Here is a 46,695-nt window from a genome sequence, read left to right as displayed (position 1 = left end):
ACTCCTTGCCTTTTCTACTCCTTGAGTTTTACTCCTTGAGTTTTCTACTCCTTGAGTTTTACTCCTTGAGTTTTCTACTCCTTGACTATACTTTCCATTAATAGAATAAGTAGTCCAACGCCCTTTGTTAGTGGATAATAACATATTTTTTGCCACTAAAGCATAGAGCAATTTTCCTGCTTCTAACGGGTTTTTGTCAAGGAGTAATTGTATGGTATTATTAGCTATAACACCCTCACTAAGAGCTGTAGCCAAAATAAGTTGCTGTTCTTTTTCTGCTTCTTTATAGTCATTGCCATAGAGTTCTAAAAGTTGTGTTTCACATTCAGCTGATATTAAAGAAACCATAGAGAGGGTAAGTTCTACTAAGTGTAGGTCAGGGCGTTCTTCTAATAGAGGTCTGCGCCAATTTTCTTTTTTACAAGCCTCTAAAATAGTGGGAAAACCAGAACCTATATTCTCACCAAACCCAATCATTCTCAGTATTGCTTGTATATGAGGATTTCGTGCTTTGGAATGTCCTCCTTCATAAATATCTACCACAGGTATTTTAAGTGAACCAGGGTTAGAAAACACAAAGCGATTATCGTATTTTTCTACTTTTAAAACTCCTGTTAGCATATAATCAGCGTGAATAATTAAGTTTGTAAGTGCCTCGCGAATAGCTTTGTGTAGTAGGCTATCATCATTGCGTTCCATACCTTTAAGACTGAATGGACGCTTAATATCACTAATGAGCTTTGACTGCACTCGCATAAAGAAATTATAAAGGTTATTCTCCCAACGCCCATCATATGTTAGACGGTCACTCCAACGGCTTTCTTCTTCTAAATTGGTAAAATCGAGGTAATCCATACGAATGTTGTCAAAACGTTCTCTTATAGAAAGTCCTTTGCCAAAAACGAGTAGCCCTGCCAACGTAAGTCCCTCTCTTCTAGTATTTCTATCTCTGATATAAGCGCCTATATTGAGTAAAAAATCCTTATCATCATAGTCGTTCCAAATATGGTCGGGATTGGCAGTTCTAAATCTGTTGCGATAGGCATTAAAGGTAGCACTATCAATATCATCTATATTATAATGCTCTATCAATATTCCATCGTTTCCACTATCATTAGCATCGCGAATCATTGCCTTTACATCTTCTTCAGTACAGTGATAATCTCCTTCATAATTTCGTTTAAAGGCACCATTCATCATATTGCCATTAATATAGATAGGACGTTGCCTATAATCAGCTTGAGGAACTGTGATACACATCAAGGGGACTCCTTCATAATCTATTATTTCAACATCACTATCGGTAAGGATATTGCGGTTTACTTTATTACTGTTGAGCGTATCAAAAAACTCTTTTCTCAGCTTTTGAGGATTAGTAATTCCTGTGATTTCAAAATGATTAGCCTCGCCTACAAATTTGACATTCTCAGTAATGCCTAAAACAATAATACCTCCAATAGTATTGGCAAAGGAAGAATAGGTTTCCCATACTGACTTTGGAATGTTGTTTTCAGCTTTTTTACATTCAAAAGAGATACGCTCTCCTACCTCTAACAACACTTTTATATCTGTTGCATCCATAGTATATTTTTATTTAATCAATTAAAAAAAGGCTCTCTTTTTTGTATGAAGAGAGCCTTTTTTAATTCGTACTAATATCTTTTGTTAAACGTTTATTTTACTTTTTCTACTATAGCTTTGAACGCTTCAGCGTGGTTCATTGCTAAATCGGCAAGAACTTTACGGTTAAGCTCTATGTTAGCCGCTTTTAGTTTCCCCATAAATTGAGAGTATGAAAGTCCGTGTAGGCGAGCACCTGCGTTGATACGCACAATCCAAAGCGCACGGAAAGTTCTCTTCTTATTACGGCGGTCGCGGTAAGCGTACTGCATCGCTTTTTCAACAGCGTTCTTGGCTACTGTCCAAACGTTTTTTCTGCGGCCAAAGAAACCTTTGGCTTGCTTCATTATCTTTTTTCTACGAGCTCTACGAGCTACAGCATTTACTGATCTTGGCATAAATTCTTTTTTTTAATTTTTGTAGCAGGTGGTTTGTGCTTAAAACAAACTCTTAGGGGTACCTACTCCACGGTTATTAAATGTCCTACTAATAAACAATTATTTTAAGCCTAATTGTTTCTTCACGCTTGCCTCGTCATTAGTATGTACAAGGGTAGCGTGGGTGAGTGCTAACTTGCGTTTTTTAGCTTTCTTAGTTAAGATGTGGCTCTTAAACGCGTGTTTTCTCTTGATTTTTCCAGAGCCGGTAAGCTTGAAACGCTTTTTAGCTCCAGATTTGGTTTTAATTTTTGGCATTTGCTTCTTGAATTTTATGTCGATATTAGTACGTTTCTTTTCTATTCAGAATTTAGAATTCAGAACTATTTCTTTTTTGGCAGCGGTGCTAAGAACATCGTCATACGTTTGCCCTCGAGCTTAGGCATTTGCTCCACCTTACCATAGTCCTCAAGGTCGGTAGCCAAGCGCAATAATAGTATTTCGCCTTGGTCTTTATAGATGATAGAACGGCCTTTGAAGAACACGTATGCCTTCACTTTCGAGCCTTCTTTGAGGAACTTTTCGCCGTGTTTCTTTTTAAACTCATAGTCGTGGTCATCGGTCTGAGGGCCAAAGCGTATCTCTTTGATGACTACTTTGGTAGCCTTAGCCTTCATTTCTTTGTCACGCTTCTTCTGTTCGTAAAGAAATTTTTTGTAATCAATTACTTTACAAACTGGAGGGGTTGCGTTAGGCGAAATCTCTACTAAGTCGAGTTCTAGCTCTTCAGCGATTTCTAATGCTTTTCGTGTAGGATAAACGCCGCCTTCGATGTTTTCTCCTACCAGACGAACCTCTGGCACTCTAATCTCGCGATTGATGCGATGTGGGTTTTTGTCGTCTCTGCCCGGTGTGTTAGTTTTCTTAATAATGGCTATCTAAATTTTAAATTACTTTCAGTATTCTGATTTGCCGATTTGTCAATTTGCCAATTTGACGATTTGCCAATTCTGTATTGACTAATTGGCAAATTTGCTAATTGTTGCGGCTACTTCGTCATTGATGAGTTTAGCAAAAGCCTCTACGCTCATACTGCCCAAATCTTCACCTCCGCGTTTGCGCACCGATACGGTACCTTCTTTCTCTTCGTTCTCGCCTACAATTAGCATATAAGGCACTTTTTGGGTCTCTGCTTCGCGTATTTTTTTGCCCATTGTTTCGGCACGATTGTCTATCAGGGTGCGAATATCGGAATTTTCTAGCAATCTCAAAACTTTTTGAGCATAATTTTCATATTTTTCGCTCAATGATAGTACAATTGCTTGATTTGGATTGAGCCATAACGGGAAGTTTCCGGCAGTGTGCTCGAGCAAAATAGCTACGAAACGCTCCATACTTCCGAAAGGCGCACGGTGTATCATCACCGGTCTATGCATCTCATTATCAGCCCCTTTATACCATAGGTCGAAGCGCTCTGGCAAGTTATAGTCTACCTGTATAGTACCCAGCTGCCAGCTTCTGCCCAAGGCATCTTTCACCATAAAGTCGAGTTTAGGACCGTAGAACGCCGCTTCGCCTGTTTCAATCACATAATTCAAGCCTTTTTCTTTAGCGGCATTGATAATCGCGTTTTCCGCTTTTGCCCAATTCTCGTCAGTACCGATGTATTTAGTTGGGTTATCAGGGTCGCGCAATGATACCTGAGCGGTAAAGTTGTCGAACCCAAGCGAGCCGAATACGTACAATACCAAGTCGATAACGTGCTTAAACTCAGCATCTAACTGCTCTGGAGTACAGAAGATGTGGGCATCGTCTTGGGTAAAGCAACGCACGCGGGTAAGTCCGTGTAGCTCGCCACTCTGTTCGTAGCGGTATACCGTACCAAACTCTGCAAAACGCTTAGGCAAATCCTTATAACTCCAAGGGTGTGAGTTGTATATCTCGCAGTGGTGCGGACAGTTCATCGGTTTTAATAGGTATTCTTCGCCCTCATTAGGGGTAGCTATCGGCTGAAAGCTATCTTTGCCATATTTATCCCAGTGACCTGAGGTAACGTATAGGTTTTTATGCCCTATATGGGGGGTAACTACTTGTTCATAGCCTGCTTCTTTTTGTGCTTTTCTAAGGAAAGCCTCTAAACGCTCGCGCAAGGCAGCTCCTTTGGGCAACCACAATGGCAAACCTTGACCTACTTTGTTAGAGAAAGTAAAGAGTTCGAGCTCTTTGCCCAGCTTGCGGTGGTCGCGTTTTTTAGCCTCTTCTAACAGGGTTAGGTATTCGGTAAGGTCTTTCTGTTTTGGGAAAGAAATACCGTATACGCGTGTTAGCTGTGGGTTGTGCTCATCACCACGCCAGTAAGCCCCTGCGGCACTGAGTACTTTCACTGCCTTTACAAAGCCTGTGTTAGGGATATGTCCCCCGCGACAAAGGTCGGTAAAGGTGCTATGGTCGCAGAAAGTGATAGTACCATCTTCAAGAGCCTCAATAAGTTCAGTTTTATATTCGTTTTTGTCTGCGTAGTACGATAGCGCTTCGGCTTTGCTCACGGGGCGCATTTTAAATTCGTGCTTACCGCGGGCTATCTCTAAGAATTTTGCTTCGATTGCAGGGAAATCTTTTTCAGAAATAGGTTTGCCGTTGAAATCTACGTCGTAATAGAACCCATTGGCAATGGCAGGGCCTATGGTGAGCTTAATACCTGGGTATAGCTCTTCGAGGGCCTGTGCGAGAATGTGAGCAGATGAGTGCCAGAAAGCTTTTTTACCTTCTGGATTCTCCCACGTATATAATACCAAGCTACCGTCAGTGGTCAGAGGGGTTACCGTTTCTATAGTTTTGCCGTTGAAAGCGGCAGATAACACATTGCGCGCCAAACCTTCACTAATGCTTAGCGCTACTTCAGCAGGGGTAATCCCACTGTTAAACTCTTTTACAGAGCCATCAGGTAGAGTAATTTTAATCATTTTTGCTATTTGATTTTTAGTGTAGTTGTAATTTGAAAGTGCAAAAGTACAAAATAATTAGTAAATGAGCAAATTTGAAAATTTATTAACACAAAAAAGTTTCTTGTAATTCATTGATTATTAATATTCCTCCTGCCCACTTCAAAGGGAGAGATATGACGGTAAGTATACACGAAAAACTTTTTGCACAGCCTCTGTAATACTATTTATGGCAAAGTAGTATGCTCTAAAATGGTTATAAACTCGCTGAATGTATCGCATATAAAGTAGGTATTACAATCGCTATTGGAAGCCTCAAAAAAGTGAGAATGGTCATAAAAATGAATCCCTTTAGAGAAATCACCTACCTCTGTGGTTACTAAAAGGAGCATCCCTCCTCCTGGGTCTCTCCCGATTACAAGGCTTTTGTCGGGAAAATCATCACTGAACTCTTCATAGGTTTCTATACATTCTTCTATATCATAGAAAAGATCAAACATAATGTATTCCTCTATATCCTTTACATAGAAATAGGCTTCATCAATGATAGCGCCGTCATTTTGGACTAAAAAATTAAAATAATCATCAGGCAAGGTAAAGCCTAAAAACTCCTGAAAAGCAAAGGCTTTTGCTTCACTCCCTTTATTAATTGCTTCTATTTTCATACTTGTAAAATACTTGTTTTATGAATTGGTAAAGCGTTGAAAACTTTTAGTCCTGAAAATCATCATACTCAAAGTAATGTTCAATAGCTCCTAAAAGGACGTCTGTATCGTCGGTAGTTAGCAATTCATTATGATCAAACTTATTGTCAATAATGTCTTGAAAAATGCCTACTCCTGAAAAATAAGCTACTTCAAATTGGGCTAATGATTCGGGGACTTCTCCATACTTAGTTTCGACAGAATCTTGTTCTTTCTTCTCTTTACTTGATAAAACCCAAAATGCTGCCTCTTCATAGTTGTCTTTTTTTGCTCCTTCGATATAAATTATTCCAGGGTAAGGCAATTGCTTATAATCTTTGATAAGCTCTTTTATTGTTTTGTTTTGTTGCATATTGATATATAAATTAAAATGTTAAGAAATAGCAATGGTGTTGGTATTTTCCAATGATTTTGATATGGAATCCATTATTTCTTTTATCCTATTGGCTGTAAGGATTCCTTTTCCCTTTTTCTCTATTTCTTCTAATTCTTCAATAATCGCTTTAAAAGAGTAAAGTATTTTATTCAGCTTGTTGATGTCGCCAAAAATTTCAATGTAGACATAAGTCTTAGCAATTATTTTTATTTCAAAATCTATCCAATCCTTATCATTGTCTCTGCCCCAAGGTTTGCTTGCTTTTAAAAAATCGCCATAATTACTTATATCAGCCTTTAAAATCCAGCCAGGATTATCTAACATACCAATAGAAATACCCTGCTCGTGCTCCCAATCTCCATCTATTTGACTCATCGTCCAATTTTGTAACCAATCTACTATATTATCCATAAATAGTTTTACTTTTTTAAGAATGCACCTCTTCAATATCGGCTATAAAACCCTCAAAAATTTCATCATATGTATTATTTTTATCATTATTTTTTGCCGAATAAAAACATTCTTTGATAAAAGGGTCTCGTTTAAAACATAAAATAATATACAAAAGCGTTTCAAGTTCTTCTACAGAAGATATATCATTCAGCAATTTTAGATAAACACTTTTGCTAGCTTCCATATAGGTTATAATTGAGGGTAAAAGAGGGGCTTCCCTCCCTACTGAAGTAGGAATAAAATGCTCAAACGGTTCTATTTCAGTATTATACTTAATTATTATATGCTCGCCTTGCGCATTTCTGTCGTTACCATTGAATATTTCAAAAATGATATTTAAGAGTTCCAGTCTGTTGTTTGTAATAGTTACCAATTCATTAAGAAATGGCAGTATATAAAAACAGCTTTCGGATAGACCTCCTTGTATAACAATCTGGTTGTCTAATTGCCAATAAGCGATATTTCTTTTGTGTGGATCATCATCAATAAGGTTGCTCAATATATCAGCTATATTGTAATCTATAAAGCCTAAACGATCCTTTACCGCTCTCCACTCTACCTTTCTGACAGAATTTAATATAATATCTGATGACTTATTCATATCAATTGTGGTTTAATTCATTGTTTTCAATAAGTTACAATTCGGCAGTTACAACTGCCGAATTAGTATCTAACTCGTGCCACACTTTATAAAAGGCTTCTTTTATCTACTGAGCAGCAGAGGTATAAGAGTTTTGTGGAGTGTTCATTTTCATAGGGGTAAGATTTTGATACCGCAAAGCTACAAAACAATTCGCAAATTAGCAAACCTTCAAATTGTCAAATCAGAAAAATATTCCCCCACACCTCCCCTTTACTTCAGATATAGGAAGGATATAAGAACACTGTAGGAACACTATAGCATCACCAAAAGGACAACCATCTACCAACCCTCCCAAAACCAGAAAAATATTCTACTGCCACCCAAAATTTGCTAATTTGCTAATTTTCCCATTTGCTAATTTGCAAATTATACCCTACCTTTGCCCCGAAATTATAACACAAATGAGTAAATTACTAATCGTAGGGAGTATGGCTTTTGACCAGATTGAAACTCCTTTCGGAAAAAGCCATAAAACTATGGGCGGCTCGGCTAACTATATCAGTTTATCAGCCGCTATGTTTCACGCTCCCTCTGCCGTAGTATCGGTGGTAGGCGATGATTATCCTTCCGCTTTTATCGATGCGCTCTCTCAGAGGCATATCGATACCTCGGGCATCGAGGTAGTAGCTGGCGGTAAAACTTTCTTCTGGAGCGGTAAGTATCACAACGATATGAACTTACGCGATACACTCGATACCCAGCTTAATGTTTTGGCGGACTTTTGTCCCGTTGTGCCTACCCAATTTGCCGATGCCGAAGTAGTGATGCTCGGCAATCTACACCCTTGCGTGCAAATGAAGGTGCTCGACCAGATGAGTACCCCTCCGAAATTGGTGATAATGGACACGATGAACTACTGGATGACCCATACCCACAAAGAACTTTTAGAGGTTATTGCCCGCATTGATGTGCTGACTATCAACGATGAGGAGGCTCGCCAACTAACGGGTGAGTACGCTTTAGTAAAGGCTGCCGAACGCATTATGGCAATGGGTGTGAAGTACGTTATCATTAAGAAAGGCGAACACGGGGCGTTGCTTTTCCACGCCGATAAGGTATTCTTTGCCCCTGCCCTACCTTTAGCTGAAGTGTTCGACCCTACAGGGGCTGGCGATGTGTTTGCCGGTGGTATAGCGGGTTATTTGGCGAAAACAGGCGATTATAGTTTTGAAAATCTTAAGAATGCCCTTATACACGGGTCGAATTTAGCCTCGTTTTGCATCGAAAAGTTTGGTACCGAGCGTATGTTAAGTCTTACAGAAGACGAGATGTACGAACGATTACAAGATTTTAAAGACTTAACACAGTTTGATATAGTAGTTAGAAACTAGTCGTTAGTGATTAGTCGTTAGTCGCTAGATGCTAGTCGTTAGTGATTAGTCGCTAGTCGCTAGAAAGAGACGCTGTTTTGATGCTAATGACTAACAACTAAAACATACTAACGACTAAAACATACTAACGACTAACAACTAAGGACTAACAACTAAAACATACTAACGACTAAAGACTAAGGACTAGCGACTAAAGACTAAAGACTAAGGACTAAGGACTAGCGACTAAAACATACTAACGACTAAAGACTAAGGACTAGCGACTAAAACATACTAACAACTAAAGACTAAACGATATGATTTACAAAAGAAGTAGCGAGTTATTCGCAGCTGCACAACAAGTACTCCCTGGGGGGGTTAATTCGCCTGTACGCGCTTTTAACGCTGTAGGGGGTAATCCTATTTTCATCAAAGAAGCTAATGGGGCTTATCTGACCGATGAAGATAACCGCAAGTATATTGATTATATCGCCTCTTGGGGCCCTCTTATCTTAGGGCACGCTTATCCGCCTGTGATTGAGGCTGTAACCGAGCGCGCCAAAAAAGGTACTTCGTTTGGTATTCCTACCGAAGTAGAAGTACAAATAGCCGAGCTGGCTATCTCTATGGTGCCTAATATCGACAAAATTCGCTTTGTGAATAGCGGTACTGAGGCTTGTATGAGTGCTATACGCTTAGCGCGTGGTTATACCGGCAGAGAGAAGATTATCAAGTTCGTAGGTTGCTATCACGGCCATTCTGATGCTTTTCTGATAGAAGCGGGTAGTGGTGGTGCTACTTTTGGTACGCCTAACAGCCCTGGGGTAACGCAAGGGACTGCCAAAGATACGCTTTTGGCAAACTACAACGATTTGAGTTCAGTAAAAGCCCTTTTTGAAGCCAATCCGCAGCAGATAGCCTGCGTGATTATCGAGCCTGTAGCGGGTAATATGGGTTGCGTACCTCCTGCTGAAGGTTTTCTAGAGGGATTGAGACAGCTATGTACTGACAATGGAGCGCTTTTGATATTTGATGAAGTGATGACGGGCTTCCGCTTGGCTAAAGGGGGAGCGCAAGAAGTGTTTGGCATTAAAGCTGATATTGTAACTTTTGGGAAGGTAATTGGTGGCGGACTACCGGTAGGGGCGTTTGCAGGTAGCAAAGAGGTGATGAGCTATTTAGCTCCTGAAGGACCTGTATATCAGGCAGGTACCCTAAGCGGTAACCCTCTGGCGATGAGCGCCGGACTGGCAATGCTCACCGCTCTGAACGAGCAGCCTGAGGTATTTGAGAGCCTTGCTAAGAAGACTGCCTACCTACACGAAGGCTTCCATACGGTGCTTGAGAAGTCGGGCATACCGCACCAAATCAACAGTTTTGGGTCGATGTTTACCCTTTTCTTTACTGAAGAGCCTGTAACTGATTTTGCTTCATCGGCTAAGAGCGATACAGCGCGTTTTAGGAAGTATTTCCACGGAATGCTACGCGAGGGCATCTATCTACCGCCAAGCGCTTTCGAGAGCTACTTCCTTAATGATGCTATCACTTATGAAGATTTAGATAAGACCATTAAAGCACTCGGAAGAGTAACAATGGAATTATAAGCACCTATAAAGCAAAAAAATAACGGCTATTTGCCGTTATTTTTTTGCTTTTATTTTATCTTATTTCTACTTGGCTGTTACTTCATAGCCTTTAGCTGCAAAGGCATCAACAAGTGCCTGTACGTGGTCAGTGCCGTTAGTCTCTACCGTTATGAGCACTTCTTTGTCGCGGAAGCGCGATAGGTTCTTAAATTGGTTGTGCGCCAACTTCACTATATTAGCCCCTACATCGGCAATGATATGGGTAATCTTAGCCAATTCACCAGGGCGGTCAGGTATGCTCACTGCAAAGTTAAAGATACGATCGCGGCTTATTAAGCCCTTGTTTATCATTGATGATATCATCAGTACATCTATATTACCGCCACTGACTACAGGCACTATCTTCTTGCCGCGTTCGCTGAGCTTCTTAAGGGCTGCTAAAGGCAATATACCTGAGTTCTCGGCTATAATCTTGTGCTTTTCGGCCAAGAGTAGAAAGGCTTCAGTCAGTTCGTAGTCATCTACGGTTACCACCTCATCTACATACTGCTTAATACAGTTAAAAGTAAGGTCGCCAATGCGTTTCACGGCAGTACCATCGGCTATAGTATTAGCTTCTGGCAGGGTAACCACCTTGTTCTTCTTAAGGGCTTCAGTAGCCGATGCCGCTCCACTAGGCTCTACCCCTATTATCTTAATATCAGGCTTAATCATCTTAGCCGCAGCAGCAATACCCGATATAAGTCCCCCACCGCCTATAGGTACTACTATCACCTCAGCATCGGGCATTTCTTCTAGTATTTCGAGGGCGATAGTACCTTGTCCTTCTAATACATCAATATCGTCAAAAGGGTGAACAAATACATATCCTTCTTGCGCTTCAAGCTCTTTAGCTTTCTGGTAAGCATCGTCATACACATCGCCGTAAAGCACTACCTCAGCGCCATACTTTTTAGTCGATTGTACTTTTATCAAGGGGGTAGTTTTAGGCATTACTATCACCGCTTTGATGCCGAGCTCGCGAGCTGCATAGGCTACCCCTTGCGCGTGGTTGCCTGCTGACGAAGCTATCACACCGCGCTTCTTCTCTTCTTCAGTAAGTTTATTAATCTTGTTATAAGCCCCACGTATCTTAAAGGCGCCTGTCTTCTGTAAGTTTTCAGGCTTTATATAAATCTGATTTCCTGATTCTTCACTAAAAATCGGACTGTAAATAAGATGCGTAGGTAAGAGCACTTTTTGCAAATGCTCGCGTGCGGTAGTAAAATCTTGCAATTTCATATTATTATAAAGTTAATGTGTCAATTTATTAATATATCGGCTTATTGATGCACTTGTACTTGTGGGAAAGGTATTTCTACTCCAGCAGCATCAAAGCGCTCTTTAATAGTCTCTAACGTACGAAAATAGCAGGTAAAATAGTCAGCGTTCATACACCAATAGCGCAATGATAGGTTTACCGAGCTATCGGCAAGGGCTTCTACATACACTACAGGCTCAGGGTCTTTAAGGGCTAAGGGCTCTTGCCGAGCTATCTCTAGCAATATCTCGCGTGCTTTCTGTATGCTAGAGCTATAGCCTATACCTACTAACACATATACCCTTCTTTTTTCTTCTCGGCTGTAGTTGATAATACTATTACCAAACAGCTGTGTATTAGGTATGATGGCCTCTTCGTTATTAGGTTTATTGAGCGTTGTAGCAAATAGCCCTATGTTTTTAACCGTTCCTTTTTGTCCGTTAGCCTCTATAGTATCACTCACACGGAAAGGCTTGAATATCAATATCATTATACCGCTAGCAAAGTTAGAAAGAGACCCCTGCAATGCTAAGCCAATTGCTACGAAACCACTGGTAATGATAGCAATAAACTGGGTAGCGGGCAGTCCTATCACCTGTACTATGGTCAGGAAGAGCGCAATGTAGAGCACCCAGCGCACTACCTGCAATAAGAAGTTCTGTAGGGCAAGGTCTACTTGGCGGCGCTCCATTATGCGCTTTATCAACTTAGTTATAAAGCGAATGATATACCTACCTGCGTAATAAAGCGCGATAGTACCGAGCAAGGTAGGCACGTATTTAATAAGGTCAGTAGTCCAAGTCTTCAAAAGTATTTGAAGGTCTGAAGTAGTAATTTCTGTCATACTTAAGTTAGCTATTAGTTAAATAAAAGTTCGCGATATTTAGTAAGAGTCCACAGCTCATCGTCAATCATCAGTTCTAGTTTATCACAGTGGTAACGTATCTCATCAAAGAATGGTTTTACCTCATTGCAATAAGCATCGGCTCTTTCTACGAAAGTAGCCAGATGGTTAGCGCGTTTTCTCGCTTCAATCATTGCCTCTACAGTGCTGTGTATCACCTTTATGTGCTCAGAAATATGCCTAATAAGGTCTATTTGCTCCGAAGCCACTTCCTGATAAGCATCACCAAAAATCTCTTTGAGCCCGCGCACGTTTTCTATCAGCGTATTTTGGTAGCGCACGGCAGTAGGTACCACGTGGTTACGCGCAATATCGCCCAATACACGCGACTCTATCTGCACTGTTTTCACGTATTCCTCAAGAGCAATTTCATAACGGGCAATAAGCTCTACTTTACTCAGTACTCCCATTTCTTCAAAGAGAGCAATCGCTTTATCAGTAATGTTTTCTCTTAGCGCTTCAGGGGTAGTCTTATGATTAGAAAGTCCTCTACGGGCAGCCTCTTCTTCCCACGCCTTGCTATAACCATCGCCTTCAAAACGGATAGCCTTAGAGCTCTTCACATAAGCGCGCAATACCCTAAAGATAGCATCTTCTTTCTTCATTCCGCCCTCTATTAGGCTATCTACTTCTTTTTTGAAATCGATAAGCTGCTTGGCCACTATAGTGTTAAGCACCATCATAGGCTTGCCGCAATTGGCTTTAGAACCTACCGCGCGAAACTCAAATTTATTACCGGTGAAAGCAAACGGCGACGTGCGATTGCGGTCAGTAGTATCAAGGAAAAGGTCTGGTATCTTCCCTACCACATTCAACTTAAGTTCAGTCTTATCTTTACCAGAAACCTCCTCACCCGACATATTCTCCAGTGCATCAAGTACCTTGTTCAGCTGTTCGCCTATAAATACCGACACTATAGCAGGCGGAGCCTCATTTGCTCCCAGACGATAGTCATTAGTAGCCGAGGCTACCGAAGCGCGCAACAAAGGCTCATACTCGTGTACTGCCTTGATAGTACAGATGAAGAAAGTGAGGAATTGTAAGTTTTTCTGAGGAGTCTTGCTCGGGGCAAAGAGATTCACCCCTGTATCGGTCACCAGCGACCAGTTGTTGTGTTTACCCGAACCGTTTACGCCTGCAAAAGGTTTTTCGTGAAATAGCACCACGAAGTCGTGACGTTCAGCCACCTTACGCATCACGTCCATCAGCAGCGAGTTTTGGTCTACTGCCAAGTTAGCTTCCCCAAAGATAGGAGCCAACTCAAACTGATTAGGCGCTACCTCATTATGGCGCGTTTTTACCGGAATGCCGAGCAACAAACACTCTTGTTCCAAATCGCGCATATAGGCAAGCACCCTGCTCGGGATAGCCCCCAAATAATGGTCATCAAGCTGTTGCCCTTTAGCCGCTTCGTGCCCTAAGAGCGTTCTGCCGGTAATCATCAAATCCGGACGCGTATTAGCAAGCGTTCTGTCAATCAGAAAATACTCTTGTTCACACCCTAACGTACAAGTCACCTTGCTAACGTTCTTATCAAAATAACGAGCCACCTCAGTAGCAGCTTGGTCTATAGCACTCAGTGCTTTGAGTAGCGGCGTTTTGTTATCCAAGGCCTCACCCGTATAAGCGATGAAAATAGTAGGAATACAGAGCACTGTACCGTATACGAAAGGCGGCGACGAAGGGTCCCAAGCCGTATAACCTCGTGCTTCAAAAGTATTGCGGATACCCCCGTTAGGGAAGCTAGACGCATCGGACTCCTGTTGCACCAGCTGATTACCCGAAAAACGTTCTATAGCACTATCGCGCGTTACGGGCTCAAAGAAAGCATCGTGTTTTTCGGCAGTACCTCCTGTCAAAGGCTGAAACCAGTGCGTATAATGGGTAGCCCCTTTCGAGATAGCCCAATCGCGCATAGCTGCGGCCACTTGGTCAGCCACACGACGGTCTATTTTGGTGCCGTATTGAATAGCGTTCATTACCGCATCAAAAGCATCACGCGTCATCAACTGACGCATCGCCACCTCGTTAAACACATTGATAGCAAACAATTCAGAGCGTTTGCCATTTTCAGCCACTTGTAAGGGCTTCTTATTTTGTACACTATTAAGGGCGTTAAATCGTAACATAAAGATTAAGTGTTAGAAGATTTATGAATTAAATAGTTCTAATTCTTCAGGATTTCTTCTGTTATCCCAAAAAGACAGAATGGTAATAGTATTTTTTTCTATTAGGTAGAATATAGAATAATTGAAGAAAACTAATGCTCTGCGTATATTCTCATATCCTTCTACTTCTGCCCATAGATAAGGAAATCTTACTAAATCCTTAACAACCCTTTGTACTTCTGCATTCAATTTCACAGAGTACAAATTGCTTTTATTATGTTTTTTCCAGTACAGAAGTATCTCTTTAAGCTCTATTTTTGCTTGTTCAGTCCATTCTACGACCATAATAGAGCTTCCATTTCTTGTTCTACTTCTTCTTGCGAAGAAACTTTCCCTAATTTCTTATCATTAAGTCCCCTTAAAACAGCGCTCTCTTCAGCTGCTGTCATTTGGTATTTTATAGATACTTCTTCAGAAAATGGAACAAACACCTTTTGGGCTGTTCCTAATTCTTCTAATACAGATGTTTTCATAAACAAATCTCTTATTTTTTAGCAAAATTAAAAAATAAATATCAACCAACAAATTATTAGTGGCTATTTTTTAACTGCAATCCCAGTTATATAATACATCGTCAAATTTACAATTAGCCATATCTTCAGGACTGATAAAGAAATTAGCCACACCACAATCACCCCACAAAATTTCTTTCCCTTCTACCTCATCACTATCTATTTGCAGCAACAAAAAGGTATGAGAATCTCCTTCCTTGCGAGGGTCGTATTGAGTAAAGTAAGGATAACCACCAATTTTATGCCCGATAGCTTTGTCTAATAATTTAAAAACATCTTCTGGTAAATCCCATATTTCCGCCACTTCATCATCAAAAGTACTATTCCATTTCTCTATAAAAAACCTTTGAGAAGCTTCATCATAAAGCGTAAAACTTTCAGTACCTTTGGTAAAGCGTAAGGCAAACTGCAAATCAGCATCAAAAGGCAAGTAACAATCTTCAAAAGAGTAATGCTCTGTAAAGGCTTCTGCAGGCAAAGCTTCTCCTATAGTTGGGTAGTAAAGCACCCGTTTATTATCATTGCTACAAGGGTTATCAAAGTCTATCCCATACAGATAGTCTTCAGTATCAGCAATCCAAAACTGCAAAAGACCCTTTTTAGGGTACAGACTATTTTCAGGCAATTGCTCGCAGTTGATTTGCGCCAACATAAACAGCGGTTTGCCCTCGGCACTTCTGGGCAGCGCACCCTCTTTAGGGATATAAGGCACTCCCCCAACCTTACTATCAGTAACAGCCAACGCATCAGCTAATGATAGCTCAATGCCAATCACCTCCCGTTGGGTAAGCACTTCAAGATTTAAAACGAACTCTTCAATTTGTGCTTGTGTCGGAATCATATTTTAGGTAATTTTTGAGAGTTTTCAGCAATTGTTTTCTCATCGCGTGCGACTTTACGTTCTAATTTCTTAATATCTTCAGCGGGAGGCAATTCTTCTGGCTTGATACCACGCTGACCTAACATTTGTCGCACACTTTGATTATTCTGTACGTGTTCCTGTGTAATAGCAGATTCGCCGTGCAAATCATTACTTTCCACATTGTAATTAGTCATTTCAGTAGCGAGGTTTTTAGCAGCAATCGTAAGCGTTGGCAAGAAATCAGCCAAAGGTCTGTTAGCTTTCACTCCCAACCGCAGCTTCATATCCTCAGTAGTATGTCCGCCAAAAAGAGCGGTATCACCTTTAGAGCGGATACGCGCAAAGCCTTTATCATCAACGCCACGCTCATAAATGTTTTGCGAAAGTTGCTTTTCAGCACTTCTGAGTTTATCGCGCGTTTCTAAACGAGAAAGCAAGTTAAGACGTTCTTCTATAAGTTCTGCCTTGCGGGTTTGCACAGCAAAATAACTCTGAGCAAAAGCCACTTCTTCCTTTTTAGGGTCGCCATTCTGAGCAATGAGATAGCAAGCATAACGAGTAAGCATAAAATCCATAATTTCACGCTTCGAACCACTACCTAATTCGACCATTTTCGTGACCTCACGAAAATGGTCATCTACATTGATTTGCTGCGACTTACACGAAGCCACTGCCCTGTGTATCGCTACCAAAAAGTTCTCCCAACGGGCATAGCCTAATATAGTTTGCAATTCACGAGCAAACCAAACCTCTATTTGCTCTTTGGCATCTTCACTCTCTATATGACGAGTAATACCATCAAACTGGTTTTTATACTGCAAAATACTGTTTTTATCCATAATATGTTGGTTTAATAATTATCTTCCCAGTGAAAAAGCACATCATCGAACTTATAATTTCTTATGATCACCCATTACTAACGGCAAAAATACTATATAATTAGCAAACCTACCCAAGAGCAGAAAAATATACTACTGTAAGTTCCAGTAGTAAGTGCAATTTTAAGTATATAAGATTATCGTTTATCAATTTTCATTACCATTTCCTCAAAAGATTCTCGGGGAACGATGGCTTTGTTGCGTACTCGAGTACGATAGTTGTAGATGGTATTAGTGGAATAATGTAAGAAAGTAGCTATTTTAGAGCTATCGGTAATACCCAAGCGAATAAGCGCAAAGATACGCAACTCAGGGGGCATTTTATGAGACTTAGGATCAAAACGCTCCTCTTCAGCTAACAGAGCATTGAACTCTGTGATAAAATTAGGAAATAGGTGAAAGAAAATATCATCAAATAACTTGTAGAATTCTTTAAGCTCTTGCTCTATCATCTCAGTAGAACGAAGAACTTTGTTGAGTTCTTCCCAATTGCGATCTTTTGCTTTTTTGGCGAGCATTTTTTGGTATTTTTCTAATTTGGTAATATATACAGAACACAAGTTGAAAAACTCGCTTATATAAGCTTCTTTTACTTCATTGCTTTCATTGAGTTGTGTTACCACTTCGCATAAGTGTTCATTAAGTTGTTCTAAATCTTGGTTTTTGTGATAAAGCTCTTTGCGTATTTTGGTAATTCGCTTCATTTGGCGGGTAACCAATACAACAGCAATGATGAGAAAAACGGCAAACAATCCTACTAATAACAAAGCGTTGCGAAGTTTGGTATTCTGATTGTGTATACGCTCTTGATAAGCTTTTTCAATGATAGGAAAAATCTTCATCACCTCGTCTGAGCGCAACTGAGCATTGCAAAAAGTAGCGTCTTCCATAGCCGATTTTATGCAGGTATAAGCATTCTCTATTTCGCCTAATTGAAAGAGTGCTGAAGCAAGTTCAAGCATCGAAGCGTTTTCTTTAATAGCATCTTTGATGTCACAACTTGCCGATATAGCAAAGTACTCTATTTGCTTAGGTACATTCTTTTTCTTTTTGTAAAGCGTGCCAAGCACATAGCCTAATACGGCTTTTTCGTGTTCATCGGTGTGCATTAGGGCAAAGCGGTCAAGGAGAAGTTTTTCGGCTTCGTCATAACGACCAGCATCGGAGAGTACTCCTGCATAGAGAAGGATATAGTGGGTAGTATTTTTATCTACTAAATTGAGAAGAAGATCGCGATAGGTATTGCTTTTGGCAATATAAGTTTTAGCATCAGGACTATTGAAAGCGTAATTATTGTAGAGATTTAGATAACAGTTATAATACTGAATGAGCTGAGATTGTTGGAGTTGGTTTTTATCAATAGCTCTAAGCAGGTCTGCAGCATCTAAGTAGTTGCCCGAAATGATGTAGAGCGAAGCGAGGGAAAGATGCGAATCATTTTGGAGGTCGGGTTTTTGGAGTTCTTCAGCGATGCGGATATTCTGTTTCACATAGTACACCGCCGAGTCGGATATATAAGTTTTAAACTCGTCGAAGAGGCGTTGGTTGATAGCATAGCGTTGTTCAGCAGAAGCGTTAGGCACTCGTAGTAAATTGATAGCTTCTTTTATTTTGCGTTCTTTTTGCTGGGTGTATTGGTCTTTTTGTTTGATAAGGAGTAGGGTTTTATTTTGTTCCACTTGGGCAAGAACGTAATAAGGGAACAATAGCAAGAGAAATATGATAAGAGCTTTGTACTTCATTTTCAAACATTAATTTTTCAAATGCAAAAATAAGAATAATTACCAAATTAGCAAATTTGTAAATTGGAAAAAAAGCTGCTAAGCAAAGTGCTTAGCAGCTTTTTCACTATTATTACTGTAATTGCTATTGTTTTTTTAATCCTTTGGCTTGTGCCTTATCGGTGAGGGGGTACAAGCTAATGGCATAACCCCCACCTGCTACTGAGTGCAGGGTGAGCTTGCTCTTGTTGGTCACCAATACTTTTTGAATGGTATAGGCTTGTGGATTAGTTTGATAGTTGGCATCTTCGGCATCGGCATAGATAGTGGCTACATAAGTAGTTTTGGGCTCTAAGAAACTGAAATGAATCTTGGAGGTGAAATCCTTGCCGGCTGTATTGCCTACAAACCAATTGCGAGTGCCTTTGGCTTTGCGCGCCACAGTGATATAAGCCCCTGGTTCAGCTTCTAAATAGTGGCTTTCGCTCCAATCGAGGGCAACCTCTTTGATAAACTGAAAAGCATCAGGGAAACGGCGATAGTTCTCAGGAAGGTCAGATGCCATTTGCAGCGGACTGCTCATCGTTACGTACAATGCCAATTGGTTTGCCAAAGTGGCATTGCAGTGTGAATGGTTGTTGGGGTTGTTCTTGCTGATGTCCATTTCAAACACCCCAGGGGTATAGTCCATTGGTCCGCCTATGAGTCGGGTGAAGGGCAACACGCACACGTGGTTAGGCTTACTACCGCCAAAGGCTTGGTATTCACCTCCGCGTGCTGACTCGTTGCCTATGAGGTTAGGATAGGTACGACACAAACCCGTAGGGCGCACTGCCTCGTGAGCATTCACCATAATGCGGTAGTCAGCAGCTTTTTTAATAGCATAAAGGTAGTGATTGTTCACCCACTGACTGTAATGGTTTTCGCCTCGCGGAATGATATTCCCTACATAACCGCTTTTTACGGCAGGGTATTCGTATTTGTTCATTAGCTGATAGGCTTTATCCATAAAACGCTCGTAGTTGCGGATAGACGAGGAGGTTTCGTGGTGCATAATCATCTTAATTCCCTTGCTTTTGGCGTATTGGTGAATAGCTTCGATATCAAAATCGGGGTAAGGTGTTTGGAAGTCGAATACCAAATCTTTGGAATGTCCAAACCAATCTTCCCACCCTATGTTCCAACCTTCTACCAGTACGCCATCAAAACCATTTTCGGCAGCAAAGTCGATGTATTTCTTCACATTTTCGGTAGTAGCTCCGTGTTTGCCGTGGGGTTTGAGGGTGGTGTAATCAGTTTTACCTATATGTACACTGGGCACATCGTAAGTATACGACCATTCTTTCATACCGGTAATCATTTCCCACCATACCCCTATGTACTTCATTGGGTGAATCCAAGAGGTATCAGCCAAAGCGCAAGGTTCGTTGAGGTTGAGAGTGATATCCGAAGCCAAAATATCGCGGGCATCATCGCTAACAATTACTGTACGCCAAGGGGTTTGGGCAGGGGTTTGCATATAACCTTTGGCGCCGTTAGCATCAGGGGTAATCCACGATTGGAACACGAAAGTCTTGTCGTTGAGGTTGAGGTGCATCGCTCCGTAGTTTACCAAAGCAGCTTCGTGCAGGTTGATGTACAGACCATCGTCAGTTTTGAGCATCAAAGCAGTTTGTACGCCCGTATCCGAAAAGCCTGTTTGTGCTAAATTTGCCTGACGTCCTTTTTGGTTGATAGCGCGTATTTCGGAGAGGCGCGATTGCTGATAGTCGTACTCTTGGGTATCGTAATCGCCGGGTATCCACCACGCTTGGTGATTGCCCGTCATTGCAAACTCAGTGCGTTCTTCTTTAATTACAAAGTAAGGCATTTGCTTTTGTTCGGGGAACTCATAGCGGAAGCCCAATCCGTCGTCAAACAATCTAAAACGCAGGTTCATCTCTCGGTGGGTATCCTTCTGTTTAAGGCTCACCAATAGTTCGTTGTAGTGGTTGCGAATATTTTGGCTTTCGCCCCATACGGGTTGCCAAGTTTCATCAACGGTTGTATTTTGGGTATTCACCACTTCAAAGTTATGGTAGAGAGAGGTGTTTGCTCCCTCTTTTTTGGTGATTTCAGTGCCAAATTTCACTTCGTTAGAGCTAAATAGTTCAATACCTAATCTACTCGGTTTAACCACTTCTTTTCCCTTGTAAAAAAGCGAATAGGTAGGAGTACCTTCCGCGCTGAGCGAAAAAGAGAGTTTTAGCACTTTGTTAGGCGAAAATAACTCCTGCGCTACAGCAGTAGCACAGGAGAGGATGGTTATTGTTATGAAAGTAAGAAATCTCATTGATTTGTCAATTTGTTGATTAGTCAATTAGCTAATTTTCTCATTAATACTCTATCACCACCATATCCCAATAGCTGAGGGAGGGGAGGGTGAAGGTAATTTGGTTGTTGTTATAGGTAAATTCTACGGCACGAGGAGCACCGCCAAAGAGGTCGGGACTAGCAAACCACACTTTTTTGGGTTGTGCGGTTACAGCAACAGTAGTTTTAAGGTCAGTTACTGTGGTAGGTTTCTTTTGAGTACCATTGGTATCACGCCAGTCCATAGAGGTTACCCCGTTGAAATTGATAAGGTGCACTATATCCTTGCCGTTCACGGTTTTGGTGAGAGCCGCCACTTTATCCTTCGCTGCAGGCCAAGCCGCTATGGTTGCATTTTCGGCAGTTACTTGAGCTGAGGTATAGCTACCGCCATCGCGCAATAGGTTTTGGTAAGCTACCAAGAAATCGTAGTAGGTGATGAGCGCTTTTTTGAGGTCGGCTTTCATTTGAAGGTTTTTGTTAGGAAAATACTCATTGGCGAGGTAGTGTTCACCTATCTCTAAATGAGCCCCTCCGAAGGCAAAAATCACGGCATTGGTGAGCAATACGCCAGGTTCGTTTACAAAACCTGCATTCTTAGATTTTTCGTAATCCATATAGGCAGCCAACACGGTTTTGAGTTGGTTGTTGCTACGATTGTAGTTGTCGAGGATAATACGTGCCAACTGGTCGTAGGTTTTTTCGTCCCATACTTCGGTATAGAGAAAATCCACTTTATTGGTACCTGCAATTTCGGTTTGACCATATTGCCCTACCGCGTTCATCACAAGGCGCTTGTTAGGGTGTGCGCTTTTCATAGCATTGATAAACGAAGCGTACTGAGGCAAGAGGTCTACACTATTGCCATTGTAATCGTATACCGTGCCACGCCCTCCGAGTTGGTCGATATGATAGCCATCGAAACCAAAAACGGCATAGACATCGCTGTTGCGTCCTGCTAAGTAGTTTTGCCAATGCGCATTGCCAGGGTTGGTGAGGTAGATACTACTACGGGCAAAGTCTCCTAACACGTGCGCATCTTTCTCTTTGTGCTGGTTATCTTTATAGAGAAACCACTCTTTGGAAACCCCATCGGCTTCCGCATTTTTAAGTGCCCCGAAAGCCAAATTGTAAAACATCGCTTTCATACCCTTGCTATGAGCAGCACTGATATAGCCGCGTACAGTAGAAAGAAAAGTGGGGCGTTTGAAAAGGTCAGGCCACTCATTAGCAGGGTTTTGAGGAGTGCCAGCCAGCGGTTTGTGGTGGTCGTACATCCAGTCGTAGAACTGAATACCATTGATGTGACAGCGATTCATAAAGTCGATATTCTTCTCAATAGGCTCGTTTTTGCCGTAAGAAGACAAGAAGCCATAGCGAGGGAATTTTGTCCAATCAGAAGATACATCCACAGCGATACTGCCGTAAGTATTTTGTTTACCGCCAGCTTCTTGGCAGATTTCCACCAAATAACCTCGATAGTCATCAGCAGGGGTTACCCATTGCCAAGAGGTGCTGGTAAGAGGTTCTTCTTTAATAACTTCTCCTAAGTAAGAGTAGCGTACTTTGTAAGTACCAGAGGGCATACTCGCCAAGGAGAAGCGCACTGTGCTACCAGGGGTGTAGACCGCCTTATCGGTGCTGATATCTATTTTCAAATAAGTTTCGCCATAAGTAATAGGGTTATTGCTCGGTGTGTCGTTCTTCTCGCAAGAGAAGAGGCTGAGCGTAGTGGCGAAGAATAAAGTATATAAGATTTTCATTTTGAAAGAGGGTTGCATTTTACTGTTTTTTGATTATCACCGTTTGGGTGAGTTGATTAAGAGTGATTTTATAGGTGCCTGCCTCAGTGATTTTCCACTTGTTATCGGGGTTAGAGCCGTGGGCGCTGAAAATCATAGGTTCTTCAACACCGGCGGGTGCTTTATCAGCTTTAGAAGCTAAGAACCAGTCGCCACCCCAATCGCTTTTCTTGTCGCAAGAGAATTTGAGTTCGCCTGCTTTCAAGTCACCTTCCCAAGTAAAGACATTAGGATTACTGTTATCAACAGCCATAGTAATAGGATTGTTGATATCCCAACCAGCATCGGTAGCACTACCAATCATATACATTGCGGCATAAGGGGTGAAAGGCACAATATCAATCTTCATCGTACGGGTGTTGAGCGTAATCTTGTAAGTACCTGCTGCAATTTTCCATTTGTAATCGGGGTCGCCTGCCCATTTCTTTACAGGGAGGTCGCTACCTTCAGGAGTATTATTTTCTTTAGGACGGAAGAATACTGCCCCCCAATCGCCTTCTTTAGTTCCTATTTTGAACTCACCTCCATTGCCTAAATCGGCATTGTAGTGGAACACAAATGGGTCGGCGGGGTCTACAGTCATTTTCTTGAAGCTCCAACCAGTAGGTTCACCTACAAACCACAACTCGGTATATTCAGGCGCTTCGCCTTTGGTAATGCTTATAGTGAGGTTGATGAGGTTCACTTTCACGGTATAGACGCCACCTTCAGCAATTGTAAATTTCTCATCACTATTGTCGGCATCGGTTTTGCGGAAGTGCAGTTCGCTATTATTACTGCCTTTGCCATACGATGGTATAAACTGACCTTTGGTAGTGATGAACTTGATTTCGCCAGCAGACAATCGTCCTGACCACGCAAAGGCTTTAGGAGTACCCTCAACAGGTTTCATCTCTTCGGCTTGATCGGCACTCCAACCGTGAGGGGCAGCACTACCGATGATATACAACGTATTGCTGATAGGAGTATGCGTTTTGAAAACAACAGTCTTCACATTAGTCTGTTGTTTCATTCCCTCGCCAGAAGCTACTTGGGCAATGATGCGTACTTCCATAGTAACTTCGGTGTCTGCCGCAACTTTGAAAGTGTTGAGCAAGAGGTTGTTTAGTTCCTCGTTTTTATACACTCTCTCATAGGCTTCACGACCTAGATTCTCGCTGATACCTCCCGCAAAGTTGTTGCCTTGCACATCCATTTGGAAAGTATAGGTGATAGCGGCATTGGTGCCGTAATTAGAAGCCGCCGTCCAAGTGAGCTTGATAGCTTCTTGTTCGGGGTTAGCAGCGTCTAAGGCTACGTTTTCTTTTGGAGCTTTCAATTCAAAAGGTTTGCCCTCTTTGAAGAGCTCCATATAGTCCTCTTTTTTACAGCCCGTAAGGAGCAGTAAGAGGAAAGCGATGTATAAATGGTATGGTTTCATATTAATTTATCGATTTGTCAATTTGTCAATTTGCCGATTTACTAATTATTATATTACCAGCCTGGGTTTTGGGTAAGGTTGGGGTTGGCATCGATGTCTTTTTGAGGGACGGGCAAGAGCAGGTGTTTCTCGCGGGCGTTGGTTTTGCCTATAGAGTGCAAGAAATTGAGTGCATACTGACCGTTGTCCCAGCGAATCATATCAAACCAGCGATGCCCTTCAAAAGCGAGTTCTATACGGCGTTCGTGGCGTATTTTCTCGCGCATTTGTGCTTGGGTGAGGTTCTCTATATCAGCGCGATTGGTAAGCCCAGCGCGGGTGCGGACTTTGTACAAAGGCACTTCGGCTTCGGTGGTGCGACCCAATTCGTTGAGGGCTTCCGCTTTCATTAGGAGTACATCGGCAAAGCGGAGCGCTACAAAGTTGGCAGAGTTAGTGTTGAAGTCAGGTGACTGACTTAGTGGCACTAAAAACTTGCGCACGTTGTAACCTGTATTAGACATTGAAGCGCGGTATGCATTCCCTTCAAAATTAGGGCAACCCTCGTAGAGAATAGTCTTATCCTTACGGAGGTCGCCAGCCTCGTATTGGTCTACAAACTCTTGTGTAGGCTGATTCCAACCATAAGCACCACCTACCCAACCACTGTTGCGAGGCCCCATAAAAGTACTGAGCCAAGAGGCTTGGTTTTCTTCGCCCCAGAAATCATCTTTGGTGAGTCCGTAGTACTGAATTTCAAAGATAGACTCAGCAGTGTTTTTGTTGCGTTCGGCAGCGCCAAAACAATCGGAATAATCAGGATTGAGGGTATAGCCGAGGTTTTCGACAGCGTTGCACATTTCAAGAGCTTCGCTATATCTGCCCAAGGTGAGGTATACTTTGGCGAGCATACCCGCAGCAGCACCTTTGGTTGCGCGACCTTTATCGGCATTGCTATATTGCTCGCGTGTAGGCAATAGATTGAAAGCCTCTCTAAGGTCGGGGATAATCACCTCGTTGTATATCTTCATTTTGCTTTGGCGGAAAGGCGTTTTGTTAGTCAAACTCTCTTTAGGGTCGAGCTGAAGAGGCACATCGCCAAAGAGTTGCACCAAAAGGAAATAGTAGTGCGCGCGGAGGAATTTGGCTTCACCGATACAGCGGTTTTTGATATTCTCAGGGATATTAGCTGAAGGCAATGCTTTTAGAGCCGTATTGCAATAGAGAATACCAGGGTTACAACCACGCCATATTTCGAGCGCCAAAGGGTTATCGGCAGTCGCATTGAAGTTAGAAAGGGTGATGGTTTCGAGTCCATCGGTACCTCCTCCAGCGCCTACGATGCTGTTACCTGCTACGATGTCGAGCGTCCAGAGGCGCATATTGTAGAGGTTAGAGCGTTGCAAAGGTTTATAAGCCGAATTGGTAAGAGCAATTGCTGATGCCGCATCGCTTATGTTTTCAGCACTTGAATCTTCGTAAGGGGTCTTGTCCAAAAACTTAGAACAAGCCGTGAAGAGCGGAAATGCTAATAGGGTGATGTATAATATCTTTTTCATAGTATTAATTCCTCTCCCCCGTTCCCCCTCTCCCAAGTAGAGGGTGCAAGCCACAAAGGCTGCATAGGGGTAATATTGTTTTATGGTTTATAATTATGTTATATTTTATTACCTGATATCTGATACCTAAAACTGCACATTTAATCCGAAACTAACTGTGCGGGTTACAGGGTAAGTACCGCCATCAACTCCACCAGTGCCTACTTCGGGATCCATACCGCTGTATTTGGTGAAAGTATAGAGATTTTGGCAAGACAGATATATGCGCAACATATCGGTATGGAATTTTTGAGTAACCTCTTTAGGAAGCGTATACCCCAAAGTTACGTTTTTGATGCGCAAATACGAACCGTCTTCTACAAATCGGGTAGAGTGACGCGTATTTTGATTAGGGTCGCCATAGATAGCACGCGGAATGCTATTGCTAGTGCCCTCGCCAGTCCAACGGTCTTTTACTTTGGCAATTTGGTTTTGTGGTACCGACATTCCCTCTTGCCATATACGATTAGCATTGTAGATATCGTTACCTGCTACGCCTTGTAAAAATATCTGTAAATCGATGTTTTTGTAATTGAAGTTGTTGTTCATAGAGAATGTCCATTCAGGGAACGGATTACCAATATAAGTACGGTCATCGGCATTGATGACCCCATCGTTGTTAAGGTCGCGGAACTTCACATCGCCAGGGGCGGTACCATTTTCCACTTGGGTAGCATAGTTATCTACCTCAGCTTGGTTTTGGAACAAGCCGTTCATCACATAGCCATAGAAAGAGTTCACAGGGTGACCCTCAGAGAGAATTTGCAATTTGGTGAGGAACGCTTCAAAACCAGTGAATAGAGGCACTCCATCGTTCATCTTCACGATTTTGTTGCGGTTGAACGATACGTTTACATCAGTATTCCATTGGAAGTCCTTTTTATTCACATTCACTGATGATACCGTGAGCTCTACCCCTTTGTTTTGTACTTTACCAGCATTGATACTCGGCACATTGATATCTGAATAACCAGAGCTTACTGATACCGCCATAGGTACTAACATATCGCTGGTGTTTTTGATATAGGCATCTAAAGTGAGGTTCAAGCGGTTTTTGAGTAGCGCAAGGTCAATACCCCCGTTGAATTGTTCTACAGTTTCCCATTTTACATTAGGGTTAGGCATTACGTGAGGATAAAGAGTAGAAACCAAATTGTTGTTGAATACATATTGCCCTGTGCGCAATTTGGTGAAATAAGCATAGTTATCAATACCACCTTGGTTACCAGTCATACCGTAACCCACGCGCAATTTCACATCGTTTACATAGTCGTTTTTAGGGAAGAAAGACTCATTCGATGCACGCCACGCCAAAGAGAAAGAAGGGAAAGTACCCCAGCGGTTCTCTTTGGAGAAACGCGAAGAACCATCGCGGCGCACCGTAGCAGTGAGTAAGTACTTATCAGCATAAGTATAGTTGAGTCGCCCGATGAAGGAGAGGATAGCCCAATCGTTCATTGTACCGCCTACCGTAGGGTTTTCTAAACCTTTGCTGAGTTGGTTTTGCTGGTCGCTCAAGAAGTTGCTCACACTCGCATTGATTTTGCTATACACGTTGTTTTGCGCACTGGTGCCCACCATCACATTGAGGAAGTGTTTTTGGGCAAAAGTATTGGTATAAGTGAGTGTGTTATCCCAAAGGAGGGTAGTACTCTTATTAGCATCTTGATAGAGGTTAGAAAGCGGATTAGGTATTGGTTTCCAGTTGTATTTAGGAGAGAAACTGCGGTTGTCCCAATATTTAAAATCGAGTCCTCCAGTGGTTTTGAATACCAAATGTTTTACAGGAGTAATCTCGGCAAAGATATTGCCCAAAATGTTATAGCCTTTGGTAGTGTTTTGTCCGTTGATAAGAGCAGTACCGACCACATTGCGGATATCGCTGTACTGATGGGCAGGCGAATCAGGACCTGAATAACTGCCGTCTTCATTGTAAATAGGTTGTGTAGGCAAAGAAGCCATCGCCATACGGATGTTGTAGTCGCCAGATTTCTTCTCGTCGTGGCTAAGGGTAAGGTTGTTACCAAACTTTATCCACGGTTTTACACGTGACTCACCATTGAACTGCACTGTATAACGGCGGTAAGAGGTGTTGAGAATAATCCCATCTTGGTCGAACACGCCCCCTGATACGTAGTAATTGCTCTTGTCGTTACCACCTGAGTATGAAAGCGAATAGTTGCGCATAAAAGCAGGACGGAAAAGCGCTTTGAGCCAATTGGTGCCTTCGCCCCAATCGTTGGGGTTAGCAAAGTCGGGGCGTTGTGTAAGTGGACTGACCCCAGGGGTACGGTTATAGTTGGCAATCATTTCGTTGTGAAAAGATGCAAACTCGCGGGCGTTGAGCATCACGGGCAAGTTGGCAGCCTGCTGAAGAGCTACATTGGAGCTGAACGACAGCTTGCCGTCTCCGCTTTTTCCTTTTTTGGTAGTGATAAGCACCACCCCATTAGCCCCACGAGAGCCATAGATAGCTGTAGCTGAGGCGTCTTTTAGCACATCGATATTCTCAATATCATCTACGTTGAGGGCGTTGATACCGAGGTCGGTAGGTACGCCATCAATCACCAATAGCGGTTCACTGTTGTTAATTGTGCTAATACCGCGAATGCGAAATGACACATTGTCGCCCGGTTTTCCTGCTGAGGTTACTTGCACCCCCGCTGCACGCCCTTGGAGCGCTTCGCCTGCATTGGCGATAGGTTTCTCTTTGAGGGCTTTGTTAGACACTGAAGTTACCGCCCCCGTAAGGTCTTTTTTGCGGACGGTACCATAGCCTACTACCACCACTTCGTCTAACTGCTCTTGTTCTTCTTTGAGCACGATAGTAAGTTGGTTTTGGGTGCCTACTGCCACGTTTTGGGTGTGATAGCCAATAAACGAAACCGAGAGGGTTGCTTTAGCTGGTATTTCTAAGGTAAAATTACCATCGAAATCGGTGGTAGTACCCTTGGTAGTGCCTTTCACCACTACTGATGCCCCCAGCACAGGCTGGTGTTTTTCATCGATTACCTTTCCGCTAATCTTTTTATTTTGAGCAGAAAGGGCGGTAGAAAGCAAGCTAAAAAGTAGTAGCAAGGCGAGCTTGCTAATACTGTTTAATAAAGTTCTTTGTTTTCCTTTCATTTTAGTTAAGTGTTTTTTCAATTGTCAATTGATATCTAATTCTGGCGCAAAGATAAAACGTTAAAGATATATTAAAACATCAGATAGTGAAAATATAGATACCTAAAAATGTAGTAGTTTGATAAACAATAAAATAAAAGAAAAACAAGAACGAAAAATATAAAAAGAAAATTAATAGATACGGGCTAAACGGGCAGAAGAATGGGAGGGTTAAGAGGGCTGGGAAGGCTGGGAGTAGTATATTTTTCTGGTTTTTGGGTGGGAGGTAGATATTTGCATTTTCGATGTTCGTTTAGTGTTTGTCTATTGTTTGTGTATTGTTTGTATATCTGAAGTAAAGGATAGGTGTAGGAGAAAATTTTTCTGATTTTTGAATTTGCTATTTATCTTTTGTTTTGTATTTTTGCCGCCGAAAATTAAAAAATAAAAAACTATGAAAAAGAACATTTATTACTTTGTTATGGGCGTTTTTGCCCTATTGGGTACAGTATCTTGCTCTAAATCAGAGAGCGAAGAAAGCACAAAATATCAAAACCTACCCAAGGAGGTCAAAAGCATCGTTCCTGATAACATTCTAAGAAAATTAGAAGCAAATGGTATGGTCATACATACTGGCACTACCCCTCCTAATATCGAAGGTACTTTCAATATAACTCCGTTCGAGTTAGCTTTTACCGATGTTGAAGATTATCAGTATGTTGTAGGCTATCAGATAACAGGTTATACCTATCATTTCTACGACCAACAAGGTGTAAAAATAAAAACGGACTACCAAAACCTCAATTTATTAAGTGATGATAAAGCGATAGGCAAAGGCACTATCATTTCGGGCAGTGAGAATAAATTTACTGCTTATATGGCTTTTGAAGGTGAAAATAAGTCTATAGGTGCCAGCTATAAAGAGGTAGCTGTCATTTCAGGGGAAATCACTGCACAGGGTATTAAGAACTTCAGATATGCCTTTTGTTTATTAGAAAAGAATGACCCTCTTAATAAACTGATGCCAGTAGGGGGTACCCGCATTTGGTTCGACAGCGATAATATGTCTGAAAGAGAATAAAGCAACCTACTAGTTGCTAGTTAATGTATAAAAAAACGTGGGATATCCCACGTTTTTTTAATTACCATTGTTTTTGAAATACCAAAATAGTATTTGTGTTGCCAAAGAAAAGAGTTTGTTTATCATCACTAAAGCTAAACGGAATAGGTACTTTTTGTCCGTTAGAAACGTTGTAATACGTATTACCTTCTCTTGCCCAAGCAAAGGTTTTTCTTTCTTCATCACCACATTTTACACCGTCATCTGATAGCCTGTAGTATATGGTAAAACCAATTGTACTTGCTACAATATCACCTCTAAAGCAAGCAGGAATACCCGCCTTAAATTCTTTTATAGTCTTACCGCTCTTCAATTGTACTTTGGTAAGTCTCCAATAACCTACAAAGGGGTCTAAGTGACTATAATCTACGCCCCGCTTATGAAGAATCAATGTTTCATCATTACCCTTATCATTTAGGAAACGCAATATGAGCTCTTTGTTTTTCATTTCATAATTGACAGTAGCTGTTTGTCCTTTGTAGCCTTTAGGAGAATCAGCCGTTATAGTCAAATGAAAAGCACTGTTAGAAGCGGTGTAATCGTAATACTTAAAGTCTTCTTTACAAGTAGAATTATCTTCATATACCCGTTTGTGCTTCAGCTGGTTGTCAGAGATTTCAAATACAGTTCGTTTTGAACATTGATTGGGAGTATACCAATTGTATTCGTTTATACTTTGTTTTAGGTTGTACATAGTATGGATATACCAATCACCTTTAAGCGAAGTACTACTACCATTGTCATCATCTTTTCCGCAAGAGAAAAGACATAAAGCTGTGGCAACAAGTGCCGATAAGATACGTTTTTTCATATTTGTTTTTATTTTAAAAGTGAATATTGGGACAAAGATAATAAAAAATACGCTTATATCTTATATAACATTTTTTTATAATCAAAAAATATACTTATTTTTGCCTTGAAAAATTGTAAATTTATATAGAGAGTTATGAGTAGTATTTTTGTCATTGGTATTTTTCTGTGTTGCTTTCTCTCAGTATTGCTCTTTAGCAAAGCTGCTAAAAGGTTGCCCGACAATATACTGGGGGTCTGGTTGTTATGTATTGCAACCTACTTGCTCAACTACTACCTGCACTATTTGGGGTATTGGGAAAAATACCCGCATTTAGTAGGGGCTACTCATCCATTCCCTTTGCTGTTTGCGCCTTTTGTCTATCTGTATGTCGTTACTAACCTACGCCAGCCACAGCGACTCTATTGGCGAGACGGCCTTCACTTTCTCCCCTTTGCTGTTACCTATGTGCTGATGTTCCCCTTTTTATTTGGTTATTCTGCTGCCGAAAAGGCAATGATAGATCAAGCCGATTACCACAGCCCCTACCAATGGCTATTTACTATTTCATTTATAGCTTTTGTAATCGTATGCGTAGCCTATTCAGTAGCAACCTATCATAAAATCAACCAATACGAACAAATTATAGGCGAGCAGTTTGCCTATAATGAGGGTATTAGCCTACAATGGCTACGACTCTTACTCATCGGGTTCGGAATCATCTTCTCAGTGATGATAGTGGGATATGTACTCCAGTTTCTGTTAGAAATAGAGTTAGCAGTCAATATAGAACTCATTTTCTTAGGTCTTTTTGTATTGCTTATAGCACTTATTGGTTTCTGGGGCATACGCTATCAAGGTATTTTTACTGCTGAAAAACCCAAAGTATTGTACTCTTCAGAAAAGCCATCGGAGGCAGAAGAAACTGAAGAGCCACTTAAAATGCCAGAGTACCGCAAATCAGGACTCAAGCCAGAAGAGGCGAAAAACCTACATAAGCAGTTACTTACACTAATGGCTACTGAAAAACCTTACCTCGAGCCCAAACTCTCTTTAGCCCAATTAGCCGATAGTTTAGGTGTTCTACCCAACCATTTGTCGCAAATTATCAACCAGTATGAGGGTAAGAATTTCTATGATTTTGTCAATAACTATCGTGTAGACGAATTTATAGCTTTAGCCAAAAAAGATACTGATAAAAACTTCAACCTATTAGGGCTTGCTTTCGAAGCAGGCTTCAACTCCAAATCATCATTCAACCAAGTTTTCAAGAAGATAAAAGGACAGACCCCAAGCCAATTCGTAAATGAGGGATAAGGTATATATTTAATAAAAAAGACGTCCAAACCCTCACGCTTAGGCGATACACCCCTTTTTGCGCCGTACTTTTGCCCCAGAATTTTAAAAGTATTACGCAATGAAAACGTTTTTTCATATCCTCTTGCTTTTAGTGCTACCTCTTACCGCACAAGCACAAGATATTAACCAAACCCTCAGAGGTACTGTTTACGACCAAAGCACACACGAACCCCTAATAGGGGCTACCGTAGTGGTGCAAAACTCCGACCCTGTTATAGGGACAACTACTGATGAAAACGGTCATTTCACCCTCCTCAATCTCCGTTTAGGAAGAGTCACTTTAGAAGTTTCTTATATAGGCTACGATAGCCAGACAATTCCCGAAATACTCATTACCTCAGCCAAAGAAGTCGTGCTAAACATAGCCCTCAGAGAAGCCTTTACCGAGCTCGAGGGAGTCGAGTTAGTAGCAGGCATACGCAAAGAGAAAGCACTCAACACAATGGCTACCGTTAGTGCGCGTACCTTTTCGGTAGAAGAAACACAGCGTTACGCCGGCGGACTTAGCGACCCTGCCCGCTTGGCATCAGCCTTTGCAGGAGTCTCTACAGGCAACTTGCAAGACAATTCCATTATCGTGCGTGGCAATGCACCACAAGGCGTACAATGGCGATTAGAAGGGGTAGAAATCCCCTCACCTCAGCACTTCTCTGGCGGCAATGTCATTGGCGGCGGACTGGTAACGCTCTTTAGCAATCAGGTGATTAGCAATTCCGATTTCCTTACAGGCGCTTTCCCTGCTGAATATGGCAATGCCCTTGCTGCTGTTTTCGATGTAAAAATGCGCACTGGCAACACTTCTCGCTACGAGCACACCGCTCAAGTAGGCGTCTTAGGACTCGATTTTGCTTCCGAAGGACCTCTTTCACGCACCAAAGGGGCTTCTTATCTCTTCAATTATCGCTATTCTACTTTGGGCTTGCTTAATGATTTGAAGCTCAACAACACAGGGCAACGCATCAAGTACCAAGACATTTCTTTTAAGCTGAATTTTCCTACCGAGAAAGCAGGTACTTTCTCTCTTTGGGGTATTGGCGGCACTGACCATACCCATAAAGAAGCTATTAAAACCCCCAGCGATTGGAAAACCGACATCGACCGCATGACTAACAGCTGGGATACCTACGTAGGTACGATAGGCTTACGCCACCAAATCACTGCGGGCGAGAAGAGTTTTGTAGAGTCGCACGCTGCCTTTTCAAGCACTGACGACCGCATTACTACCGATTACCTTTCAGATGACGCTTCAGTGTTCACCCCTGATAGTCGCCTGAAAAAGCAAAACGGAACCCTTACACTGGCTACCTCGCTTACCCATAAACTTTCTTCCTCAGCTACTTTCAAAGCAGGGATTACCCACAAACAGCTTTTCTATAACTACGACCTCAGCGCAGCACAAGACTATGTGCCAAGCACCTATGCGCGTATTGTCAATTCAGCAGGGAATACCAATTTTACCGAAGCCTACTCACAAATTAAATACCAGCTATCACCTTCACTTTTGGCTAATGTGGGCTTGCGCGCTCACCACTTTGGTCTGAGAAAAGAGATAACGTTAGAAAGCAGAGCAGGACTGGCTTGGAAGATAAGTGATAAACACAGTTTGAGTTTCGGCTATGGCAAACACTCTCAACCCGAAGACCTCAATGTATATATGATAGAAGTAGGAGGCGTGGCTGTAAATAAAGATTTGAAAATCAGCGAGGCACATCATTTTGTATTGGGCTACGATTGGCAGCTTACCGATAAATTGCGCTTCAAGATAGAGGGGTATTTTCAGTATCTGTGGAATATTGCTGGCGAAGAAGGTACCAGCTACTCGCTTATCAACCTACGCCGTGCGTTGTACCTGAACAAAAAGCTCGTGAATAATACCGAGGGGCGCAATTATGGCATCGACCTTACTTTAGAGCGCTTTTTAGGCAATAACTATTACTATCTGATTACCGGCTCAGTATTCACCTCAAAATACAAAGCAGGCGACAATGTATGGCGCAATACTCGTTATAACAAAGGTTTTGTGCTAAATGCCCTCTTTGGCAAGGAATTCTATTTTGCTAATAACCGCAAGGTGTTAGATGTAAATGCACGAGTAACTGTTACAGGGGGCGAGCGTTATAGCCCTATTTTAGAGAGTCAGTCGTTAGCAGCCAAACGAGTGATATTCGATGAAAGTCGCGCTTTTAGCAAGCAATTGCGCCCCCTTACCTACGCCGACCTAACGGTAAATTACCGCATCAATCACCGTAAGAGCTCGAGTGTATTCTCTTTTCAAATGAAGAATGTGCTGGGTGCCCCTATCTACATCGACCATAATTACAATTACCAAACCGGTCAAATAGAGCTTAGCAAAGCCACTTTGGTCATTCCAAATATCAGTTACAAAATCGAATTTTAAGGCAGCCGTATAGGCAAAGTTAATTATGAAGAAATATCAACACCCCGTATTGTTTTTTACCCTTTCCCTTGTCATTCCTTGGGTATTATGGTTTGTAGTGGCTTATTGGAGTCACCAGCCAAAAGCACCTAATGCTTTTTGGACAGGCTTTTTTGAGTTAGCAGGTCTATTAGCTCCGGTGGGGGTAGCAGCCTACTTATTTGCCCGCGATAAAGCCCTTTTATCCGACCTAAAAGCGCGTTTTATAGGCAGGAACCTACTTAGCAACCGTTATTTCTGGATTACCCTCTTATTTCCGCCTATTTCGATTATTATGGCACAACTCATTTCCCTCGATTTAGGACACACTCTCGACCAGTTTTACATTTCAGGAGAGCCTAGTTTCAGTTCAGCCCCTTTCAATGCTTGGTTTGTACTTTGTTTAGCGCCAGTAGTCGAAGAGTTAGCTTGGCACACCTATGGTACTGATGCCTTGCGCAGTAAGTGGAGTTTATTCACCTCATCGGTTATTTTTACTCTCTATTGGGGCTTGTGGCATTTACCTCTTTTCTTTGTAAAGGACTATTATCAAAGCAACATACACGCCGAAGGACTGCTCTATACTATAAACTTTTTTGTAAGTCTGTTTGCTTTTGTATTTATCATCAACTGGTTGTATTACAAATCAGGGCGCAATGTACTAATAGCTATATTATTTCATTTAGTAGCCAATGTTTCCAACGAAATCTTTGCCACCCACCCCGATAGCAAGGTAATACAAACAGGTTTATTCACCCTACTAATGGGCTATATACTCATAAAAGAAAGAAAACTGTTTTTTAGTACCAGCCACACTCAGATAAAAGCCTAATATGTAACCCATAATTTGCTTATTAACAAATTAATAGCTACTTTTGTGGTGTAAAAACACTTTATCTGTCATATGAACGCAAAACCAAATCCTGAAAAGCCAGCTATAGTAGTATTTTTTGTTATATTTGCTATAATGCTAATTGCCTCTCTAATGTTTATTTTTGAAGGGGGGTGGGGGGCTATTTATATTTTTATTCTTGCATCGGCAGTTAGTATTGTTATAGCATTTCTGTTCTTTAGTTACTTTAGTGTGTATTACAAATGGTCACGCTGGGGGTTGGCTGCAGTTATACTATTTGCAGCTATTCCGTTGTTAAATTTATTTCATAATGATATTATAGATTATTATTCAAATAAGATAACTCCGAAGAAATACAAGAACTATAAGAACTTATTTAATAGTGCCCCTTATCATAAACAAGGCAAGACTATTAGCTTTCTTTCTAAACGCGAAGGTCCTGGGTATGGTAGTACGACTACTGTTGTTTTCTTGAATGATAAAAATGAACTTATCTTGATAGAAGGAGCTGAAAGACTCTATAAATATGATACTTATGGCAACCTCATTGCCGAATACTACATTAGGCAAGGATATTACGCAAATGCTGTGATGAAGAGTTGTTACTTTGACTCGCGTAATAACAAATACCTTACTTGGGCTATTGATGGTGATACAGTACCAAAACCTATGAGCTTTTTAAAAGAATCGGCAGAGTGGAATGACAGTGAAAGTGAAGCTTTTTTTGAAGAAATGAAACAAACAACTGATGCTTTTTTTATTGATAATGAAGGCTATATATACCGGAAAGAACCCGAAAATAAGCAGTTAAATGATTTGAAGGTTATTTTCAGCAAAGACAATGAGTGGTACTATTTCTTTCTTCCGTTTAACAGAAAATATGAAGAACGCGATGAATATGATTTTCTGCGAGGTCTTATTTCTAAAAATAAAGTAAAAAGCTTTATGAATTTTGAAGAATGGGAGGCTACCAAACGTGATAGTAAGCAACTTAAAGGCATACAACTGCAATATATAGCTAATAATAACAAAGATTTTTACTACGATTTGATAATAGATAAGGTTACTTTTAATATAAGTGATTATAGAGAAACGGAAACTAACCTACATTTGCCTACTACTTATTTCAGTACTCCTACAGAAACTATGGAGGTTTTTGCTCACCTGAAACTCTATAGTAATAAAAATTTGCACTATAAACTGTTTAATGATAGAGATAGAACTTACCTCATTAAGGATGAATAGACAGAATCTTTGCTTTTTTGGTTTTAAAGAAAATAAAAAGTCCCGAGCTTTTAAGTAAAGTTCGGGACTTTTTTTATTTGCATTACTACTTATTTACATCACTACGTTGATAATTCTGTTAGGTACTACGATTACCTTTTTAGGGGTGTTGCCTTGTAGCTGTTCTGCTGTTTGAGGGTCGGCAAGGATAGCTTGCTCTATCTCGGCAGGAGTCATAGTGGTTGCAAAAGCGCGTTTGAAGCGTACTTTGCCGTTAAACGATACAGGATACTCCTTGCTGTCTTCTTGCAAATACTTATCTTCGTGTACAGGGTAAGGGGCATAAGTTACGCTTTCGGTATTTCCGAGCCTTTTCCAGAGCTCTTCGGCAATATGCGGAGCAAAGGGTGCTACCAGTACCGAAAGAGGCGCTAAAACGTCTCTATGGTGGCATTTTAGCGATGATAGCTCATTCACGCATATCATAAACTGACTTACCGAGGTGTTAAATGAGAAATTCTCGATGTCTTCATTTACCTTTTTGATGGTTTTATGCAGTGCTTTGAGCATCTCGGGTGTAGGGGCTTCGTCGGTTACTTGCCAACCATTGTCATTGAAATACAAACGCCATAGCTTACGCAAGAAGTTATATACCCCCGAAATACCTGCTGTGTTCCAAGGTTTGGCTTGTTCCAAAGGTCCTAAGAACATTTCGTAAAGGCGCAGAGTATCAGCACCATATTGCTCGCAAATATCATCGGGATTTACTACATTGTATTTAGATTTCGACATTTTTTCGACTTCACGAGCACAGAGGAAATCCTCCCCCTGTCCCCCTCCCAAGGAGGGGGTGTAGAGTGCACCATTTTCTAAAATAAACTCGGCATTAGCAAATTCTTTACGCCACGCCTTGAATTTCTTAATATCTAACTCATCAGAAGTATCTTTGAGGAGAGAAACATCTACGTGAATAGGTTGGATAATAGTATTAATTATTTTTCCTGAGAGTTTTTTCATAAACTCCACCCATTGAGGATATTTAGGGAAAATCTTCTCTAATAAAACAATCGCCAACTTATCATCCTTGAATTTCTTTGAAACAAATATAGGAGGAAAGTTATTAGATGAAAGCTCTTTTACTTCAACTAAATTCACTTCATTACCTTGCTCATCTTTCACTTCCCATAACACTCGGTATGCAAAAGCACTCATTCCCAGTATCATACCCTGATTAATCAGTTTTTTGAAAGGCTCTTCGGTAGGGGCAAAACCGCGGTCTTTGAGAAATTTGTTCCAGAAACGAGAGTACAAGAGGTGCCCTGTGGCGTGTTCGCTACCCCCTACGTAGAGGTCTACGTTTTGCCAGTAGTCTACTACGGGTTTGGTAGGGAAGGTTCCACGTGCGTCTTTTTCCATCATATACTCTAACCAATACCAAGAAGAGCCCGCCCAACCTGGCATAGTATTCAATTCTAACGGGAATATAGTTTGATTATCAATAAATTCGTTGCTCACCACCTTGTTATTTGCAGTATCCCACGCCCAAGTGGTAGCGTTGCCCAACGGCGGATTTCCCTCTTCGGTAGGAAGGTATTTCTCTACTTCGGGTAGGTGAATAGGTAGGTACTCCTCGCCTATCATCTGTGGCAAGCCGTTTTTATAGTACACAGGGAAAGGTTCGCCCCAATAACGCTGACGTGAGAAGACAGCATCGCGGAGGCGGTAATTCACCTTGGCTTTGCCTGCACCTTTGGCTTCTAAGACTGCTAACACTTTGGCAACTGCTTCGCCAAAGTTAGTACAACCATTGAGAATGTCAGAGTTTTGGTAAGTCATTCCCTCTTTATCGGTAAAGGCTGCTTCTGAAATATCTTTATCGAAAATGTTGATGGGTTCAGGCATTCCTTTGGCGCCCTTGAAGTGTTTGGCAAAGGCATAATCACGATCGTCGCCAGCAGGCACTGCCATAACAGCCCCCGTACCATAGCTTGCTAATACATAATCGCCTATCCAGATAGGAAGCTGCTTGCCGGTAAGTGGGTGCACGGCATACGCCCCTGTGAAAGCACCCGATACGGTTTTGGTATCCGCCATACGGTCGCGCTCTGAACGTTTGGCAGTAGCTGCAATATAAGCCTCTACCTCAGCGCGTTGCTCCCCAGTAGTGATAAGAGGCACCAAAGCGTGCTCAGGAGCCAAAGTAAGGTAAGTAACGCCGAAAAGGGTATCGGGGCGAGTAGTGAAGATCCTCACCCCCTGCCCCTCTCCCAAGGAGAGGGGAGAAGTTGTATTAATATTATCGCTCTTACACGCTACAGTTTCCTCTCCTTCGGATTCTTCTATAAAACCGCTGCTATTACGCGCCACAGTTTCCCCTCCTTGGGAGGGGGCTAGGGGGAGGACTAACTCTTGTTTTATTTTTGTTAAAACAGCTTCTGTATTACCAAGAACTTCTTCATTAGTAAAGCGAATTACTTTAAATCCTTTTTCATTGAGATACAACGTACGTTGCTGATCGTATTCTTTTTGAGTAGGGTCATTATGATAACCTCCATCTACTTCAATAACTAAATTCTTAGAAAGGCAAACAAAATCAACAATAAAATCATCAATCAAATGTTGTCTTCTAAACTTATCTCCTAATTTTTTATCACGCAAAAGTTCCCACAACGCTGCTTCTGCATCAGTAGGTTCTTTTCGCATACGTTTAGCTTCTTCTATAAGTCTGTATGCATTATTTCCTCCTGTCATAAAGAAAGGTGTCCTCACCCCCTGCCTCTCTACTTGGGCTAGAGGAAACACAACTTCGGCTCCTACTGATTTTCCTATCCAGTTGCGTTGGCTTTCTTTGATGCTCTCACTCCAATCGATGGTGTCTAAGCCTTGCAAGAGGCGTTCAGCATAAGCAGTAATGCGCATACTCCACTGGGTCATCTTCTTGCGAATAACAGGGTGACCCCCACGCTCGGATACGCCATTCACGATTTCATCGTTGGCAAGTACAGTACCTAAGGCAGGACACCAGTTCACCTCGGTTTCTGCCAAGTAGGTAAGTCGGTATTTGAGGAGGATTTGTTGTTGCTGTTCTGATGAAAAAGCGTGCCACTCTTCCGCAGTGAAGGTTGGGATATCGTCGTCACAGGGAGCATTTACCTTGCTATTGCCTTCTGTTTCAAAGAGAGCGATAAGCGTTTCGATAGGCTCTGCTTTGTCGGTTGCGTTGTTATACCACGAGTTGAACAACTGTATGAATATCCACTGGGTATGGCGATAGTAGTCGGGATCAGAGGTTTTCACCTCGCGACTCCAATCGAATGAAAAGCCTATTTTATCGAGCTGCTCGCGGTAACGGGCGATATTCTGTGCCGTAGTAACGGCTGGGTGCTGTCCTGTTTGAATAGCATATTGCTCGGCTGGCAAACCGAAACTATCGTATCCCTGAGGGTGCAATACGTTAAAGCCTTTGTGACGCTTGTAGCGCGCCACAATGTCGCTGGCAATATAGCCGAGCGGGTGCCCTACGTGTAAGCCCGCCCCTGAAGGGTAAGGGAACATATCAAGCACATAGTACTTAGGTTTGGTGCTGTTATTCTGGGCTTTGAAAGTTTGGTGTTTTGCCCAATATTCTTGCCAAAAGGCTTCTATTTCTTTGTGATTATAAGTCATAATTCTTAATTTGTCGATTTGTTAATTAGCAAATTTGCCAATTATGGGGCAAAGGTAGTATTTAATTAGGAAATGAGCAAATTTTTAAAATAAGATGGATAGTATATTTTTCTAATTTTTGTAGCATTATTGGCTATTTATACTTCGGTTATCTTTCAATTATCCTTCGGTGGAGGTAAATCCTTTGTATATCCAAAGTAAAGGGAAGATATAAGAGAACGTTTTTCTGAAAATGCTTATAAAATTAGAAAATAAGATGCTTAGCTATTTTTGACTTCTTTTTTAGTTATTAGCTCTTATTTCTCGCTCTACGTAGCCTACTATATTGCCCTTTACAAAGATAGTGCGGGTAAGCCAGTTACCTTGTTTATCGAAGGTATGTTCGAATTTTTGGTCGTTGATACCTGTATTATTGCCTTTTTTATCGTAGGTGTAGCGCAAGGTTTGCGGAGGAGTGTAACCCTCGCGAATACTGCGCTCCACTACCCTACCCTCGCGGTCGTAACGCAAGGTCACACGCACTTCTATAGGCGGGTCGGCTTTAGTGAGCATCTTTAACATTGTACGGCGGTTTTGCTTATCAAACTCCTGATATACCAAGGCTTCGGAATGAGGCGTAGTGAGCGTACCCTCTATGGCATTGCCATTAGCATCCCACTTAGTGAACGTATAGACCTGCGTAGGAGTGGCCGTAGCAGTGTTATTTTGCTGAGGTATAGAGGTATAGCTAAGCATACGTCCGTTATCGTCATACTTATAAGTGCCTATGGTAACCTCTACATAGTGATGGGTTTCTTTGGTAAGTATGACCTGCTGAAGCCTATTGGCATCGTACGTATATTGGTAATACAGACGAATATTGCCGTATTTTTGTTCTAAGGAAACAGCATTGCCTGCGGGATTGAACACGTAGGTATTCTCGGTAGCAAGGCGTTTCTGAGTAAGATTACTGCGATAAACATCGTAAGTACGCTCGGTAAGTGTGCTAACATTATCAGTTACTTCTTTTTCTGCGCGTGTAGCGGGCAGGTTTATAATCTGCGCTGACCCCATAAGAGGGAGCAGGGCGTATAAAAATATTCTTTTCATCATATAGTGTTATTAAAAATGTTCCACGTGGAACATTTATCTTATAAAGGCGAAGCATTTTCTGTGCTTCAGATAATCGAGATTATGGTCGTTATCGTAGGCTTCCTTTTCAAAAATAATATTGCGGTAAGCAAGGTATTTATCTTTGTATTTTAGGTATTTGAATAGAAAATCGGCTATGTACCAAAGGTAGAAAAACACTATTAACAGTTCGCACTGCTGTGCTAAATGAATGCGTTCGTGATTCTTAAACCTACTATCTTTCAGATACTTAGCATCATTTGTAAAAACAAAAGGATATAAAGTAATACCTGAAAAACCTTTAGGTACAATATGTTTATTGACTATAAACATTTATTTTTATATTAATAAATTGATACTAATTGGCTAGTCGGAGCAGGTAAATATGCGATGAATATTCGCCCTTGCGGTAGCCATAATAGTTGGAACGGAGTCCGTTATAGATACCTTTTAGAAAGCTTTTCTTACCGGTTTTGTACTGTTCTGAAAGCATACTTACATAAAAAGCATCAAAAAACATAGGATAGGTAGCTATAAGTTCGAAGCCCTCAGTAGCAAATAGCTGTTTGATACTCTCCTTAGAAAAGTGCCAAAGATGTCGGGGTACATCGAAAGCAGCCCAATATTGCTGGTAATGCTTAGCATCAAAAGAACGATAATTAGGGACAGCTATTACTAATAATCCATTGTCTTTCAGTAGGTTCTTAAGAATTTTAATCTCTTGAACTGTATCGGGTATATGTTCTAAGACATGCCATAGAGTTATCACATCAAAGGAATGTGGGGTAAGTGCCTCGTAGTTAGGATAGAGTGTAAGTTGCTTATCGCTAGCTTTAATGCGTGCTTTATCGCTAGGTTCTACCCCTACTGCTTGCCAATGAGCATACTGGTGGCAGGCTTTTATAAAGTCGCCTGTGCCTGCTCCGACATCTAACAGATTGATATTCTCTTCTTTATATTGGCTAATGAGTTTTATTTTATGTTTTAGATTATAGTGCTTTACCCATTGATATAATTTCTCGAATAACGTTTTACGTCCGTCAGTATGAGATATATAATTTTCGCTTTCGTAGTACTTGCTAAGTTGAGAAGGTACGGGTGTAGTGCGATAGAGTTGCAGCTGAGGGTCATAGCACAGCTTAAAAGTTTCTTGCGATACACTGTAATCTCTGGTGGTAATATCAGTATACATAATAAGGTTTAATTTTCAGCTGCAAAGATAATAATTAATTATAAATTATCAAGGGAGAAGTATAAATTGTTCCACGTGGAACTTTTTTTGATTATTTTTAGGCTTGAAATAGTAAAAAATTAAAATAAGGATTATTTAGAGCGTTTCAGTAATTAAGTGGTATACTTATATCACTTTTAAAAAATAATGCTTTAAAAGGGCTGTATTGAAGTCGTTTTTAATAAGGTATTTTTATAGTAATAATAATAATGATAGAAATAGTTTATAGTCATAAAATAGTAGTGAAGAAGAGAAAAATAAAAAGTTTCACGTGGAACAAACATTAATAATCATTTGTTGTTTGTCATTCATAATTATTTTATTACTTTTGCAGTCTAATCAAAATAAAATCTATAAAGATGAAAAAAATATTAATAGCAGGAGTTGCCCTCCTAAGCCTTACCGCTTGTCAAGACAAAATTGCCTTTGTTGACAACGCTAAACTTTTAGACAACTATCAAGAAAAAAAAGACATCAAAGCTAAATTAGATAAGCAAGTAGAGGCTTACCAAAAAAAACGCGATAGTGTATCGCAAGCTTTCCAAGCTGAAGCTATGGCTTTTGATAAACAGGCTAAAGAATTGCCTGCTAACGTGGCTCAAAAAAAATATAACGAGCTGATGCAGAAAAGCCAAATACTACAGCAACACCTTATGCAACAGGAGCAAACTCTACAAGCTGAAAGTCAAAAAGAACTCGATTCGCTTATCAATAAAGTGAAGAAAAATATAAGAGAATACGGGAAACAAAAAGGATATACTTTTATACTTGGAGCCAATGACGGTGGTAGCGTACTATACGGTGCTGAGAAAAAAGATATTACTAAGGAAGTAACCGACTACCTAAACCAACAATACAAAGGAACTACAAAATAATAAATAAAAAAATAAGGCTGCCCAGTATAACTGAGTAGCCTTATTTTTTTATATTATTATATTAACTAATCGACTTTAGCATATTAGGAAAGAAGGCTTGCAATATGAGAAATACCCCGAAAACAAGCAAGATAATACTAATACTGCGCTTAATCTTATAAATGTGAAAAGCTGTAAGTCGGTTTTTTAACTTCTTTGCTATCAGTATCTTAATAACATCAATAGCAAAATAAACCAGAATAATAGAAGTGAAAAATATTAGTATTCTATTGGCATTCATATCGAGCTTAGGTCCGAAAACAATGATGATGCCTAACCAGAACCCCAATACGCCTATATTGATAAAATTCAGTAGAAATCCTTTGATAAACAGGGCTATATAATTTACTCTCTCAGGTACTACTAAATGGGCATTCTCCTTATTATCAATTGTTTTCTTGAAATCTTTCTTCAACTTTATAAAGGAAATAATACCATAAGCCATCATTATTAGTCCGCCTACAAAGAAAAGTTTAGGGTCGTCCTTAATTTCGCGCAGCAAACTGCTGGTAGTAAAATAAACTATTAGAATAAAAGTAGCATCGGCTAATAACACCCCTCCATCAAAAGCTACTGCTGCCCTAAATCCTTTAGTAATAGCCGTTTCGAGCAATACAAAAAATACTGGACCTATAGTAAAAGCCAGTAAAGTGCCCAAAGGTAATGCTAATAATACATCTGCAAACATCGTTGTACTCTAATAGTTATAATATTTTACAAAAGTAATGAAAAACTAATAATTTCACAAAAAATAAAGGGAGAAGTTTTTAAACCTCTCCCCTACTCTATTGATTTTCAGTTGTTAGCAATTAATTAGACTCTACGAGCTCAAAATCTAACTGCTTTTTGAGCAGGTCAGTATTCTTAACGCGTATCATCACTTCATCACCGAGCTGATAAGTCCTACCGGTAGCCTGTCCTACCAAGGCGTATTGCTGCTCGTCAAAAGTGTAATAATCGTCCTTAATGTCGCGTGCACGCACTAAGCCCTCACACTTATTTACATTCAGCTCTACATAAATACCCCACTCGGTTACCCCTGATATAACTCCCGCAAATATCTGATTCTTATGCCCTTCCATATATTTCACCTGCATATATTTGATAGAATCGCGTTCTGCTGAAGCTGCTAAACTCTCCATTTGTGATGAGTGTTTGCACTTAGTTTCGTACTCAGCTTCACTTTGAGAAGGGCCATTATCTAAATACAATTGCAACAAACGGTGTACCATCACGTCAGGATAACGGCGTATGGGCGATGTGAAATGGGTGTAATAATCAAACGCTAAACCGTAATGCCCTATGTTTCTAGTAGAATAAGAGGCTTTTGCCATAGAACGTATAGCTAAAGTATCGACTAAATTCTGTTCTTTCTTGCCTTTTACCTCTTCCAACAGGTTATTGAGTGAATCGGTAATCGTTTTCTTGTTGTTCAAATTCAAACTATAGCCAAAACGCGCTATTACCCCGTTAAACTGCTGCAATTTATCAGCATCGGGTTCATCGTGGATGCGATATACGAAAGTTTTCTTCATCTTGGCTACATATTCAGCTACCTTGCGGTTAGCCAATAGCATAAATTCTTCTATCAGCTTATTAGCTTCCTTGCTTTCTTTGAAATAAACGCCTGTAGGATTGCCATTGTCATCGAGGTCGAATTTCACTTCTACTTTATCAAAAGTAATAGCCCCTAAACGTATACGTTTACTTCGCAAACGTTGTGCTAAAGTATTGAGCGTCAGTATAGCCTCTACTACATTTGCAGGAATAGAACGCTCAGTATCGGTGATAGAAATATCAGCAGGAATGGTGTAGCCCTCCCCTACTTTGGCTTCTTCTATCACTGATTGTGCCTCTTCGTAAGCAAACCTAAAAGACGAATGTGTAGCAGTTCTACCCAACCATACATTTAGTACTTCTGCTCTCTGATTCATCTCAAACACTGCTGAAAAGGTATATTTATCTTCATCAGGACGTAATGAGCAGGCAAAGTTACACAATACTTCGGGCAACATAGGCACTACCCTATCTACTAAATAGACAGAGGTAGCACGATTATAAGCCTCTTCATCTAAAATAGTACCCTCTTTCACGTAGTGCGACACATCGGCAATATGTACCCCTATTTCGTAATTACCATTATCTAACATCTTGAAAGACAGGGCATCATCAAAGTCTTTAGCATCACGAGGGTCGATAGTGAAGGTGAGTGTATCGCGCATATCGCGGCGGTGGCTTATCTCTTCTTCTTTAATGCTGAGATCTAAGGATTTGGCAAAAGCCTCAACCTCTTCGGGATAGGTATAAGGCAAACCGTATTCTGCTAAAATAGAGTGCATCTCGGTAGTTTGGTGCCCTGGTATGCCGAGCACTTGCTCTACCACCCCTATAGGTGAATCGTGGTGATCTTTCCAATCATCAATACGGACTATTACGCGGTCGCCATCTTGCGCTCCGCCAAGTTTGTCTTTTTTCACAAAGAAATCGGTGTACATACGAGGGTCGGTAGGGACTACAAAAGCAAAATTCTTATGCAGCTGCACTGTACCTACAAAGCGTTGTTTCTTTCGCTCTATTATTTTCGTAACCTCACCCTCCATCTTATTGCGATTGCGGAAGCGAGGAAATACATATACCTCTACCCTATCACCATGTAAGGCTTTGTTTAAGAAATTAGAAGCTACAAAAATGTCTTGCTCAAGTCCTTCTACCACCACATAGCCATTGCCACGTGAATTGACATCAAGCGTACCTATATAATAATGTGCAGCAGATGTTTCTTGGTGTTTTCCTTTGTGCTGCTCTTGTCGGTTGCGTTTGGCTAAACTTCTATTTTTCTTAGATTTTCCCGGTTTTCCTTGTTTCTGATTCTTAGTTGTCTTTTTCATAATTGCAAAATTACATTTTTTTGAGTTATCAACAATCTTTTAATTATAAATTAAAAAACTTTTTTTAAAAAAAAAGAGGGTTATTATTATTAGGCTGTGAATAAGTAGGATAACTTTTGTCTTCAAAATTTGCTTTTTTGACTTATGGTAGTTTATTAACAATGGGGTATTTGTTAAGCTGCTGATTTTAAGGGTTACTATAGATATTTGTTAATAACTTTTCAGGCTTCTCCCCTACTTTTTGTTGATATTTTTTTAGATGGTTGATAGTTGATAACTGTATTATAGCAGTGGATATTTAATAAGAAATAAATTTGCATAGCTGCTTTCAGCTTTTGTATATACGCGGGCTTGAGAATAGCAAATTTTTTAATTAAAATAAATCAGTGAGTTATTCACTAATTATGAACAAAGGATAAATACAAAAGACAAAATACAAGAGAATAAAAAAAGACGAGAAACAAATTTTGCTCCTCGTCTTTCTCATTTTGTATTTAAATTATTATAACTTA

At 40.9% G+C, this 46,695-nt stretch carries 37 protein-coding genes; 8 read left to right on the top strand and 29 right to left on the bottom strand.

Annotated elements, in window-relative coordinates:
* From HMPREF9074_RS03130 to HMPREF9074_RS03090, 9 genes are all read right to left on the bottom strand, one after another.
* Positions 1 to 1,581 (bottom strand): ATP-binding protein (locus HMPREF9074_RS03130; protein WP_084063414.1); only part of this gene is annotated, 1,581 nt, incomplete at its 3' end.
* A 92-nt stretch (positions 1,582 to 1,673) separates the two neighbouring features.
* Positions 1,674 to 2,018, bottom strand: coding sequence for a 50S ribosomal protein L20 (rplT, locus tag HMPREF9074_RS03125; protein ID WP_009389968.1), 345 nt, complete (start codon positions 2,016 to 2,018; stop codon positions 1,674 to 1,676).
* A gap of 99 nt (positions 2,019 to 2,117) precedes the next feature.
* Complete coding sequence (rpmI, locus tag HMPREF9074_RS03120) at positions 2,118 to 2,315, bottom strand: 50S ribosomal protein L35 (RefSeq protein WP_009389967.1); 198 nt, start codon at positions 2,313 to 2,315, stop codon at positions 2,118 to 2,120.
* 65 nt (positions 2,316 to 2,380) lie between these two features.
* Positions 2,381 to 2,926, bottom strand: a complete 546-nt coding sequence (gene infC / locus HMPREF9074_RS03115) for a translation initiation factor IF-3 (protein ID WP_084063412.1) — start codon at positions 2,924 to 2,926, stop codon at positions 2,381 to 2,383.
* A gap of 90 nt (positions 2,927 to 3,016) precedes the next feature.
* Positions 3,017 to 4,960, bottom strand: a complete 1,944-nt coding sequence (gene thrS, locus HMPREF9074_RS03110) for a threonine--tRNA ligase (RefSeq protein WP_009389964.1) — start codon at positions 4,958 to 4,960, stop codon at positions 3,017 to 3,019.
* A gap of 206 nt (positions 4,961 to 5,166) precedes the next feature.
* A complete protein-coding gene (locus HMPREF9074_RS03105) occupies positions 5,167 to 5,604 on the bottom strand; it encodes an SMI1/KNR4 family protein (protein ID WP_009389962.1) in 438 nt (145 codons plus the stop codon).
* A gap of 46 nt (positions 5,605 to 5,650) precedes the next feature.
* Positions 5,651 to 5,995 carry a hypothetical protein gene (locus HMPREF9074_RS03100; protein WP_009389960.1) on the bottom strand — a complete coding sequence of 115 codons (345 nt, stop codon included), beginning with the start codon at positions 5,993 to 5,995 and terminating at the stop codon, positions 5,651 to 5,653.
* Positions 5,996 to 6,016: 21 nt separating this feature from the next.
* Entirely contained in the window at positions 6,017 to 6,430 is a 414-nt protein-coding gene (locus HMPREF9074_RS03095) for an Imm53 family immunity protein (RefSeq protein WP_009389958.1), read from the bottom strand.
* Positions 6,431 to 6,446: 16 nt separating this feature from the next.
* Complete coding sequence (locus HMPREF9074_RS03090) at positions 6,447 to 7,073, bottom strand: hypothetical protein (RefSeq protein WP_009389956.1); 627 nt, start codon at positions 7,071 to 7,073, stop codon at positions 6,447 to 6,449.
* Between the two features lie 443 nt (positions 7,074 to 7,516).
* Here HMPREF9074_RS03090 and HMPREF9074_RS03085 point away from each other — a divergent pair, with 443 nt between their 5' ends.
* Positions 7,517 to 8,446 (top strand): PfkB family carbohydrate kinase, encoded by a 930-nt coding sequence (locus HMPREF9074_RS03085; RefSeq protein WP_009389952.1) that lies wholly within the window; start codon positions 7,517 to 7,519, stop codon positions 8,444 to 8,446.
* Between the two features lie 296 nt (positions 8,447 to 8,742).
* Positions 8,743 to 10,029 carry a glutamate-1-semialdehyde 2,1-aminomutase gene (gene hemL / locus HMPREF9074_RS03080; protein ID WP_009389950.1) on the top strand — a complete coding sequence of 429 codons (1,287 nt, stop codon included), beginning with the start codon at positions 8,743 to 8,745 and terminating at the stop codon, positions 10,027 to 10,029.
* 66 nt (positions 10,030 to 10,095) lie between these two features.
* Here hemL and ilvA read toward each other — a convergent pair whose 3' ends face one another.
* From ilvA to HMPREF9074_RS03015, 13 genes are all read right to left on the bottom strand, one after another.
* Entirely contained in the window at positions 10,096 to 11,292 is a 1,197-nt protein-coding gene (gene ilvA / locus HMPREF9074_RS03075) for a threonine ammonia-lyase (RefSeq protein WP_009389948.1), read from the bottom strand.
* A 41-nt stretch (positions 11,293 to 11,333) separates the two neighbouring features.
* Positions 11,334 to 12,155, bottom strand: a complete 822-nt coding sequence (locus HMPREF9074_RS03070; protein WP_009389946.1) for a mechanosensitive ion channel family protein — start codon at positions 12,153 to 12,155, stop codon at positions 11,334 to 11,336.
* A 14-nt stretch (positions 12,156 to 12,169) separates the two neighbouring features.
* Entirely contained in the window at positions 12,170 to 14,344 is a 2,175-nt protein-coding gene (locus tag HMPREF9074_RS03065; RefSeq protein WP_009389944.1) for a glutamine synthetase III family protein, read from the bottom strand.
* Between the two features lie 21 nt (positions 14,345 to 14,365).
* Positions 14,366 to 14,668, bottom strand: a complete 303-nt coding sequence (locus tag HMPREF9074_RS03060) for a type II toxin-antitoxin system RelE/ParE family toxin (protein ID WP_009389942.1) — start codon at positions 14,666 to 14,668, stop codon at positions 14,366 to 14,368.
* Entirely contained in the window at positions 14,659 to 14,856 is a 198-nt protein-coding gene (locus HMPREF9074_RS03055) for a hypothetical protein (RefSeq protein WP_009389940.1), read from the bottom strand. Before HMPREF9074_RS03055 ends, HMPREF9074_RS03060 begins: the two co-directional genes overlap by 10 nt.
* Before the next feature lie 70 nt (positions 14,857 to 14,926).
* Positions 14,927 to 15,736, bottom strand: a complete 810-nt coding sequence (locus HMPREF9074_RS03050; protein ID WP_009389938.1) for a YwqG family protein — start codon at positions 15,734 to 15,736, stop codon at positions 14,927 to 14,929.
* Positions 15,733 to 16,596 carry a DNA damage-inducible protein D gene (dinD, locus tag HMPREF9074_RS03045; RefSeq protein WP_009389936.1) on the bottom strand — a complete coding sequence of 288 codons (864 nt, stop codon included), beginning with the start codon at positions 16,594 to 16,596 and terminating at the stop codon, positions 15,733 to 15,735. The genes HMPREF9074_RS03050 and dinD overlap by 4 nt, the downstream gene beginning before the upstream one ends.
* 176 nt (positions 16,597 to 16,772) lie before the next feature.
* Positions 16,773 to 18,377 (bottom strand): DUF6377 domain-containing protein, encoded by a 1,605-nt coding sequence (locus HMPREF9074_RS03040; RefSeq protein ID WP_009389934.1) that lies wholly within the window; start codon positions 18,375 to 18,377, stop codon positions 16,773 to 16,775.
* A gap of 124 nt (positions 18,378 to 18,501) precedes the next feature.
* The gene (locus HMPREF9074_RS03035) at positions 18,502 to 20,688 is read right to left on the bottom strand and encodes a glycoside hydrolase family 97 protein (RefSeq protein WP_009389932.1); all 2,187 of its coding nucleotides are present in this window, start codon (positions 20,686 to 20,688) and stop codon (positions 18,502 to 18,504) included.
* Between the two features lie 43 nt (positions 20,689 to 20,731).
* Positions 20,732 to 22,471, bottom strand: coding sequence for an endo-dextranase (locus HMPREF9074_RS03030; protein WP_034539645.1), 1,740 nt, complete (start codon positions 22,469 to 22,471; stop codon positions 20,732 to 20,734).
* A gap of 19 nt (positions 22,472 to 22,490) precedes the next feature.
* Positions 22,491 to 23,930: a SusF/SusE family carbohydrate-binding protein gene (locus tag HMPREF9074_RS03025; protein ID WP_009389928.1), complete on the bottom strand. Its 1,440-nt coding sequence runs from the start codon at positions 23,928 to 23,930 to the stop codon at positions 22,491 to 22,493.
* A gap of 53 nt (positions 23,931 to 23,983) precedes the next feature.
* Positions 23,984 to 25,468 carry a RagB/SusD family nutrient uptake outer membrane protein gene (locus tag HMPREF9074_RS03020; RefSeq protein WP_009389926.1) on the bottom strand — a complete coding sequence of 495 codons (1,485 nt, stop codon included), beginning with the start codon at positions 25,466 to 25,468 and terminating at the stop codon, positions 23,984 to 23,986.
* A gap of 126 nt (positions 25,469 to 25,594) precedes the next feature.
* Complete coding sequence (locus HMPREF9074_RS03015; protein ID WP_009389925.1) at positions 25,595 to 28,633, bottom strand: SusC/RagA family TonB-linked outer membrane protein; 3,039 nt, start codon at positions 28,631 to 28,633, stop codon at positions 25,595 to 25,597.
* 433 nt (positions 28,634 to 29,066) lie between these two features.
* Here HMPREF9074_RS03015 and HMPREF9074_RS03010 point away from each other — a divergent pair, with 433 nt between their 5' ends.
* Positions 29,067 to 29,693 carry a hypothetical protein gene (locus HMPREF9074_RS03010; RefSeq protein WP_009389923.1) on the top strand — a complete coding sequence of 209 codons (627 nt, stop codon included), beginning with the start codon at positions 29,067 to 29,069 and terminating at the stop codon, positions 29,691 to 29,693.
* 61 nt (positions 29,694 to 29,754) lie between these two features.
* Here HMPREF9074_RS03010 and HMPREF9074_RS03005 read toward each other — a convergent pair whose 3' ends face one another.
* Positions 29,755 to 30,543, bottom strand: a complete 789-nt coding sequence (locus tag HMPREF9074_RS03005) for a lipocalin family protein (protein ID WP_009389922.1) — start codon at positions 30,541 to 30,543, stop codon at positions 29,755 to 29,757.
* Positions 30,544 to 30,678: 135 nt separating this feature from the next.
* Between HMPREF9074_RS03005 and HMPREF9074_RS03000 the strand changes: the two genes are divergently transcribed.
* The 4 genes from HMPREF9074_RS03000 to HMPREF9074_RS02985 all read left to right on the top strand — a co-directional run bounded on the left by HMPREF9074_RS03000 (position 30,679) and on the right by HMPREF9074_RS02985 (position 36,395).
* Positions 30,679 to 31,839: a helix-turn-helix domain-containing protein gene (locus HMPREF9074_RS03000; RefSeq protein ID WP_009389921.1), complete on the top strand. Its 1,161-nt coding sequence runs from the start codon at positions 30,679 to 30,681 to the stop codon at positions 31,837 to 31,839.
* A 100-nt stretch (positions 31,840 to 31,939) separates the two neighbouring features.
* Positions 31,940 to 34,279: a TonB-dependent receptor gene (locus HMPREF9074_RS02995; RefSeq protein ID WP_009389920.1), complete on the top strand. Its 2,340-nt coding sequence runs from the start codon at positions 31,940 to 31,942 to the stop codon at positions 34,277 to 34,279.
* Positions 34,280 to 34,304: 25 nt separating this feature from the next.
* On the top strand, positions 34,305 to 35,129 hold the full coding sequence (locus tag HMPREF9074_RS02990; RefSeq protein ID WP_009389919.1) for a CPBP family intramembrane glutamic endopeptidase: 825 nt from the start codon (positions 34,305 to 34,307) through the stop codon (positions 35,127 to 35,129).
* Between the two features lie 72 nt (positions 35,130 to 35,201).
* Complete coding sequence (locus HMPREF9074_RS02985; RefSeq protein WP_009389918.1) at positions 35,202 to 36,395, top strand: NADH-quinone oxidoreductase subunit J; 1,194 nt, start codon at positions 35,202 to 35,204, stop codon at positions 36,393 to 36,395.
* Between the two features lie 93 nt (positions 36,396 to 36,488).
* On the opposite strand, the gene HMPREF9074_RS02980 is transcribed toward HMPREF9074_RS02985, so the two are convergent.
* The 4 genes from HMPREF9074_RS02980 to HMPREF9074_RS02965 all read right to left on the bottom strand — a co-directional run bounded on the left by HMPREF9074_RS02980 (position 36,489) and on the right by HMPREF9074_RS02965 (position 42,330).
* A complete protein-coding gene (locus HMPREF9074_RS02980; protein WP_009389917.1) occupies positions 36,489 to 40,040 on the bottom strand; it encodes a leucine--tRNA ligase in 3,552 nt (1,183 codons plus the stop codon).
* A 282-nt stretch (positions 40,041 to 40,322) separates the two neighbouring features.
* Positions 40,323 to 41,129, bottom strand: a complete 807-nt coding sequence (locus HMPREF9074_RS02975; RefSeq protein WP_034539643.1) for a hypothetical protein — start codon at positions 41,127 to 41,129, stop codon at positions 40,323 to 40,325.
* Positions 41,130 to 41,165: 36 nt separating this feature from the next.
* Positions 41,166 to 41,483: a hypothetical protein gene (locus HMPREF9074_RS02970; RefSeq protein WP_009389914.1), complete on the bottom strand. Its 318-nt coding sequence runs from the start codon at positions 41,481 to 41,483 to the stop codon at positions 41,166 to 41,168.
* Between the two features lie 25 nt (positions 41,484 to 41,508).
* Complete coding sequence (locus tag HMPREF9074_RS02965; RefSeq protein ID WP_084063413.1) at positions 41,509 to 42,330, bottom strand: class I SAM-dependent methyltransferase; 822 nt, start codon at positions 42,328 to 42,330, stop codon at positions 41,509 to 41,511.
* A gap of 410 nt (positions 42,331 to 42,740) precedes the next feature.
* Between HMPREF9074_RS02965 and HMPREF9074_RS02960 the strand changes: the two genes are divergently transcribed.
* Entirely contained in the window at positions 42,741 to 43,256 is a 516-nt protein-coding gene (locus tag HMPREF9074_RS02960) for an OmpH/Skp family outer membrane protein (protein WP_009389908.1), read from the top strand.
* Positions 43,257 to 43,317: 61 nt separating this feature from the next.
* On the opposite strand, the gene HMPREF9074_RS02955 is transcribed toward HMPREF9074_RS02960, so the two are convergent.
* Together HMPREF9074_RS02955 and rnr are read right to left on the bottom strand one after the other, a co-directional pair.
* Positions 43,318 to 43,983, bottom strand: a complete 666-nt coding sequence (locus tag HMPREF9074_RS02955) for a LysE family translocator (RefSeq protein ID WP_009389906.1) — start codon at positions 43,981 to 43,983, stop codon at positions 43,318 to 43,320.
* 121 nt (positions 43,984 to 44,104) lie between these two features.
* A complete protein-coding gene (rnr, locus tag HMPREF9074_RS02950) occupies positions 44,105 to 46,183 on the bottom strand; it encodes a ribonuclease R (protein ID WP_009389904.1) in 2,079 nt (692 codons plus the stop codon).
* Positions 46,184 to 46,695: the final 512 nt, after the last annotated feature.

It is taken from the genome of Capnocytophaga sp. oral taxon 329 str. F0087 (genome assembly GCF_000213295.2).
Classification (GTDB): Bacteria; Bacteroidota; Bacteroidia; order Flavobacteriales; family Flavobacteriaceae; genus Capnocytophaga; species Capnocytophaga leadbetteri_A.
The sequence above is the reverse complement of the archived record's forward strand: the minus strand, read 5'-3'. Positions and strand labels throughout refer to the sequence as shown.

What these genes read in the sequence shown, in the direction of transcription:
- rplT (WP_009389968.1), bottom strand. Translation starts at nt 2,018, where the DNA reads ATGCCAAGATCAGTAAATGCTGTAGCTCGTAGAGCTCGTAGAAAAAAG.
- rpmI (WP_009389967.1), bottom strand. Translation starts at nt 2,315, where the DNA reads ATGCCAAAAATTAAAACCAAATCTGGAGCTAAAAAGCGTTTCAAGCTT.
- thrS (WP_009389964.1), bottom strand. Translation starts at nt 4,960, where the DNA reads ATGATTAAAATTACTCTACCTGATGGCTCTGTAAAAGAGTTTAACAGT.
- HMPREF9074_RS03105 (WP_009389962.1), bottom strand. Translation starts at nt 5,604, where the DNA reads ATGAAAATAGAAGCAATTAATAAAGGGAGTGAAGCAAAAGCCTTTGCT.
- HMPREF9074_RS03100 (WP_009389960.1), bottom strand. Translation starts at nt 5,995, where the DNA reads ATGCAACAAAACAAAACAATAAAAGAGCTTATCAAAGATTATAAGCAA.
- HMPREF9074_RS03095 (WP_009389958.1), bottom strand. Translation starts at nt 6,430, where the DNA reads ATGGATAATATAGTAGATTGGTTACAAAATTGGACGATGAGTCAAATA.
- HMPREF9074_RS03090 (WP_009389956.1), bottom strand. Translation starts at nt 7,073, where the DNA reads ATGAATAAGTCATCAGATATTATATTAAATTCTGTCAGAAAGGTAGAG.
- HMPREF9074_RS03085 (WP_009389952.1), top strand. Translation starts at nt 7,517, where the DNA reads ATGAGTAAATTACTAATCGTAGGGAGTATGGCTTTTGACCAGATTGAA.
- hemL (WP_009389950.1), top strand. Translation starts at nt 8,743, where the DNA reads ATGATTTACAAAAGAAGTAGCGAGTTATTCGCAGCTGCACAACAAGTA.
- ilvA (WP_009389948.1), bottom strand. Translation starts at nt 11,292, where the DNA reads ATGAAATTGCAAGATTTTACTACCGCACGCGAGCATTTGCAAAAAGTG.
- HMPREF9074_RS03070 (WP_009389946.1), bottom strand. Translation starts at nt 12,155, where the DNA reads ATGACAGAAATTACTACTTCAGACCTTCAAATACTTTTGAAGACTTGG.
- HMPREF9074_RS03065 (WP_009389944.1), bottom strand. Translation starts at nt 14,344, where the DNA reads ATGTTACGATTTAACGCCCTTAATAGTGTACAAAATAAGAAGCCCTTA.
- HMPREF9074_RS03060 (WP_009389942.1), bottom strand. Translation starts at nt 14,668, where the DNA reads ATGGTCGTAGAATGGACTGAACAAGCAAAAATAGAGCTTAAAGAGATA.
- HMPREF9074_RS03055 (WP_009389940.1), bottom strand. Translation starts at nt 14,856, where the DNA reads ATGAAAACATCTGTATTAGAAGAATTAGGAACAGCCCAAAAGGTGTTT.
- HMPREF9074_RS03050 (WP_009389938.1), bottom strand. Translation starts at nt 15,736, where the DNA reads ATGATTCCGACACAAGCACAAATTGAAGAGTTCGTTTTAAATCTTGAA.
- dinD (WP_009389936.1), bottom strand. Translation starts at nt 16,596, where the DNA reads ATGGATAAAAACAGTATTTTGCAGTATAAAAACCAGTTTGATGGTATT.
- HMPREF9074_RS03040 (WP_009389934.1), bottom strand. Translation starts at nt 18,377, where the DNA reads ATGAAGTACAAAGCTCTTATCATATTTCTCTTGCTATTGTTCCCTTAT.
- HMPREF9074_RS03035 (WP_009389932.1), bottom strand. Translation starts at nt 20,688, where the DNA reads ATGAGATTTCTTACTTTCATAACAATAACCATCCTCTCCTGTGCTACT.
- HMPREF9074_RS03030 (WP_034539645.1), bottom strand. Translation starts at nt 22,471, where the DNA reads ATGAAAATCTTATATACTTTATTCTTCGCCACTACGCTCAGCCTCTTC.
- HMPREF9074_RS03025 (WP_009389928.1), bottom strand. Translation starts at nt 23,930, where the DNA reads ATGAAACCATACCATTTATACATCGCTTTCCTCTTACTGCTCCTTACG.
- HMPREF9074_RS03020 (WP_009389926.1), bottom strand. Translation starts at nt 25,468, where the DNA reads ATGAAAAAGATATTATACATCACCCTATTAGCATTTCCGCTCTTCACG.
- HMPREF9074_RS03015 (WP_009389925.1), bottom strand. Translation starts at nt 28,633, where the DNA reads ATGAAAGGAAAACAAAGAACTTTATTAAACAGTATTAGCAAGCTCGCC.
- HMPREF9074_RS03010 (WP_009389923.1), top strand. Translation starts at nt 29,067, where the DNA reads ATGAAAAAGAACATTTATTACTTTGTTATGGGCGTTTTTGCCCTATTG.
- HMPREF9074_RS03005 (WP_009389922.1), bottom strand. Translation starts at nt 30,543, where the DNA reads ATGAAAAAACGTATCTTATCGGCACTTGTTGCCACAGCTTTATGTCTT.
- HMPREF9074_RS03000 (WP_009389921.1), top strand. Translation starts at nt 30,679, where the DNA reads ATGAGTAGTATTTTTGTCATTGGTATTTTTCTGTGTTGCTTTCTCTCA.
- HMPREF9074_RS02995 (WP_009389920.1), top strand. Translation starts at nt 31,940, where the DNA reads ATGAAAACGTTTTTTCATATCCTCTTGCTTTTAGTGCTACCTCTTACC.
- HMPREF9074_RS02990 (WP_009389919.1), top strand. Translation starts at nt 34,305, where the DNA reads ATGAAGAAATATCAACACCCCGTATTGTTTTTTACCCTTTCCCTTGTC.
- HMPREF9074_RS02985 (WP_009389918.1), top strand. Translation starts at nt 35,202, where the DNA reads ATGAACGCAAAACCAAATCCTGAAAAGCCAGCTATAGTAGTATTTTTT.
- HMPREF9074_RS02980 (WP_009389917.1), bottom strand. Translation starts at nt 40,040, where the DNA reads ATGACTTATAATCACAAAGAAATAGAAGCCTTTTGGCAAGAATATTGG.
- HMPREF9074_RS02975 (WP_034539643.1), bottom strand. Translation starts at nt 41,129, where the DNA reads ATGAAAAGAATATTTTTATACGCCCTGCTCCCTCTTATGGGGTCAGCG.
- HMPREF9074_RS02970 (WP_009389914.1), bottom strand. Translation starts at nt 41,483, where the DNA reads ATGTTTATAGTCAATAAACATATTGTACCTAAAGGTTTTTCAGGTATT.
- HMPREF9074_RS02960 (WP_009389908.1), top strand. Translation starts at nt 42,741, where the DNA reads ATGAAAAAAATATTAATAGCAGGAGTTGCCCTCCTAAGCCTTACCGCT.
- HMPREF9074_RS02955 (WP_009389906.1), bottom strand. Translation starts at nt 43,983, where the DNA reads ATGTTTGCAGATGTATTATTAGCATTACCTTTGGGCACTTTACTGGCT.
- rnr (WP_009389904.1), bottom strand. Translation starts at nt 46,183, where the DNA reads ATGAAAAAGACAACTAAGAATCAGAAACAAGGAAAACCGGGAAAATCT.